Origin of the sequence: Bacteroides sp. 2_2_4, from assembly GCF_000157055.1 — a bacterium.
Taxonomy (GTDB): domain Bacteria; phylum Bacteroidota; class Bacteroidia; order Bacteroidales; family Bacteroidaceae; genus Bacteroides; species Bacteroides ovatus.
In genome coordinates this window covers 163,951-221,621 of record NZ_EQ973363.1, presented here as the reverse complement: position 1 = coordinate 221,621, position 57,671 = coordinate 163,951, and the positions used below count along the sequence as shown (strand labels likewise).

The 57,671-nt window shown below is 39.3% G+C and carries 49 protein-coding genes and 2 pseudogenes (1 of these 51 running past the window's edge); 13 read left to right on the top strand and 38 right to left on the bottom strand.

Features of this window, described 5'->3' with window-relative positions; translation table 11 throughout:
- Both BSCG_RS08625 and BSCG_RS08630 read right to left on the bottom strand, forming a co-directional pair.
- Nucleotides 1–351, bottom strand: partial view of a UpxY family transcription antiterminator gene (locus BSCG_RS08625; protein ID WP_004299971.1) — the 5' portion only. 240 nt of this gene lie to the left of the window's left edge; 351 of the gene's 591 nt are visible here — the first part of the coding sequence; it begins with the start codon at nucleotides 349–351; its stop codon lies beyond the left edge, outside the window.
- 253 nt (nucleotides 352–604) lie between these two features.
- Entirely contained in the window at nucleotides 605–2,113 is a 1,509-nt protein-coding gene (locus tag BSCG_RS08630; RefSeq protein ID WP_032849619.1) for a DUF3078 domain-containing protein, read from the bottom strand.
- A gap of 189 nt (nucleotides 2,114–2,302) precedes the next feature.
- Here BSCG_RS08630 and BSCG_RS08635 point away from each other — a divergent pair, with 189 nt between their 5' ends.
- The 4 genes from BSCG_RS08635 to BSCG_RS08650 all read left to right on the top strand — a co-directional run bounded on the left by BSCG_RS08635 (nucleotide 2,303) and on the right by BSCG_RS08650 (nucleotide 9,409).
- The gene (locus tag BSCG_RS08635; RefSeq protein WP_004299973.1) at nucleotides 2,303–3,928 is read left to right on the top strand and encodes a CTP synthase; all 1,626 of its coding nucleotides are present in this window, start codon (nucleotides 2,303–2,305) and stop codon (nucleotides 3,926–3,928) included.
- Between the two features lie 60 nt (nucleotides 3,929–3,988).
- Nucleotides 3,989–5,842, top strand: coding sequence for a membrane protein insertase YidC (yidC, locus tag BSCG_RS08640; RefSeq protein ID WP_008643796.1), 1,854 nt, complete (start codon nucleotides 3,989–3,991; stop codon nucleotides 5,840–5,842).
- A gap of 84 nt (nucleotides 5,843–5,926) precedes the next feature.
- A complete protein-coding gene (gene bexA, locus BSCG_RS08645; RefSeq protein WP_004309255.1) occupies nucleotides 5,927–7,258 on the top strand; it encodes a multidrug efflux MATE transporter BexA in 1,332 nt (443 codons plus the stop codon).
- A 48-nt stretch (nucleotides 7,259–7,306) separates the two neighbouring features.
- Nucleotides 7,307–9,409 carry an alpha/beta hydrolase family protein gene (locus BSCG_RS08650; RefSeq protein ID WP_008776616.1) on the top strand — a complete coding sequence of 701 codons (2,103 nt, stop codon included), beginning with the start codon at nucleotides 7,307–7,309 and terminating at the stop codon, nucleotides 9,407–9,409.
- Nucleotides 9,410–9,584: 175 nt separating this feature from the next.
- On the opposite strand, the gene BSCG_RS08655 is transcribed toward BSCG_RS08650, so the two are convergent.
- From BSCG_RS08655 to BSCG_RS08670, 4 genes are all read right to left on the bottom strand, one after another.
- Nucleotides 9,585–10,091 carry a flavin reductase family protein gene (locus BSCG_RS08655; protein WP_004312718.1) on the bottom strand — a complete coding sequence of 169 codons (507 nt, stop codon included), beginning with the start codon at nucleotides 10,089–10,091 and terminating at the stop codon, nucleotides 9,585–9,587.
- 18 nt (nucleotides 10,092–10,109) lie between these two features.
- Complete coding sequence (locus BSCG_RS08660; protein WP_008776615.1) at nucleotides 10,110–11,108, bottom strand: MBL fold metallo-hydrolase; 999 nt, start codon at nucleotides 11,106–11,108, stop codon at nucleotides 10,110–10,112.
- A gap of 152 nt (nucleotides 11,109–11,260) precedes the next feature.
- A complete protein-coding gene (locus BSCG_RS08665) occupies nucleotides 11,261–12,358 on the bottom strand; it encodes a PspC domain-containing protein (RefSeq protein WP_008022796.1) in 1,098 nt (365 codons plus the stop codon).
- A gap of 21 nt (nucleotides 12,359–12,379) precedes the next feature.
- On the bottom strand, nucleotides 12,380–12,706 hold the full coding sequence (locus tag BSCG_RS08670) for a PadR family transcriptional regulator (RefSeq protein WP_004312715.1): 327 nt from the start codon (nucleotides 12,704–12,706) through the stop codon (nucleotides 12,380–12,382).
- Between the two features lie 165 nt (nucleotides 12,707–12,871).
- Here BSCG_RS08670 and BSCG_RS08675 point away from each other — a divergent pair, with 165 nt between their 5' ends.
- Nucleotides 12,872–13,369, top strand: coding sequence for a GNAT family N-acetyltransferase (locus tag BSCG_RS08675; RefSeq protein ID WP_008776613.1), 498 nt, complete (start codon nucleotides 12,872–12,874; stop codon nucleotides 13,367–13,369).
- Nucleotides 13,370–13,441: 72 nt separating this feature from the next.
- Here BSCG_RS08675 and BSCG_RS08680 read toward each other — a convergent pair whose 3' ends face one another.
- From BSCG_RS08680 to uvrA, 3 genes are all read right to left on the bottom strand, one after another.
- Nucleotides 13,442–15,001 carry a peptide MFS transporter gene (locus BSCG_RS08680; RefSeq protein WP_008022801.1) on the bottom strand — a complete coding sequence of 520 codons (1,560 nt, stop codon included), beginning with the start codon at nucleotides 14,999–15,001 and terminating at the stop codon, nucleotides 13,442–13,444.
- A gap of 97 nt (nucleotides 15,002–15,098) precedes the next feature.
- Complete coding sequence (gene ybaK, locus BSCG_RS08685; protein ID WP_008776612.1) at nucleotides 15,099–15,578, bottom strand: Cys-tRNA(Pro) deacylase; 480 nt, start codon at nucleotides 15,576–15,578, stop codon at nucleotides 15,099–15,101.
- 104 nt (nucleotides 15,579–15,682) lie between these two features.
- Nucleotides 15,683–18,508 carry an excinuclease ABC subunit UvrA gene (gene uvrA, locus BSCG_RS08690; protein WP_004303626.1) on the bottom strand — a complete coding sequence of 942 codons (2,826 nt, stop codon included), beginning with the start codon at nucleotides 18,506–18,508 and terminating at the stop codon, nucleotides 15,683–15,685.
- A gap of 158 nt (nucleotides 18,509–18,666) precedes the next feature.
- Here uvrA and BSCG_RS08695 point away from each other — a divergent pair, with 158 nt between their 5' ends.
- Together BSCG_RS08695 and BSCG_RS08700 are read left to right on the top strand one after the other, a co-directional pair.
- On the top strand, nucleotides 18,667–20,433 hold the full coding sequence (locus BSCG_RS08695; RefSeq protein ID WP_008776611.1) for a LysM peptidoglycan-binding domain-containing protein: 1,767 nt from the start codon (nucleotides 18,667–18,669) through the stop codon (nucleotides 20,431–20,433).
- 7 nt (nucleotides 20,434–20,440) lie between these two features.
- The gene (locus BSCG_RS08700) at nucleotides 20,441–21,175 is read left to right on the top strand and encodes a porin family protein (RefSeq protein ID WP_004299987.1); all 735 of its coding nucleotides are present in this window, start codon (nucleotides 20,441–20,443) and stop codon (nucleotides 21,173–21,175) included.
- Between the two features lie 132 nt (nucleotides 21,176–21,307).
- On the opposite strand, the gene BSCG_RS08705 is transcribed toward BSCG_RS08700, so the two are convergent.
- The 5 genes from BSCG_RS08705 to BSCG_RS08725 form a co-directional block, all read right to left on the bottom strand.
- Nucleotides 21,308–21,751, bottom strand: a complete 444-nt coding sequence (locus BSCG_RS08705; RefSeq protein WP_004299988.1) for a DUF4293 domain-containing protein — start codon at nucleotides 21,749–21,751, stop codon at nucleotides 21,308–21,310.
- Between the two features lie 108 nt (nucleotides 21,752–21,859).
- Nucleotides 21,860–22,195, bottom strand: a complete 336-nt coding sequence (locus BSCG_RS08710; protein WP_004299989.1) for a DNA-directed RNA polymerase subunit omega — start codon at nucleotides 22,193–22,195, stop codon at nucleotides 21,860–21,862.
- A 14-nt stretch (nucleotides 22,196–22,209) separates the two neighbouring features.
- Entirely contained in the window at nucleotides 22,210–23,013 is an 804-nt protein-coding gene (locus BSCG_RS08715; RefSeq protein ID WP_004299990.1) for an outer membrane protein assembly factor BamD, read from the bottom strand.
- A 329-nt stretch (nucleotides 23,014–23,342) separates the two neighbouring features.
- On the bottom strand, nucleotides 23,343–23,768 hold the full coding sequence (locus BSCG_RS08720) for an amino acid-binding protein (protein WP_004299992.1): 426 nt from the start codon (nucleotides 23,766–23,768) through the stop codon (nucleotides 23,343–23,345).
- 19 nt (nucleotides 23,769–23,787) lie between these two features.
- Entirely contained in the window at nucleotides 23,788–25,086 is a 1,299-nt protein-coding gene (locus tag BSCG_RS08725) for a phenylacetate--CoA ligase family protein (RefSeq protein WP_008776609.1), read from the bottom strand.
- Between the two features lie 135 nt (nucleotides 25,087–25,221).
- Here BSCG_RS08725 and uvrB point away from each other — a divergent pair.
- Nucleotides 25,222–27,253, top strand: a pseudogene (gene uvrB / locus BSCG_RS08730) (excinuclease ABC subunit UvrB).
- Nucleotides 27,254–27,652: 399 nt separating this feature from the next.
- Here uvrB and BSCG_RS08735 read toward each other — a convergent pair.
- On the bottom strand, nucleotides 27,653–28,357 hold the full coding sequence (locus tag BSCG_RS08735; protein WP_004309262.1) for an SGNH/GDSL hydrolase family protein: 705 nt from the start codon (nucleotides 28,355–28,357) through the stop codon (nucleotides 27,653–27,655).
- A 942-nt stretch (nucleotides 28,358–29,299) separates the two neighbouring features.
- Between BSCG_RS08735 and BSCG_RS08745 the strand changes: the two genes are divergently transcribed.
- The 4 genes from BSCG_RS08745 (at nucleotide 29,300) to BSCG_RS08760 (ending at nucleotide 31,799) form a co-directional block, all read left to right on the top strand.
- Nucleotides 29,300–29,944 (top strand): vancomycin high temperature exclusion protein, encoded by a 645-nt coding sequence (locus tag BSCG_RS08745; RefSeq protein ID WP_004309264.1) that lies wholly within the window; start codon nucleotides 29,300–29,302, stop codon nucleotides 29,942–29,944.
- A gap of 42 nt (nucleotides 29,945–29,986) precedes the next feature.
- Nucleotides 29,987–30,619 carry a hypothetical protein gene (locus tag BSCG_RS08750; protein WP_004309265.1) on the top strand — a complete coding sequence of 211 codons (633 nt, stop codon included), beginning with the start codon at nucleotides 29,987–29,989 and terminating at the stop codon, nucleotides 30,617–30,619.
- Between the two features lie 3 nt (nucleotides 30,620–30,622).
- A complete protein-coding gene (locus tag BSCG_RS08755) occupies nucleotides 30,623–31,099 on the top strand; it encodes a hypothetical protein (RefSeq protein ID WP_004303639.1) in 477 nt (158 codons plus the stop codon).
- A gap of 271 nt (nucleotides 31,100–31,370) precedes the next feature.
- Nucleotides 31,371–31,799: an Hsp20/alpha crystallin family protein gene (locus BSCG_RS08760; protein WP_004300008.1), complete on the top strand. Its 429-nt coding sequence runs from the start codon at nucleotides 31,371–31,373 to the stop codon at nucleotides 31,797–31,799.
- A 97-nt stretch (nucleotides 31,800–31,896) separates the two neighbouring features.
- Here the strand turns inward: BSCG_RS08760 and BSCG_RS08765 are convergent, their stop codons facing one another.
- The 5 genes from BSCG_RS08765 to BSCG_RS08785 all read right to left on the bottom strand — a co-directional run bounded on the left by BSCG_RS08765 (nucleotide 31,897) and on the right by BSCG_RS08785 (nucleotide 37,878).
- Nucleotides 31,897–33,012 (bottom strand): ABC transporter permease, encoded by a 1,116-nt coding sequence (locus tag BSCG_RS08765; protein ID WP_008776607.1) that lies wholly within the window; start codon nucleotides 33,010–33,012, stop codon nucleotides 31,897–31,899.
- A 77-nt stretch (nucleotides 33,013–33,089) separates the two neighbouring features.
- A complete protein-coding gene (locus BSCG_RS08770; protein ID WP_004309268.1) occupies nucleotides 33,090–34,193 on the bottom strand; it encodes an ABC transporter permease in 1,104 nt (367 codons plus the stop codon).
- 2 nt (nucleotides 34,194–34,195) lie between these two features.
- Entirely contained in the window at nucleotides 34,196–35,665 is a 1,470-nt protein-coding gene (locus tag BSCG_RS08775) for an ATP-binding cassette domain-containing protein (protein WP_004309269.1), read from the bottom strand.
- Nucleotides 35,666–35,696: 31 nt separating this feature from the next.
- Nucleotides 35,697–36,602, bottom strand: coding sequence for an HlyD family secretion protein (locus BSCG_RS08780; RefSeq protein ID WP_004325720.1), 906 nt, complete (start codon nucleotides 36,600–36,602; stop codon nucleotides 35,697–35,699).
- A gap of 16 nt (nucleotides 36,603–36,618) precedes the next feature.
- Nucleotides 36,619–37,878 carry a TolC family protein gene (locus tag BSCG_RS08785; RefSeq protein ID WP_022199077.1) on the bottom strand — a complete coding sequence of 420 codons (1,260 nt, stop codon included), beginning with the start codon at nucleotides 37,876–37,878 and terminating at the stop codon, nucleotides 36,619–36,621.
- Nucleotides 37,879–38,039: 161 nt separating this feature from the next.
- On the opposite strand from BSCG_RS08785, the gene BSCG_RS08790 reads away from it, so the two are divergent.
- Nucleotides 38,040–38,936, top strand: a complete 897-nt coding sequence (locus BSCG_RS08790; protein WP_004300016.1) for a helix-turn-helix domain-containing protein — start codon at nucleotides 38,040–38,042, stop codon at nucleotides 38,934–38,936.
- A 3-nt stretch (nucleotides 38,937–38,939) separates the two neighbouring features.
- On the opposite strand, the gene BSCG_RS08795 is transcribed toward BSCG_RS08790, so the two are convergent.
- From BSCG_RS08795 to BSCG_RS08880, 18 genes and pseudogenes are all read right to left on the bottom strand, one after another.
- Nucleotides 38,940–39,986, bottom strand: a complete 1,047-nt coding sequence (locus tag BSCG_RS08795) for a mannose-1-phosphate guanylyltransferase (RefSeq protein WP_004325717.1) — start codon at nucleotides 39,984–39,986, stop codon at nucleotides 38,940–38,942.
- A 503-nt stretch (nucleotides 39,987–40,489) separates the two neighbouring features.
- Complete coding sequence (locus tag BSCG_RS08800) at nucleotides 40,490–42,928, bottom strand: GumC family protein (RefSeq protein WP_004309274.1); 2,439 nt, start codon at nucleotides 42,926–42,928, stop codon at nucleotides 40,490–40,492.
- Between the two features lie 9 nt (nucleotides 42,929–42,937).
- Complete coding sequence (locus BSCG_RS08805) at nucleotides 42,938–43,732, bottom strand: polysaccharide biosynthesis/export family protein (protein WP_004309275.1); 795 nt, start codon at nucleotides 43,730–43,732, stop codon at nucleotides 42,938–42,940.
- Between the two features lie 12 nt (nucleotides 43,733–43,744).
- The gene (locus tag BSCG_RS08810) at nucleotides 43,745–44,737 is read right to left on the bottom strand and encodes an NAD-dependent epimerase/dehydratase family protein (RefSeq protein ID WP_004300024.1); all 993 of its coding nucleotides are present in this window, start codon (nucleotides 44,735–44,737) and stop codon (nucleotides 43,745–43,747) included.
- Between the two features lie 31 nt (nucleotides 44,738–44,768).
- A complete protein-coding gene (locus tag BSCG_RS08815) occupies nucleotides 44,769–46,013 on the bottom strand; it encodes a glycosyltransferase family 4 protein (RefSeq protein WP_224262691.1) in 1,245 nt (414 codons plus the stop codon).
- Between the two features lie 7 nt (nucleotides 46,014–46,020).
- Nucleotides 46,021–47,121 (bottom strand): DegT/DnrJ/EryC1/StrS family aminotransferase, encoded by a 1,101-nt coding sequence (locus tag BSCG_RS08820; protein WP_004309278.1) that lies wholly within the window; start codon nucleotides 47,119–47,121, stop codon nucleotides 46,021–46,023.
- Nucleotides 47,122–47,128: 7 nt separating this feature from the next.
- Nucleotides 47,129–47,644 carry an acyltransferase gene (locus tag BSCG_RS08825; RefSeq protein ID WP_004300033.1) on the bottom strand — a complete coding sequence of 172 codons (516 nt, stop codon included), beginning with the start codon at nucleotides 47,642–47,644 and terminating at the stop codon, nucleotides 47,129–47,131.
- Nucleotides 47,645–47,656: 12 nt separating this feature from the next.
- The gene (locus tag BSCG_RS08830; RefSeq protein ID WP_004309280.1) at nucleotides 47,657–48,772 is read right to left on the bottom strand and encodes a glycosyltransferase; all 1,116 of its coding nucleotides are present in this window, start codon (nucleotides 48,770–48,772) and stop codon (nucleotides 47,657–47,659) included.
- Nucleotides 48,769–49,794, bottom strand: coding sequence for a hypothetical protein (locus tag BSCG_RS08835; protein ID WP_234116470.1), 1,026 nt, complete (start codon nucleotides 49,792–49,794; stop codon nucleotides 48,769–48,771). The genes BSCG_RS08830 and BSCG_RS08835 overlap by 4 nt, the downstream gene beginning before the upstream one ends.
- Nucleotides 49,795–49,939: 145 nt before the next feature.
- Nucleotides 49,940–51,232 (bottom strand): glycosyltransferase family 61 protein, encoded by a 1,293-nt coding sequence (locus tag BSCG_RS08840; RefSeq protein WP_004309282.1) that lies wholly within the window; start codon nucleotides 51,230–51,232, stop codon nucleotides 49,940–49,942.
- An 8-nt stretch (nucleotides 51,233–51,240) separates the two neighbouring features.
- On the bottom strand, nucleotides 51,241–52,740 hold the full coding sequence (locus tag BSCG_RS08845) for an O-antigen translocase (RefSeq protein WP_004300040.1): 1,500 nt from the start codon (nucleotides 52,738–52,740) through the stop codon (nucleotides 51,241–51,243).
- 16 nt (nucleotides 52,741–52,756) lie between these two features.
- Nucleotides 52,757–53,416: an acetyltransferase gene (locus BSCG_RS08850; protein WP_004309283.1), complete on the bottom strand. Its 660-nt coding sequence runs from the start codon at nucleotides 53,414–53,416 to the stop codon at nucleotides 52,757–52,759.
- Complete coding sequence (locus tag BSCG_RS08855; protein WP_004300044.1) at nucleotides 53,413–53,835, bottom strand: sugar 3,4-ketoisomerase; 423 nt, start codon at nucleotides 53,833–53,835, stop codon at nucleotides 53,413–53,415. The genes BSCG_RS08850 and BSCG_RS08855 overlap by 4 nt, the downstream gene beginning before the upstream one ends.
- Entirely contained in the window at nucleotides 53,832–54,236 is a 405-nt protein-coding gene (locus BSCG_RS08860) for a sugar 3,4-ketoisomerase (protein WP_004300047.1), read from the bottom strand. The genes BSCG_RS08855 and BSCG_RS08860 overlap by 4 nt, the downstream gene beginning before the upstream one ends.
- A gap of 5 nt (nucleotides 54,237–54,241) precedes the next feature.
- Nucleotides 54,242–55,306, bottom strand: coding sequence for a dTDP-glucose 4,6-dehydratase (gene rfbB, locus BSCG_RS08865; protein WP_004309284.1), 1,065 nt, complete (start codon nucleotides 55,304–55,306; stop codon nucleotides 54,242–54,244).
- A gap of 4 nt (nucleotides 55,307–55,310) precedes the next feature.
- On the bottom strand, nucleotides 55,311–56,198 hold the full coding sequence (rfbA, locus tag BSCG_RS08870; RefSeq protein ID WP_004309285.1) for a glucose-1-phosphate thymidylyltransferase RfbA: 888 nt from the start codon (nucleotides 56,196–56,198) through the stop codon (nucleotides 55,311–55,313).
- A 1-nt stretch (nucleotide 56,199) separates the two neighbouring features.
- Nucleotides 56,200–57,312, bottom strand: a complete 1,113-nt coding sequence (locus BSCG_RS08875) for an MraY family glycosyltransferase (RefSeq protein ID WP_008776601.1) — start codon at nucleotides 57,310–57,312, stop codon at nucleotides 56,200–56,202.
- 66 nt (nucleotides 57,313–57,378) lie between these two features.
- A pseudogene (locus tag BSCG_RS08880) lies at nucleotides 57,379–57,671 on the bottom strand (transcriptional regulator); the annotation flags it as partial.

Below are 57,671 nucleotides of genomic sequence, written 5' to 3'. Positions count from 1 at the left end.
CAACATTTGTTGATCAGGAATAACAGCCGGAGTACTCTCCCCACGTAATACCATGTAACGGCTGATAGAAGATAAAGTCAGGACTTCTTTTTGTTCTTGCAGATCAACGTGAACGAAAATCATCATCGGAAGCAGTACCCGGTCGACAATTTTACGGCGGTCGCTCCATTGATGAACTTCTTGTTGAATTGGAAGGAAATTTTCGATCCCCATTTTCGTAAGCCGCTCACCCGTTTTTTTCTCGTGACAAATACGTACGATTGCCACCAACCAACGTTTTGAGCGCGCTACGCTGCTGCCAATCACATCTGTTGGCAGAAGATTTCGATCGTCATTTTTCTTAATGATCATGTATTTTTACCCCTCATTTTTCCATACCCCTTAGGCAATGGATTGAATTCGGTGACAAAGATAGATAAAATTATAAATAGTAAACAAGAAAAAACGCTTTCTTTTTTTACACACAAATAGAAATATACAGTTAAGACTATCTTGGACGTGAAAAATCCGCTATCACATTGGTTCTATTTTACCACCCATATTTTATACAACATCCCTAAACAAATCAGGCGCAGAATTTCCGCGCCTGATCTCTATTTCTTACTTACCACTTATAATTGATACCGAAGCTAAGCAATTCTTTCAACTGAAAAAAGCTATCTCCTTCAGTCGGTTTCGAGCTATCGTCAAAACGGGTATGTATATAGAGCTTGGTAGAAAGATAACGGTTCAAAACGAAGTTGAATGTATTTTCCCATTCTACACGTGCCCAATGATAGTTGGTCAGATAATTGAGACGAGACTCTAAAGTTACTGCAGAGATGATGGTCCAGCTCAATGTGGATTGCAACTGGGAACCAAAGTCGTTTTTAGAGCATTTTCCTTTGTCTAAGCCAAACTTTGTTTCGTCTACTTCAGAATTACCGATATAACGCAAGTTATAAGTCAACGGCGCCATAAACACAGAAAGATTAAATTTCTTCTTACTCAATTTATAATCCATACCGACACTGACCGCCAAATCTGCCGGAGACATGAAAGATGAAACCAATTCTTCGCTGTTAGCTTTATATCCGTTGAAAAACTGTGTCTTAAACTCGGACGAAATGGTATAATACCAATTCTTGAAAGCTCTCAAACCTAATTTATTATACAAACGAAATTGGTCTGTATTGAACAGATATTTATGGTATTCATCTGACGGAGTGGAAGTCATACCTACTTTAGCTTCCAGCTGGTTCTCAAACAGCACCTTTTCATTGTCATTATAGTTGGCAAAAATCTGAAAAGTGGCTAATCCGGAGAAGTTACTTTCACCTCCCTTATACCAGTTATCCGAAAGGTGGTTCTGACTGATCTGCAACGATCCGTTACCTCCGGTCACCCACCAGTTCGGCCGACTAATCTTCATATTGGCTTTCCCTACATTATCATCCATATTTTCCGGTTGAAACAGATGAATAACGTTTGCTTTGGGAGATATTTTCGGCTTCACATCGTGACGGAATACATCACGACTCATGATGCGGTCTTCTGTAGTGACAACCAAGTTCGGACGTTCCAAATAAAGATCCATCAATGCACTGTTCACTATTTTCTCGGCACGCTGGGTTTTGGTAAATGCCAGGGTATCATAAGGCAGAAGTTCCGCTGTCAGTTGAGGAGTGGTGTCCCATTGCATAGGCTTCCATTCCAATTTCGAATATTGTGCCATCGGAGCATAATAATATGCCAATGGTGTGAACAGACGAAAATAATCGGGATCAGACGGAATATAACGTGGCGGCACAGACAGGTCGTTCAAATAATCTAATTGCGCGACATACTTATTATATAAATAAGAAACGGTATCCAGTTTCGGAGTCGGCCCCGACATATTCAGTTTAAGCATCAAATATTTCTGAAGCTCCGCCGAAAGCGTATCTGCTTTCACAACTCTGGCTTTTGCCACAACTGTTGAAGATTTAACCGTTTTGGCAGGTTTAATCGCTTCAGGAGCAGGCTGCAGAGAGTCAGTCGGAAGTGGAGAGGGATCGACAGATTCCTGTGCAAAAAGCGATAACGATAAGATTGACAGAATAAACGCTGAACATAAAGTAGTAATTCTCATCATATTTGTCTATGGTTTAGAGTGCAAAGCTACATTATTTTGTTCAGAAATCATAGGATTCTTTTAAAATTGCATTTTTTAATAAAATTGTGGAGACGAAAGACTGTAATCTTCCTCTTTTTTTTATAATTTTGCGGTTTTTAAGTTCGTAAGAATACTACTAAGTAAACAATTATTAAAACAGTTATAGCTGTGGGAGAAACAAAGTATATTTTCGTCACCGGTGGTGTTGCCTCTTCTTTAGGAAAAGGGATCATCTCATCATCCATCGGTAAGTTGCTGCAAGCAAGAGGTTATAATGTAACCATCCAGAAGTTTGACCCGTATATCAACATCGACCCGGGAACATTGAACCCTTATGAGCACGGAGAGTGCTATGTAACCGTAGACGGACACGAAGCCGACCTCGACTTGGGACACTATGAGCGATTCCTGGGTATACAAACGACAAAGGCGAACAACATTACTACGGGACGTATCTACAAGAGCGTCATTGACAAGGAACGTCGTGGAGATTATCTGGGTAAAACGATCCAGGTGATTCCTCACATCACAGACGAGATCAAACGGAATGTAAAACTGCTTGGTAATAAATACAAGTTTGATTTTGTGATTACTGAAATCGGTGGTACGGTAGGTGACATCGAATCACTCCCCTACCTCGAAAGTATCCGTCAGTTGAAATGGGAACTCGGTAAGAACGCTCTTTGCGTACACTTGACCTATGTGCCTTATCTTGCTGCTGCCGGAGAATTGAAAACAAAACCGACGCAACATTCTGTAAAGGAACTCCAAAGTGTGGGTATTCAGCCGGATGTACTGGTACTGCGTGCCGAGCATCCGCTAAGTGACGGACTGCGTAAGAAAGTGGCACAATTCTGTAATGTAGACGATAAAGCCGTTGTGCAATCTATTGATGCGGAAACAATTTACGAAGTACCTATCCTGATGCAAGCGCAAGGGCTGGACAGCACTATCCTCGAAAAGATGGGACTGCCGGTAGGAGAAACTCCGGGACTCGGTCCATGGCGTAAATTCCTGGAACGTCGTCACGCTGCAGAGACTAAAGAACCGATCAATATTGCACTGGTTGGAAAATACGATTTGCAGGATGCTTACAAATCTATCCGTGAAGCTTTATCGCAAGCGGGTACTTACAATGACCGCAAAGTGGAAGTTCATTTCGTAAACAGCGAGAAACTGACAGATGAGAATGTAGCTGAAGCTTTGAAAGGTATGGCGGGCGTAATGATTGGTCCGGGATTCGGTCAACGGGGTATCGACGGCAAGTTTGTCGCTATCAAATATACACGTACACATGACATTCCGACTTTCGGTATTTGTCTGGGTATGCAATGTATTGCTATTGAGTTTGCACGCAACGTACTAGGATACGCAGATGCCAACTCACGTGAAATGGATGAAAAGACTCCGCACAACGTGATTGATATCATGGAAGAGCAGAAAGCAATCACCAATATGGGTGGTACGATGCGTCTGGGTGCTTACGAATGTGTATTGCAGAAAGGTTCGAAAGCATATCAGGCTTACGGACAGGAACATATTCAGGAACGTCACCGCCATCGCTATGAGTTCAACAATGATTATAAAGACCGATATGAAGCTGCCGGCATGAAATGTGTAGGTATCAACCCGGAATCGGATCTGGTAGAAATCGTTGAAATCCCGACTTTGAAATGGTTTGTCGGCACACAGTTCCATCCGGAATATGGCAGTACGGTACTGAACCCTCATCCGTTGTTCGTTGCATTTGTGAAAGCTGCCATCGAAAACGAAAAAGCAACGGTGAACGGCTAACGCGATACGTGGTAAACAACCGGTAGTTTGTAATTTATATAATTTGTAATTAAAATAAGAATGGATAAAAACACCATCACAGGTCTCGTTCTGATAGGTATATTATTGGTAGGATTCAGTTTTTTGAGCCGTCCAAGCGAGGAACAGATAGCTGCGCAAAAAAAATACTACGATTCTATTGCCGTGGTACAGCAGCAGGAGGAAGCGTTGAAGGCTAAAACGGAAGCTGCACTGGCTAACAGTCAAAAAGAGGTGGCATCGGCTGCCGATTCTTCTGCTTTGTTTTTCAATGCCTTGCATGGAACCGACTCTAAAATCAGCATCCAGAATAATGTAGCGGAAATCACTTTCACAACCAAAGGCGGACGTGTCTATTCAGCCATGCTGAAAGATTATATGGCACAAGACAAAAAGACGCCGGTCATGTTGTTCGACGGTGACGATGCTTCGATGAACTTCAACTTTTACAACAAGGCAGGAGCCATCCAGACCAAAGATTATTTCTTTGAAGCTGTGAACAAGACGGACAGTAGTGTTACAATGCGTCTGGCTGCGGATAGCGCAAGCTATATCGATTTCATCTATACGCTGAAACCGGATAGCTACCTGATGAACTTTGAAATCAAAGCGACAGGCATGGAAGACAAGTTGGCTAGTACTAAGTATGTGGACATCGACTGGTCACAACGTGCCCGCCAACTGGAAAAAGGATTCACTTATGAGAATCGTCTGTCGGAACTGACTTATAAAGTAACAGGTGACAATGTAGACAACTTGTCTGCTGCCAAAGATGACAGTCAGGATTTGCCGGGACGCATTGATTGGGTAGCTTTCAAGAATCAGTTCTTCTCGTCTGTATTTATCGCTGAACAGGATTTCGACAAGGTTTCCGTTAAGTCAAAAATGGAACAACAGGGAAGCGGATATATCAAAGATTATTCTGCTGAAATGAATACTTTCTTTGATCCGTCAGGCAAAGAACCGACAGAGATGTACTTCTACTTCGGTCCGAACCACTTCAAGACGCTGAAAGCGCTGGATAAAGGACGTGACGAGAAATGGGAGCTTCACCGACTGGTTTACCTGGGTTGGCCGCTGATTCGCTGGATTAACCAGTTTATCACGATCAACGTATTCGACTGGTTGTCCGGCTGGGGATTGAGCATGGGTATCGTTCTGTTGATTCTGACTATTATGGTGAAAGTGCTGGTTTATCCGGCTACCTGGAAAACGTACATGTCTTCTGCCAAGATGCGTGTATTGAAACCGAAAATTGATGAAATCAACAAGAAATATCCCAAGCAGGAAGATGCAATGAAGAAACAGCAGGAGGTGATGAGCCTTTACAGCCAATACGGGGTAAGCCCGATGGGTGGCTGTCTGCCGATGTTATTGCAGTTCCCTATCCTGATGGCTTTGTTTATGTTCGTGCCGAGTGCTATCGAACTGCGTCAACAGAGTTTCTTGTGGGCGGACGACCTTTCTACTTATGACGCTATCATCACATTCCCGTTCCATATCCCGTTCCTTGGCAATCACCTTAGCTTGTTCTGCTTGCTGATGACGTTGACAAACATCTTGAACACAAAGTACACAATGTCTATGCAGGATACCGGAGCGCAGCCACAAATGGCGGCTATGAAATGGATGATGTATCTGATGCCGATTATGTTCTTGTTCGTCTTGAACGATTATCCGTCAGGTTTGAACTATTACTACTTCGTGTCAACGCTGATTAGTGTGGGTACTATGATTCTGCTTCGTAGAACGACTGACGAAACTAAATTGTTGGCTATTCTTGAAGCGAAAAAGAAAGACCCGAAACAAATGAAAAAGACCGGATTTGCTGCTCGCCTGGAGGCGATGCAAAAGCAACAAGAGCAATTGCAGCAGCAAAGACAGAATAAAAAATAAGGAGTAATTCCTGAATCATATTCTAAGAAAGCCGGACATCCTATTTTGGTTGCCCGGCTTTCTTTCTCTAAAAAATAAAATAAGATGAAAACTAAATATTCTTATAAACAAATCTGGACAATCTCCTACCCTATCCTAATCAGTCTGATTATGGAACAGATGATTGGTATGACGGACACTGCTTTTCTGGGACGTGTCGGAGAAATCGAATTAGGTGCTTCCGCCATTGCAGGTGTATATTACCTTGCCATTTTCATGATGGCATTCGGTTTCAGCATCGGTGCCCAGATATTAATTGCGCGTCGCAATGGAGAAGGAAACTACAAGGAAATCGGACCCATTTTTTATCAGGGCATATATTTCCTGCTTGCCATGGCAGTGATTTTATTCACGTTCTCCATCGTATTCTCACCATATATCCTCAAGAATATCATTTCGTCTCCTCATATTTATGATGCAGCCGAAAGTTATATTCATTGGCGTGTGTACGGGTTCTTCTTCTCTTTCATCATGGTGATGTTCCGCGCCTTCTTTGTAGGTACGACACAAACCAAGACGCTGACTTTGAACTCTATTGTGATGGTACTTTCGAATGTGGTATTCAATTATATCCTGATTTTCGGTAAATTCGGTTTCCCGCAATTGGGAATTGCCGGTGCTGCTATCGGCTCTTCGCTGGCTGAAATGGTATCGGTGATTTTCTTTATCATCTATACCTGGAAGCGGATTGACTGCAGGAAGTATGCATTGAATATACTGCCTAAGTTCCAAGGGAAAACACTGAAACGAATACTGAATGTTTCTGTGTGGACAATGATTCAGAACTTTGTTTCTTTGTCTACCTGGTTTATGTTCTTTCTATTTGTGGAACATTTGGGAGAGCGCTCTTTGGCAATCGCGAACATTATCCGAAACGTGTCGGGAATCCCGTTTATGATTGCAATGGCATTTGCATCCACCTGTGGTTCATTGGTCAGCAATCTGATCGGTGCAGGTGAACAGGATTGTGTACGGGGTACTATCAGGCAGCACATTCGCATTGGATATATATTTGTATTGCCAATTCTGATATTCTTCTGTCTATTTCCGGATCTGATCCTACGTATTTATACAGATATGCCGGATTTGAGAGCAGCATCCGTGCCTTCACTATGGGTATTGTGTTCTGCCTATCTGGTGCTGGTGCCTGCCAATGTTTATTTCCAATCGGTATCAGGTACAGGGAATACGCGGACTGCACTGGCTATGGAACTTTGTGTATTGGCTATCTACGTCACATACTCTGCATATTTCATCATGTACCTGCGGATGGACGTCGCATTTGCCTGGACAACGGAATGCGTATATGGTATTTTCACGCTGATGTTCTGCTACTGGTATATGAAGAAAGGAAACTGGCAGAAAAAGAAGATTTAAATCCTTTTTTCACTATCTTCGCAAGAAAATAAACATTTTATAAAATATATGAGACAAGCTAATTTAATTATGATGTCGGCGGCAATGTTGTTAGCTGCCTGCGGAGGAACCAAAGACGCAGGCAAGACAGATCAGGTGCTTATCGAGAAATCGGATATTAAGATCGAAGGGAAGCGCATGACTCCCGAAGCACTTTGGGCTATGGGACGTATCGGCGGATTCGCCGTATCGCCCGACGGAAAGAAAATTGCGTATACGGTAGCGTATTACAGCGTACCGGAAAACAAAAGTAACCGCGAAGTTTTCGTGATGAACGCAGACGGAAGCGAAAACCAACAAATCACTCGTACCCCGTATCAGGAAAATGAGGTGACTTGGATTAAAGGAGGCACCAAACTGGCATTCTTAAGCAATGACAACGGAAGCAGCCAGCTTTATGAAATGAATCCGGATGGTAGCGGGCGCAAGCAGCTGACCAACTACGACGGAGATATTGAAGGATATTCCATCTCACCGGATGGCAAAAAACTGCTGTTTATTTCACAAGTAAAGACGAAAGAAAGCACTGCTGATAAGTATCCGGACCTGCCGAAAGCTACCGGTATCATCGTTACCGACCTGATGTACAAACATTGGGATGAATGGGTGACGACCGCTCCGCATCCTTTTGTTGCCGACTTTGATGGTAACGGCATTTCCAATATCGTGGATATTCTGAACGACGAACCGTATGAAAGTCCGATGAAGCCTTGGGGTGGCATCGAACAACTTGCCTGGAATACAACCTCGGACAAAGTGGCTTATACTTGCCGCAAAAAGACGGGACTGGAATATGCGATTTCTACCAATTCGGATATTTATGTATATGACCTGAACACCAAGAAAACGGAAAATATTACTGAAGAGAACAAAGGATATGATACCAATCCGCAATACTCACCGGACGGCAAGTATATTGCCTGGCAAAGCATGGAACGTGACGGATACGAAGCTGATCTGAACCGTCTGTTCATCATGAACCTGGAAACTGGCGAGAAGCGTTTTGTGAGTAAGGCATTCGAATCGAATGTGGATGCCTTTGTTTGGGGAGCAGATGCAAAAGTGATCTATTTCACAGGTGTGTGGCATGGAGAATCACAAATTTATGCGCTTGACCTGGCAAATGATTCGGTAAAGGCTATTACTTCAGGAATGTATGATTACGAAGGGGTAGCTCTTTTCGGAGATAAGCTGATTGCGAAACGTCATTCAATGAGTATGGGTGATGAGATTTACTCTGTGGCACTGGATGGTTCTACCACTCAACTGACACAGGAGAACAAACAAATCTATGACCAGTTGGAAATGGGTAAAGTGGAAGGTCGCTGGATGAAAACAACAGATGGTAAACAGATGTTGACATGGGTGATTTATCCTCCACAGTTTGATCCGAACAAGAAATATCCGACTTTACTGTTCTGCGAAGGAGGTCCGCAGAGTCCGGTAAGCCAGTTCTGGTCTTATCGCTGGAACTTCCAGATTATGGCAGCTAATGATTATATCATCGTTGCTCCGAACCGTCGCGGTTTGCCGGGATTCGGTGTGGAATGGAACGAACAGATTAGCGGCGATTACGGTGGCCAGTGTATGAAGGATTACTTCACTGCTATCGATGAAATGGCAAAAGAGCCGTATGTGGACAAAGATCGCTTGGGATGTGTAGGTGCCAGCTTCGGAGGATTCTCCGTATACTGGTTGGCAGGACATCATGACAAACGATTCAAAGCATTCATTGCCCACGATGGTATCTTCAATATGGAAATGCAATATCTGGAAACTGAAGAGAAATGGTTTGCCAACTGGGATATGGGAGGCGCATACTGGGAAAAACAAAACCCGGTGGCACAACGTACGTTTGCCAACTCTCCTCACCTATTCGTGGAGAAATGGGATACGCCTATCCTCTGTATTCATGGAGAAAAAGACTACCGTATTCTGGCTAATCAGGCAATGGCTGCTTTCGATGCTGCCGTGATGCGTGGTGTTCCTGCAGAGTTGCTGATTTATCCGGATGAAAACCACTGGGTATTGAAACCGCAGAATGGGGTTCTATGGCAACGCACATTCTTCGAATGGCTGGACAAATGGGTGAAGAAAGCTCCATCTAAGTAAAATTTTAAAGCACGGATTATACGAATCTCACAGTCATTTGATTCACTAAAACTGCATATTTCATATAATCTGTGCTTAACGACTTTCCAATAAAGTAAAATAAAAGAAGGCTCTGTTCTCAATCTACTTGAGTTCAGAGCCTTCTCCATTGCATCCATCATAAATCGGCTAAATCTTACTCCGAATAAATATTTTCAATTTCTACAATATACATCTTGTGGAAACCGCCATGAGCACCACCGTACCACTTTTCCAATGATTCCTTATCCAGAAAACATTCCGGTTTGATACCGTCAGCATAAAGCTTCTTACACTCCAGGCTCAATCGTGCCTGCTCAAACAACACATTGCCATTTTCTGTAAACACTGGTTTCAATCCAGTTTCTTTTACTTTATCTATATTACGTCCCGACTTGGAGCCACAAATAGCGTGAATTTTCTTATTTTCTTCTCCCAAGAAAGAAAGTGTCAGGTAATCGTTCTCCTCTACAAACTCGTATGTATACCGTTCGGGACGGATAAAAACGAAAGCAACCGGTTTATTCCACAGCCAACCGATGCCACCCCAACTTGCTGTCATCGTGTTAAACTTCTCTTTTGTTCCGGCCGTAACCAGCATCCACTCTTTTCCAATCGCTTCGAAAAAGTTTTCTTTCAGGTCTTTTACTTCTAATTTCTTCATCTCTTTATTCGTTTCTAATTATTTCTGTTTTTTCAATTTTACAATCTCTCCCAAATAGGGAATCTCCACTGGAATCTTCCGTTTCTTTGCTTCTGCTGCAAAAACTTTCGGAGGATCGTGCAAAGGCTCGTCAGACAAGTCGAATGTGCCATAATGCATGGGAATGGTAAGACCTGCATTCATTTCTTCGGCAGCAGTCAAGGATTCGTATGGCGATATATGGTTGGGACGCATAAACCAGCGAGGTTTGTATGCACCGATACCTAACAAAGCATAATCCGGTGCTCCGAACAGATCGGGAATCTCACGAAAATGGCTGGAATAACCCGTATCACCACTATAATAAAGAGAAATCCCATTTCCTTGCAGCATAAAAGCTCCCCACAGTCGCTGACCGCCATCGCGTACGGAACGTTTGCTCCAGTGTTGTGCCGGCAGAAACGTGATCTTCAATCCTTCATCTTCCATTTGTTGATACCATCCGGCTTCAATCACTTTCATTTCAGGGAACCATCCCTGAATCAGTTCACCGGTTCCCAAGCCGCAGAAAAGTTTCATTTGCGGGTTGTTCTTCAGTAAGCGGGCTATACTCTGTTTATCCAAATGGTCGAAATGGTCATGACTGACAAGTAGATAATCAATCTCCGTAAATATATCAGGATTAGCAGGAAATTCGCTCTGTCTTTTCACAAAAGGAATACTGCCGAACACCGGATCGAACATGATTCGCTTACCTGCTAATTGAAGAAAGAAAGAATTATGTCCGAGCCATATCAGAGAATCTCCTACCATCGCATCCAATGAGCGAAGATAACAAACTTTCGGGTCCCATTTCACCGTCTTCTTCTCTTTGCGTTGGGGATTGGGCGAAAGACGCCATTTCAACACGCTGCCCATCCCCGGACGGAAGCGATGCTGCCTGTTAAAAAAACGTCCGCGCACCATCGGATTTCCTCTCCAATAAGGATTGACTGTCGCTAAACGTTCGTTTCTCCTAAAACATATATGTTCACCCATTTTATTTCCTGAATACGTATTTACAAACTTACTAAAAAATCTCGATTTACGATGAATAAGGGAAAACAAAAAATGTACCCCGGACACACTATCGGGGTACATTTACTTATAAAAGAATAAATATTATCCTTTTTTAATAGAATGAGGCTTAGTTAACAGCAGTGTAGCCCATACAGAGGCAGTTGCCAGCCAAGAGCAGAAAGATTGATAACCATAATGACCGCACCCAATATCCATAAAATCAGTAACGACCATTTCAAACCTGTTCCCATTGGCGACCAATGGAATAGCTGGCGCAAGATAGTATACAAGAAAGCTCCTAATGGAATACCAATGAGGGCAACTCCGGCAATCGTACCTAATAATGTCATCATAGGAGAGACGGAAGCAACCGGCATCCAGTCGATGGCAGGCAACAATTCATAAAGTAAAGCTCCTCCACTGACTGCCACAGCAATTGCCGCAAATACCAACGCTACCAATACGACAGCCAATACGAACAAGACAGGGCAACAAAGAATGACAAGAGCTACCAGAAATATCTTAAAGAGGACGGCAGCAATGGAAACAAATACATCGCCTATCTTTTGAAGAAAGGTACGAGGTTTACCGGAGTTCACATAATTATTAACCCCATCTGCTACCCGTTCGAAGCCGTCTGTCACTGTTTTGCCAATATTCTCAATGGTTACCGCTTCTCCACGCATACTTAACTTTTCTGCGGCGGTACGGGCTTCCGGAATAACGAGCCATCCGATAACATAAAGGATAATCATCGGACAATAAGGCACAAACACCAGAATAATCATCAGGATACGCACCAATGTGATGTCCCAACCGAAGTAAGCTGCCAGTCCTGCTGCCACACCACCCAACAATTTATTATCCGGATCACGGAACCAGCGACGTTGGGCAGAGGTTTGCGTATTACTTTGATTAGCGGACGATGCTTGCTCCGTTCTTTTCTGTGAATCTGTATCCTCGTCAGCAATACCAAAATCTTCCGGTTTGCCTACGCGGGCGATAATTTCTTCTACATCCGAAACTGTGATGACCTGTTTTCCTTCAGTTACTTTCTCGGCAAACAGTTCGGCAATACGCATCTCAATATCGTCTACAATTTCTTCCGCACCCTCCTGTTTACGAAAATAATGTTTCAAATTAGACAGATAATTGTCTAACAGTCGGTAGGCATCGTCATCTATATGATAAACTATTCCTCCTAAATTTATGGTCAATGTCTTTTTCATTTTTATTTCTTCTTTTTCGAATTATCTATTGGCTATATGATTCACTGTGTCGTTAAGTTCTTTCCAGGAAATTTCCAGTTCTCCCAAAAAGGTTTCTCCTTGTTCAGTGAGTTTATAGTACTTGCGGGGAGGTCCCTGGGTAGATTCCACCCACTCATAACTTAACAGGTCATCATTTTTCAGACGGGTCAGCAACGGATACAAGGTGCCTTCCACTACAATCAGCTGGGCTTCTTTCAATTTCTGAATAATATCAGAAGCATAGGCAGGCTCTTTGTGCAGCAAAAGCATGATGCAATATTCAAGCATGCCTTTCCTCATCTGTGATTTTACATTGTCTACTTTCATTATTCACTTCTTTTAGATGGCACAAATATATGCATTACTTAAGTACCTTGCATTACAAAGTACTATAAATTAATAATAATTAAAACATTAGAGAGTGCTTACCTTATTATAAAAAGAAATAATGGTTATATTTGTGCCCGTTAAACCATAAAATAGAAAGTACGTATGTTTACAATTCGAAAAGCAACGGTAGCCGATTGCGAGCTTATTCATATGATGGCAAAGGAGGTATTCCCCGCCACCTACAAGGATATTTTATCTCCTGAACAACTGGATTATATGATGGACTGGATGTATGCTCCTTCCAATGTGCGCAAGCAAATGGAAGAAGAAGGGCATGTGTATTCCATCGCCTATAAAGAGAATGAGCCATGCGGATACGTCTCTGTGCAGCAACAGGAAAAAGATGTATTCCATCTTCAGAAAATCTATGTTCTCCCCCGCTTTCAGGGTACGCATTGCGGTAGTTTCTTATTTAAGGAAGCAATCAAATGCATCAAGGAGATGCACCCGGAACCTTGTCTGATGGAACTTAACGTGAATCGTAACAATAAAGCCTTGCAGTTTTACGAATACATGGGAATGAGAAAGTTACGGGAAGGTGATTTCCCGATTGGCAACGGGTATTATATGAATGATTATATTATGGGATTGGATATTTAATAAACCAAAATGCCCCGGAACAAGTATCGTGAATGTTCCGGGGCATTTTGTTATTTAGTCAATGACGGGATTCTATTTCGCTACGCGTTCCAACCATTTTACCATTGAAAGCATTACAATCATAGAAGCACCTGTTGCGCCTACAAATACTAACCAGCAAGCCCAGATAGGAACAGTGGTATAAAGAATACCACCGATAAACAGCAGTGAATTACCCACAGCTGTTGCAGCCAACCAGCAACCTTGCATTAATCCCTGCAAATGAGGAGGAGCAACCTTAGATACAAACGATAATCCCAGAGGAGAAATGAACAATTCGGCAACTGTAAGGATGAAATACAGACCGATCATAATCCACGGAGTCACACGAATAGCATTTATTTCAGCAGCACTCATAGTACCCAACACCTCTTTCGAAGGCAATGTAAAGGAGAATACCATCAAGAATACATACGCTAATGCGGCAATACCCATACCGATGGCAATCTTCATCGGGGTAGAAGGTTCTTTACCATTCTTTTTCATTGAGCCGAACATCCACATGATAAATGGAGTCAGGAATACAACGAAGAACGGATTAACGCTCTGGAATATTTCAGCTCCCTTGATCTGCGTAAAACCTAAGTCGATATTAATAACACTCAAATCCACATAGTCACGGGCAAAATAAGTCAAAGAATAACCATTCTGGTGGAAAGATAACCAGAAGAAAATAACAACACCGAATACTGCAAACAAAGCATAGATACGTTGTTTGATTTCAGTAGCGCTCATTTGGATTTCTTCCTTATTCACAGTCGCAGTACCTTTACTGGTTTCCAATTTAGTCGCAGGATCCGGGAAGCGTTTCTTATTTGCCATATAAATAATCAGCGAAACAAGCATAGCACCAATAGCAGCCATAAAAGCATACTGAAAACCACGGTTAAATACATCAAGGTAGTTATTAACAAACATACCCATATCTGTTACAGGAGTCCCGTCAAGAACAACACTCTTAGCCAAAGTTGTCAGATTCTCCATTGCTTGTGGAGCCATATCATTTCCTTTTTCTAAATATTGATGGCACAATTCAGGTAAAGTGGCATCATAATCAAAATTGTTCACCTTCAGCCACCAGTTGCGCACACCAATAGCAATAAACGGTGCAAAAACAGCCCCAATATTGATAAACATATAAAATATCTGGAAACCGGCATCACGTAGGTTTGAATATTTAGGGTCATCGTACATCTGGCCTACCAAAGCCTGCAGATTTCCTTTAAATAAACCATTACCAAAAGCAATCACCAAAAGTCCGAAACAGGTTAATCCCAAGTAAAGAGCCATACTAGGAACAGGGGTCGGAGTAGGAATGGCAATAATCAAATAACCGATAGCCATTAATATCAGCCCTACTAAAATAGTGCCTTTAAAATTTTTCGTCTTATCAGCAATAACACCTCCCGCCAAAGCTAAAATATAAATGGAAGCATAGAACGCGGAATAAATGTATCCGGTAGTTGTCTCGGACAATCCAAATTTCGCTGAAATAAACAATGTCAAAATCGCCATCATAATATAGAAGCCAAAACGCTCTCCCATATTAGCTAAAGCTGCAGCAATCAGACCTTTAGGGTGTTTACTGAACATAGATATAAGTTTTTAGAATTAATAAATGATTGATTTAAATAAATATTTCTTGCAAATATATACTTTTTCTTGAGTTTTTGCACAATGATTTGTTAAACTACTCCTCAAATAAACGACAAATTTCTGCTCTGGATTCACGAATCAAATCTTCCGGAGCTATTTTTATCTGAAGTCCCCGCACACCGGCACTTACATAAATATACGGAAACTCCCGGCTGGTTTCATGGATATAAGTAGGAAAATGTTTCTTCATGCCGATAGGCGAACAACCTCCCCGGATATATCCGGTAAGTGGCAGAAGTTCTTTTACGGGAATCAAATCACACTTCTTATTACCCGATGCTTTAGCTGCCAGTTTCAAGTCAACTTCATGTTCTCCCGGAATGACACAGACAAAATATCCGCTTTTATCGCCGTGCAGAACAAGCGTTTTAAAGACCTGCTCGATGTTCTCTCCTAAACTTGCTGCCACATGAACAGCACTCAAGTCGTTTTCATCTACTTCGTAGGGAATTAATTCATAGGCTATCTTAGCCTTATCTAACAGCCGTGCGGCATTTGTTTTATTGATTTTCATTTTCGTTGTATTTATAAGTTCTGTATCTGATAAATAAAGAATATGATATGATAAGTGCCAACTCATCGAAGATTGTCCGATAAGTTGGCACTCTATGATTTAAATTAGAGACCCAGCTCTTCGCGAAGAAACTTAGGTGTATATCCTTTAGGGCTCTTCGCAACTTCTTCCGGTGTTCCGTAACTAAGGAGTTCTCCCCCGCCCTTACCACCTTCAGGGCCCATATCGATAATATAATCCGCCATTTTAATCACATCCAGATTGTGCTCGATGACGATAACAGTATTACCTTTATCTACCAGCTTATTCAATACTCCCATCAATACACGGATATCTTCAAAATGAAGTCCGGTAGTCGGTTCGTCAAGGATATAAAGAGTTTTGCCCGTATCTCTTTTTGATAGCTCCGTTGCCAGTTTCACACGCTGGCTTTCTCCACCGGAAAGAGTGGTAGAAGATTGTCCCAGTTTTATATACCCAAGTCCGACATCCTGCAAGACTTTAATCTTATTCAAGATTTGCGGCACATTTTCAAAGAATTCCACAGCACGGTTGATCGTCATGTCAAGTACATCGGCAATTGATTTTCCCTTGAAACGCACTTCCAGTGTTTCCCGGTTATAACGTTTACCGTGACAAACCTCACAAGGCACATATACGTCAGGAAGGAAATTCATTTCAATCGTCTTATAACCATTTCCCGTACATGCTTCACAACGCCCACCTGCAACATTAAAGGAGAAACGTCCCGGTTTATAACCACGAATCTTAGCTTCCGGCAGACCCACAAACAGGTTACGGATATCAGAAAACACACCGGTATAAGTCGCAGGATTGGAGCGTGGCGTACGTCCCAAAGGTGATTGATCCACATCTACTACCTTATCTATATTTTCCAACCCTTCAATCGAATCGTATTCCAAAGGATCTTGTAAAGAACGATAGAATTTCTGTGAAAGAATCGGCTGCAAAGTTTCATTAATCAAGGTGGATTTTCCACTTCCTGATACACCAGTTACGCAAATCAGTTTACCCAACGGAAATTCAACATCTACATTCTTCAGGTTATTCCCCTTCGCTCCTTTCAGCCAGATAGATTTCCCATTTCCTTTTCTACGCTTGGCAGGGATTTCTATCTTCATCTTGCCATTCAGATATTGCGAAGTCATTGTATCTGTATTCAGCATCTCCTGCGGGGTTCCGGCGAAAACGACTTCGCCTCCGAGACGTCCGGCTTTCGGACCCATATCGATGACATAGTCGGCAGCTAACATCATATCCTTATCATGTTCCACTACAATCACGGAGTTCCCCATGTCGCGGAGTTCTTTCAACGAGTTGATAAGACGCAGATTATCACGCTGATGCAGACCGATACTCGGCTCGTCGAGAATATAAAGTACATTCACTAATTGCGAACCAATCTGTGTAGCCAAGCGGATACGCTGACTCTCACCACCAGAAAGACTAACAGAGCTACGATTCAATGCCAGATAATCCAGACCCACGTCCAGCAAGAACTTCAAACGTGTGCGAATCTCTTTCAGAATCTCCACCGATATTTTCTTCTGCTTATCGGACAGGAACTCATCCACCTTCATCAACCAGTCGTATAACTCGTTGATATCCATATTCGCCAACTCATTGATATTCTTATCATGGATACGAAAATGCAAAGCTTCTTTATTCAAACGAGCCCCTTTACATTCGGGACAAACCGTTGTTTTGGCAAATTGTTCCGCCCATTTCTGTGCTGTTGCAGAAGCATCCTTTTCCTGCAACATCTGAATATACTTCACCACTCCTTCGTAAGTAACAAAGTAATCGGAGGAAGTACCGATCAGCGAACTCTTGATTTTAATCCGTTCGTCAGAACCGTACAAGACTTCATCAATCGCATCGTCCGGCAACTCCTTTATCGGAGTTTTCAGTGTTGCGTCGTACTTCTCGAGCAAAGCACCGATTTGCCAGAAAATCATCGCATTCTTATATTTTCCCAAAGGTGCTATCGCTCCTTCATAAATGGAAAGTTCACGATCGGGAATCACTTTGTCCACATCAATCTGATTGACTACTCCCAATCCCTTACACTTCGGACATGCCCCTTGCGGTGAATTGAATGAGAAGTTATGCGGAGCCGGTTCACGATAAGACAATCCGGTGACAGGACACATGAGCCGCTTACTATAATGACGGATGCTTTCAGACTGGGCATCCAGAATCATCATCAACCCATCTCCCTGGCGCATAGCGGTTGCCACACTCTGTTTCAAGCGCCGGTCATCTTTCTCCGCTACCACTAATTTATCAATAACCACTTCTACATCGTGATTTTTATAGCGGTCGAGTTTCATGCCATGCGTTATTTCACGCACTTCACCGTCCACCCGTACATACAGGTATCCTTTTTTACGTATTTGTTCGAAAAGTTCCCTGTAATGTCCCTTACGTGAACGAACTAGCGGAGCCAGCAGATATATTTTCTTTCCTTTATAATCTTTCAGAATCAAGTCCAGAATCTGCTCTTCGGTATATTTCACCATCTCCTCACCCGACAGATACGAATAAGCCACTCCAGCACGGGCATACAGCAAACGGAGATAATCATATATCTCCGTAGTCGTTCCTACGGTAGAACGGGGATTTTTATTCGTTGTTTTCTGTTCTATGGAGATAACCGGACTCAAACCAGTTATCTTATCGACATCCGGACGTTCCAGATTGCCCAAGAAGTTACGGGCATACGCTGAAAAAGTTTCGATATAACGACGCTGTCCTTCGGCAAAAATCGTATCGAAGGCTAAAGAAGATTTTCCACTACCGCTCAATCCCGTGATAACAGTCAAACTGTTACGGGGAATTTCGGCATCAATATCCTTTAAATTGTGCACGCGCGCACCGTACACATTAATATATTCTGTTTCCTGCATATTCATATCCTTCCATAAATGTTGCAAAATTAATGTTTCCGCCCGAAATATGCTCCTAAAAAAGCACAATATTATTTTCTTAACTCAAATCTTATGAAGATATAGGGCATTATTTGTACCTTTGTTCCTTGATTTCAAGAACCAATAGTTATAATTTGATGAAACCGATAAACCGTATATTCTTATTTCTGCTTTTTATAAGCGTTTCATATGCTATCAGTTATGCACAGGAAAACCAATCATATTTCTTGCATACCATCGAAAAAGGACAAAGTTTATACTCCATCTCCAAGATGTATAATGTCACTACATCAGACATCATACGTCTGAATCCGGGCTGTGACGAAAAGATCTATGCCGGACAGACAATCAAAATTCCTACGGGAAAAGAGAGTCAGAAGGGAGAAACATTCCATACAATTCAAGCCGGAGAAACACTATACAAACTGACAACCATGTATAATGTATCCGCCAAAGATATTTGTGAAGCAAACCCCGGTTTGAGTGCCGAAAATTTCCGTATCGGACAGGTTATCCTGATTCCACAGAAAAAAGAAGAGCAAACTGCTACTGCAACTCAAACGCCTACCGAACAGACCACCATTCAAGGTCCTGTTGTTCCGAAATGCAAGGATATGCATAAGGTAAAACGCAAAGAGACTATTTTTAGCGTGAGCCGTGAATATGGAATCAGCGAGCAGGAGTTAATTGCAGCTAACCCGGAACTGAAAAAAGGCATGAAAAAGGGACAATTCCTTTGCATCCCTTACCCGGTAGCAACGACCGTGCAACCTACACAGAAGGAAGATCCTTACGCTATTCCTCCCAGCAATAGCGAGCTTTTCCGCAAAAGTAAAGAGACTCCCCAAAAGCTGTCTACCATTAAAGCAGCCTTATTGTTGCCTTTCCAGGAAGACAAACGCATGGTGGAATACTACGAAGGTTTCCTGATGGCAGTAGACAGTCTGAAACGTACAGGTATTTCTCTTGATCTATATGTATATGATTGTGGAAAAGATGTTTCTACATTAAATACAATTCTTGCCAAGAACGAGATGAAAAGTATGAATATCATCTTCGGTCCGATGCATCAGAATCAAATAAAGCCATTGTCCGACTTCGCAGAGAAGAACGACATACGCCTGGTGATTCCTTTCTCTCAAAAAGGAGAAGAGGTATTCAACAACCCGGCTGTTTATCAGATCAATACGCCTCAATCTTACTTATATTCAGAAGTTTACGAGCACTTCACCCGTCAATTTCCCAATGCAAACGTTATCTTCATAGAACCGGCGAGCGTTGATAAGGAGAAAGCGGAATTTATCAGCGGCTTGAAACAAGAGTTGAAAAGTAAAGGAATTCCAATGAGAACCGTCAGTGAAAGCGCAACGAAAGAAACGTTGAAAGCAGCGCTCCGCAGTGATAAAGAAAACATCTTTATTCCGACATCAGGCAACAACGTCTTACTAATTAAGATACTTCCTCAACTGACGCTGTTAGTCAGAGAGAATCCTGCAGAGAATATTCATCTGTTCGGCTATCCGGAATGGCAGACCTATACCAGAGATCATCTGGAAAACTTCTTTGAATTGGATGTATATTTCTATTCTTCATTCTATACGAATACGTTGTTCCCGGCAGCTGTGCAGTTTACCAATGCTTACCATAAATGGTATAGCAAAGATTTGGCAAGCAAATACCCTAATTACGCAATGCTGGGTTTTGACACCGGCTTCTTCTTCCTGAAAGGATTATCGCTTTATGGCTCGGAACTGGAAAACAATCTGCCTAAAATGAACCTGACTCCCATCCAGACCGGATTCAAATTCGAGCGTGTAAACAACTGGGGAGGATTTATTAATAAAAAGGTGTTCTTCATACGTTTCACTAAGAATTTTGAATTAGTAAAACTTGACTTCGAATAATACGAAAATGATAAAGATAAAACCATTTTTGATCGCAACACTCCTACTTACAGGATTTGCCCTTCCTGCTGTCGCTCAAATCGGAGAAGCACGAAACAATTTATCGGTAGGTATCAATGGAGGTGTCAATTTAAACAGTGCTTCTTTTACTCCCACCATCAAGCAAAATAGCCTGATGGGAATTACCGGAGGTTTGACAGCACGTTATATATCCGAGAAGTATTTTGCCATGATTTGTGGCGCACAGGTCGAGTTGAATGTCTCGCAACGAGGCTGGGACCAATTATTTGAAACAATATCACTGGACGCCAACGGATATGAAGTCACTTCGAAGGACCCTACTAAAACTTACACTCGCAAAATGACTTATATAGATATTCCTTTCCTCGCTCACCTTGCTTTCGGACGAGACAGAGGATTGCAATTCTTTGTCCATGCAGGTCCTCAAATCAGCTTTCTAATCAGTGAATCGGAAACAATAAAAGGTATTGATATGAATAGCTTATCTGATACACAGAAAGCCCTGTACGGAGTTAAGATTCAAAATAAGTTTGACTATGGTATTGCTGGTGGCGGTGGTGTAGAACTTAGAACAAAGAAAGCTGGTAGCTTCATCGTTGAAGGCCGTTATTACTTTGCCCTGTCTGATTTCTACAGCACTACTAAGAAAGATTATTTCGCCCGTGCAGCGCATGGAACCATTACCATAAAGCTCACATATTTATTTGATTTGAAGAAATAACCCCTCTTTCAAGGAGGAAGAGATTAAAACCTCTTATTTATAAACAAAATCCCATTCATAACGAACTAAAAAATCCCCACTAACTCTAAACGAATTAGCGGGGATTTCTATTTCTGGGGACTTTAGTCCTTTTTATCGCAATCTATCCGCAGCTTTTACCATCACCTCATCCCGTCCGATAGCACGGATAGCCAGTATATTCAGGATGATGGAAACAAGCGGCAAACACAATGCCCAGCCTATACGGAACATATTTTCATCATTCTTCAATGCAAAATAAAAAGCAAGGGCAGCAATGTAATAACCTACTAATAATAAGCTATTGAAAATTGTCATGCGAATCTGCAACATACGGTTCTTATACAAAAAGATAGTAGCCACAGCCACGATAGTGCTAACCATCAGAATTCCGAATAAGCCCCATGTAGACTGAATAGCACCGTTTACTTCCAATCCTAATGCCTTAAAAGGATGTTCTCCCATCGCATCAATGAAGTAGCCCATCGGCAAACACATGGCTGTAATCAGCAATCCTACAACAATCAATAAATAAACAGTTTGAATTCGTTGAATCATAAGTATTCTAAATAGTAGTTGAGTTAAACAATAATAGCCAAGCAATAAGGAGCAGGGATCATCATCCCACTTACTACTTGACTATCAAATTCTTCGTCAGAAAATAAATTACTGAAGTTTTTCTTTCTCCTTAGCCGGATTTCTATAATATATTTTCCCTTCGATGTATTCTTGCGTAGCAATCAAGTCCGGTTTCGGCAATTTCTCATAATAACGAGAAATTTCGATTTGCTCTCTATTTTCAAACACTTCTTCCAAATTGTCATTGTAAGAAGCAAACTCTGCCAGTTTCTTAGAAAGATCGTTTTTGATTTCTACACTGATCTGATTAGCACGCTTACCAATAATGGCAACTGTTTCATAAACATTACCTGTATCAGCACAGAGTTCCATCATATCACGGGTTACTGTTGTAGCAGGAGCATTCGTTTTTTTGTAGTCCATAAATCTATTTAAATTTAGTCTTTAATTACTTTCTGTGATTCATTGAATATCTTCTCGGCTTCTTTCAAATATTTACTTTCAGGAAATTCATTCTTAAAAGCGTAATATTCATCAATCGTTTCGCGGTAACGATCCATCTTCTTGTCTTCAACGCTATAGATAGCCATTTCGTGTCTTGCACGCAGAACCAAAATGGAAAGTTCTTCACGATAATCAGTATAAGGATAATCCTTCAATGCATTTTGAGCTGTGATTACACAAGACTCATAGTTATTGCCCAAATAATTACCCAGATTATAATATAACCTTGCTGAATAAAGCTCTTTCAATACCAGTTTATCCTGTAAAGCAAAAATCATATCCTGTGCTTCCTGCTTCTTTGTGCTGTTCGGGAAATACTCCATGAACATCTGCAATTGCTGGATAGCCTGATAAGTGCTTGACTGATCCAAACGTGGTTCCGGAGTATCCAGGAATAAAGCCTTACCTGCATGGAAACGTGCCAGTTCAGTAAAAGTACCACGAGGATATGTATTGAAATAGGTGATAAATGTCTGGGCAGCTGTCTGATAATCTTTCTGATTATAGTAGCTCATTCCCAACATATACAAAGATTCTTCCGCTTTATCGGTTCCTTTCAGAATGGTTATCAACTCATTCAGCAACGTAGCTGAACGATTATACTGTCCCTTCGCAAAATAGTTTTTGGCGGCTTCGTACTTGTATTCGTAATCGGTGCTTTTCAGCAATTTATTGTACTCTCCACATGATGTAAGAGTAGCCGCCGCAAGCAAAGTTATAATGATATTTTTCTTCATCCTATTTAAAAATAATGCGCAAAGTTACTTATTCGCTGGGAATTTAGCAATTAATCTGTGTTTTTTAATACATAAAAGGCGTTAAACATCGACAAAAGGAGAGAAAATGACGTCGAAATACAAATGACAAACTATAAACTGCAGATTATAAACGAATCACAATAGTGACGGTATGTGTTCAGGATAGTGACGGTATCGTTGGCATATACCGTCACTATCTTCACCGGATAGCGTCACTATATTTATAGTAAAAACGGTAAGCAATTGCGCTGTCCTTGAATTGGATAACACAACTGTTTACCGTTCATTATTTATTGCTCACTGTATATTTACAGCTTATACAAGTCACTTGCAGCCAGTAGATCGACTTTCTTTTCTTTCAACACCTCGATACACTTATCCAGGTTGCTGGGGCGGATCACTACATTTGCAATATGGTTATTGGCAAACGAATACATATATTCAATAAATACGCCCTCTTCTGATAAATATCCCAGCACTTTTGCCAAAGCACCTGGTATATTGGGACAGCTTATACCTACCACATCAGTCACATTCACTGCAAAATGATTATCTTTTAAAGCTTTGTATGCTCTATCCGGATCGGATACAATTCCACGCAAAATACCAAAATCAGCATTTTCGGCAATGCACAAGGCAGAAAGATTGATATTTTCTTTCGCCAGCACTTCAGTCACTTCCGTCAAACGGCCTGACTTATTTTCCAAAAAAATAGAAAGTTGTTTTGCTACCATTATCGTAAAGTTTTAAGTATTAAATCTTTCTGTTATCAATCACACGTTTTGCTTTACCTACGCTGCGTTCAATGCTGCGAGGCTCTACCAGTTTCACGTTGACTCCCAGTCCGAGTACGCTTTGCAAACGTCCTCCCAGTTTCTTCTTCAAAGCCAGCATTTTGTTGATCTCATCCGAATAGAATTCCGGACGTACTTCAACCTGGAGTTCCATTGTATCGGTATTGTTTTCACGACCTACTATCAACAAATAATGCGGTTCAAACTCTTCCATTTCAAGAATGACTGATTCAATCTGCGTCGGGAATACATTCACACCGCGGATAATCAACATATCATCACTACGTCCCAAAATACGATCCATACGTACCAATGTACGGCCACAGGAACATTTATCATGATGCAAGGCCGTCAAATCACGCGTACGGTAACGAAGTAACGGCATACCCTCTTTGGTTAAATGAGTAAATACCAGTTCTCCCGTTTGACCGGATTCCACCGGTTGCAATGTATTCGGGTCGATGATTTCCGGGAAGTAATGGTCTTCATTCAAGTGAGTCCCGTGCTGACATTCGCACTCGTACCCGACACCCGGTCCGGCAATCTCACTCAAGCCATAAATATCGTATGCTTTGATTCCCAACTTTTCTTCTATCTCATGACGCATATTTTCCGTCCAGGGTTCTGCACCGAAAGCACCGACTTTCAGTCGGAATTCTTCACGCGGTAAACCGGAATCTTTGATTGCATCTGCCAGATAAAGCGCATAGGAAGGAGTACAACACAGCACGGTCGATCCGAAATCGTGCATCAAGGTTATCTGTTTTTCCGTGTTACCACTGGACATCGGAATAACAGAAGCACCGATATTTTCGGCTCCTGCATGTGCTCCCAATCCGCCCGTGAACAGTCCGTATCCATAAGATACCTGAAAAATATCAGAACGCCCCGCTCCATAAGCGGTAAAAGCACGTGATATACATTCCGCCCATGTAGACAAGTCCCTACGGGTATATCCGACAACCGTCGGTTTTCCGGTTGTTCCGGAAGAAGCATGAATACGTACAATTTGGCTCATCGGCACGGCACAAAGTCCGAACGGATAATTATCTCTTAAATCATGTTTCGTGGTAAACGGCAGTTTTACAATATCATCAATACTATTGATGTCATCGGGAGTAATCCCCATTTCCTGCATCTTCTTTCGATAGAAAGGCGTGTTGTGATAAACGTAATCTACAATTTTCTTGAGTCGTATGCTTTGAATCTTGCGAAGACTTTCGCGGTCCATACACTCAATGCTCTCATTCCAAATCATGTGTTTCTGGTATTACTAGTTGTATGAATCTGTTTTTTGATATTAATATGTTGCAAAGTAAAGGATTTATTTGGAAAAATGATTTGTTATCTCGATTATTTTACCGAATATTGCTCCACTTTTTAGGATTTAACTATGAATTATGAACTAACATCAGCTTATAAACCTACCGGAGATCAGCCGGAAGCTATAGCACAACTTACTGAAGGGGTCCTTCAGGGAGTTCCCGCACAGACTTTATTGGGAGTGACCGGGTCGGGAAAAACATTTACCATTGCCAATGTGATCGCCAATATCAATAAACCTACGTTGATTTTGAGCCATAACAAAACACTGGCTGCCCAGCTCTACAGTGAGTTTAAAGGTTTTTTTCCCAAACAATGCGGTAGAATATTACGTTTCTTACTATGATTATTACCAGCCGGAAGCTTATCTGCCGAACAGTGATACATATATAGAGAAAGATCTCGCCATCAATGACGAAATCGACAAGCTCCGGCTCTCTGCCACTTCCGCCCTACTCTCCGGGCGAAAAGACGTGGTAGTGGTTTCTTCCGTATCTTGTATCTACGGTATGGGAAATCCTTCGGACTTCTACAAAAATGTCATCGAAATAGAACGGGGACGGATGATGGACCGCAATGTGTTTCTACGTCGTTTGGTAGACAGTTTGTATGTTCGCAATGATATCGACTTGAACCGTGGCAATTTCCGGGTCAAGGGCGACACGGTGGATATTTATCTGGCTTATACCGACAACCTGCTCCGCGTCACCTTCTGGGGGGATGAAATTGACGGCATCGAAGAGGTAGACCCTATCACAGGAGTCACTATCGCACCATTTGACGCCTATAAGATTTATCCGGCCAACCTGTTCATGACTACCAAAGAGGCTACTCTCCGTGCTATTCATGAAATAGAGGATGATTTGACCAAGCAAGTAGCTTTCTTCGAATCTATCGGCAGGGAATACGAGGCCAAACGATTGTATGAGCGAGTAACTTACGATATGGAAATGATTCGGGAATTGGGACATTGTTCCGGAATTGAGAATTATTCCCGTTATTTCGACGGCCGTGCTGCCGGTACCCGCCCCTATTGTTTGCTCGATTTCTTTCCGGATGATTTCCTGATCGTTATCGACGAAAGCCACGTAAGTGTACCCCAAATCCGTGCAATGTACGGAGGAGACCGTGCGCGAAAAATCAATCTTGTGGAATATGGTTTCCGATTGCCTGCCGCTATGGACAATCGCCCGTTGAAATTTGAAGAGTTTCAGGAGATGGCAAAACAAGTAATCTACGTCAGTGCTACACCGGCGGATTATGAATTGATTCAGTCGGAAGGAATCGTCGTGGAACAGGTGATTCGTCCTACCGGTCTGCTTGATCCTATCATCGAAGTACGTCCGAGTCTCAATCAGATTGACGATTTAATGGAAGAAATCCAGCTCCGTATTGAAAAGGAAGAACGCGTACTCGTCACTACACTAACCAAACGAATGGCAGAAGAACTGGCAGAATATCTTCTTAATAATAATGTGAGATGTACCTATATCCATAGTGATGTCGACACACTGGAACGTGTGAAGATTATGGATGATCTCCGGCAAGGAGTTTATGACGTACTTATCGGGGTCAACCTGCTTCGTGAGGGTCTCGACCTTCCGGAAGTGTCTCTCGTCGCTATTCTCGATGCAGACAAAGAAGGATTCCTCCGCTCCCACCGTTCGTTGACACAAACTGCGGGACGTGCCGCGCGTAATGTGAACGGTAAGGTAATCATGTATGCTGATAAGATGACGGATAGTATGAAACTGACGATTGATGAAACGAACCGTCGCCGCGAAAAGCAGTTGGCATACAATGAGGCAAACGGAATTACCCCGCAACAGATTAAAAAGGCCAGAAACTTGTCTGTATTCGGTAATGCAAAAGAGGCAGATGAGCTGTTGAAAGAAAGACATGCTTATGTAGAACCTTCTACTCCGAATATCGCAGCAGATCCGATAGTGCAGTATATGAGTAAAGCGCAGATGGAAAAGAGTATCGAGCGTACCCGCAAACTGATGCAGGAAGCAGCCAAGAAACTTGAATTTATCGAAGCCGCACAATATCGTGACGAATTATTGAAACTGGAGGACTTGATGAAAGAGAAATGGGGATAAAATTTCCCCTTTGTTCACTTATTATAGCCTGATTGCTAAGGGCTGAAACTCTTAACAAACCTGTAACTTCGCATTTAGTCTATTAATTAGTGTTATAAAAACACCAATTAAGGGCTGATAATTTGCAAAGTTACCGGAATCCCGTATCTTTGCACTGTGTTTTTCATAGTATTAGATTTAAGGTTAACAAAGGTTGGAGCAAGGCGTTGCTCCTTTTTTTATGTCTATACGTCACCTTCAATGAAAAATATAAAATTGAAAAGACATAATGTACCACTCTCTAAAGCATAAATTAAGGAGGATTGCAGATATAGACTGATCGTTCATTACGACTGAATCTATTCATGCAATCCTCCCATTTCTTATAGTTGGATTATTCCTACTTCAAGCGATGATAAATCAAAGAGCCTTCTCTATGGCATTTTTAATCAACGGCTCCATAATATCATATCCCTCGCTCGTTGGATGAACTCCATCTTTAGTATATTGAGGATTCAAGGCCTGATTTTCGTCAACCACCATTGCCTTGTAATAATTAACAAACGGAATTTTATTTGCTTTTGCATAAGCCTCTATCCGGTCATTTAAAGATTTAATTTTCTGCGGAACATCTTTTATTTCCATTCTCCACTTAAATGCAGCAGCAGGCAATACGGAAGTCAAAATTACTTTTATTTTATTTGCTTTTGCCAGTTCCGCCATAGAAACGATGTTTCCGAATGTATAATCTTCATTATACGCTTGTGTATTTTCAGCGACATCATTTGTTCCGGCATTAATCACCACTAAAGCAGGAGAAAGATTAATCACATCTTCCCGGAACCGTAACAAGAATTGATAGGAAGTCTGCCCACTGATTCCACGGCCAATGTAACCATTTGATTTGAAAAAATCCGGATGAGTCCTTACCCATCCTTCCGTAATGGAATTTCCCATAAAAATAACCCGTTTGTCTTTCTTTGTCGCTTGTGGAAGTGCAGCATTTTCTTTTGAATAACGACGTAGATTAGCAAAATCATTTTTCTGCGCATAGCTTTCTCCTATCGAGAAACTCAAGCAAACAACAGCCAATAATATCCATTGGCCCCATCTTCTTTTATCCATGTTTATATTAAGTATTAGTAATATTATATTTCATGCAAAGATAAAAAGAAAAGCGATGCACCATACTTTGTACGGCTATTTTTTGTGCATTTCCATGCCATAATGTGCTGATAAATGTCAGACGCGAGAGATTTTTTCTGCATATTTGTTATTGTTTTCAGGTTTCCAGCAAAAATACGCCATACGCTGGGAGCTTCTAAATTCATCGGTTCTTTTCAATTGGTTTCGGTTCTAAATAGTCATATACGTTCGCATATTAATAACCTTTCTTTGGGGAAGCAAAAGTTAGAGGCTTCATTTGCCTGAAACGAAGCCTCTGAATGTATCAAACAGAGGCTCTGCCGCATGGGTTTAGAGCCTCCATTTAGGGAATAAAAAGCGCCTTTTTGCCGAACGCATAGTGGAACACTCTCCAAAGGCAGATAACTCACTATATGACAACTGGTTACGCCTTCCTAAAAAGCCCCCTTGAACACTTACCGGTATTATTATAAATATATAAATAATAAACTATATATATTAAAATGTATAGTTCGATTTTTCTATTTTTGAATCTTTATAACGCAAATCGCATGTGCTAAAATTTATTTGTAGCTTTGCTTTTTTCGAATAAATTCAGCTGTTAAATCAGTTCATAGTAATTATTAAAAAAGTTGATGAAGAAAGAAAAATGGAAGCATACGCATTTATCTGTCGTCCAAAATATCGAATAACCGTTAAGGCGAAGGTACTTTTTCTTAATCTATGTTATATAACATGCGTTTTTTCTTGGATTATTTGCTAATTTCACAACAGTCCGTATCTTTGCATTGTGTTTTTCATAGTATTAGATTTAAGGTTAACAAAGGTTGGAGCAAGGCGTTGCTCCTTTTTTTATGTCTATATGCTTGATTTCCTAAAAAAGAATGGTATTTTTGTAAAGTCACAATTATTATCCGAAACATGAAACGCAAACTACTTTATACCACTCTAATAATAGCTATTCTGTGTGTAATCAGCATACTTGTATGTAACAGGACGATCAAGAAACACACAGTCTCCAAACTATATACGGAAGTAAATACTATCCCCTCCAACAATGTAGGATTACTTCTCGGAACTTCTCCCAAGTTGAAAAATGGAAATAACAATTTATATTTCGATTATCGAATTCTTGCAACAGTAGAGTTATATAAAGCCGGGAAAATTAAATATATCCTCATCAGCGGCGATAACCGTAAAGAGGATTACAATGAACCGGAAGAAATGAAGAAAGCACTCATACAAAAAGGTATTCCTGAAAAATTCATTTATTTAGATTATGCCGGATTCCGGACTCTCGACTCTGTTGTACGTGCCAAAGAAGTGTTTGGACAGAATCGTCTGACCATCATCTCACAACGTTTCCATAATGAACGAGCGATCTATCTTGCAGAGAAAAATGGAATAGACGCCATCGGGTACAACGCACAAAATGTAAATGCTTATGCCGGACTGAAAACTAACATCCGGGAATTACTCGCAAGAGTCAAAATGTTTATAGATTTAGGTATGGATAAACAACCTCATTTCTTGGGGGAGAAAATCATTATTGGAAACAATAAATGACTAAATACAAAATGCCATGAATAAACACAAAAGATAAAACCTATGAGACATCAACAAAATAAGAAAAAAACAGCCTGGAAGAAAAGTCGCACCTTTGGTGACATTAAAGGAGGAAGAATGCGAATCAAATTAAAGGATAATATAGTGAAAAGAGAACACTCTTTATTAAAACCAACTGAATTTGATAAATGCCCCATTTATATAATGGAAAATCCGTCCAGGGATTTCTATTTTCCAATAACAATAGACCATATTGAAAGTGTATTGAATCAATTACCCGAAAAAGATGTATCATGTATAACACACATATGGCTACGCAAGCCTAATTCTAAAGTAAATTGCCAAAGTTATTTTACTACGGGTAGTGGAGTATATGCCATCATACTGTATCCATTTCCCAAAAACAACAAAATATCCATAGGAAAGAGCAAACCCAGTCACAAACTACTAACATGGTATAAAGGCTATGCATCTGAACCTGTAAAAGAACGAGATAACTGGTATATTGAATTCACAGAAGAAAATGCAAGAAGATATTATCTTGAACGTTTATTAATGCATGAAATCGGACATTGTGTCAATGTATGGTTAGTTTATAATAAAGCAGCAAACTACAAATCAGAAAATAGTGCAGATAATTATGCTTTGAATAATAAACTTGAAATAACTTATTAAATTATGGAACAACAAATTCAACTCAACGATCACAATAAGCAGGAATACCCTCCTATGCATACAGCAGAGCATTTACTCAATGCAACCATGGTGAAAACCTTTGGCTGCCCACGTTCTCGCAATGCCCACATCGAAAGAAAAAAAAGCAAATGTGACTATATACTTTCGTCATGTCCGACAGCGGAACAAATCCAGTCTATTGAAGATAGAGTGAACGAGGTAATCAGTCAGAACCTACCTGTGACTGTTGAGTTTATGACTCATGAACAGGCCAAAGATATTGTAGATTTAAGTAAGCTACCTGCCGATGCAAGCGAAACTCTTCGCATTGTCCGCATTGGAGATTATGATGCCTGCGCCTGCATCGGATTGCATGTATCCCATACTTCTGAAGTGGGTACCTTCAAAATCATTAGTTATGATTATGACGAAGAAAGGCAAACACTAAGAATAAGGTTCAAACTGATCGAGAAGAAGTAAACAGGTTATCAAATTAATATCTATCTTATATAAAATAAATAAAAACAGGATACATTTTGTCATTTATATTGCAAAAATGACATTATAAAAATGACAAATAGACAATTTTAGTCTCTAAAATCTCTTGGCATAAGGTTTGCATTTATAGAAACGAACAACGGTTCGAGAGCGGACGATGGAAGGCGGGATAACCGATACCATCGGAAGTGAAAATGCCGAAGTTCTAAATTTATTAATTGAATGTTTAACTTAAAGATAGGAGACTAAAATTATGATGCCTGTTAGAAGAACTCAAAGTTGGTTACCAAGTATCTTTAATGATTTCTTTGATAACGATTGGATGGTAAAAGCAAATGCTACTGCACCTGCAATTAATGTTTTGGAAACAGAAAAAGAGTACAAAGTGGAATTGGCTGCTCCTGGTATGACGAAGGATGATTTCAATGTTCGCATTGATGAAGACAACAACCTCGTTATCAGCATGGAGAAGAAGACTGAAAACAAGGAGGAAAAGAAAGACGGTCGCTATCTGCGTCGCGAATTCTCATACTCTAAGTTCCAGCAAACAATGATTCTACCGGACAATGTGGACAAAGAAAAAATTGCTGCATCCGTAGAACATGGTGTTTTAAACATCGAACTTCCGAAACTCTCTGAAGAAGAAGTGAAGAAGCCCAATCGGCAAATCGAAATAAAGTAATACGGTAACCACTTGCTGTTCACCGGAAACGGTGATAAGAAGTAATAAAACAGCTCTTTCCCTGAAAAGGAAACGAGCTGTTTTTATATTATTATCCTTAGTTATTCTTCCGATAACTAATCACTGCCCAACTATTAAACACTACTGCAAAAAACAACAATACTCCAAACTGTGGCAGTAAATCAAAGAAACCACTCCCCTTTAAATACACCATTCGCATCACTTCCATAAAATACCTCAAAGGATTGAGCCTGGTTATTATTTGAGCCCATTCCGGCATACTGCTAATGGGAGTAAACAAACCACTCATCAAAATTACAACCAACAAACAGAACCACATAACAAACATAGACTGTTGCATCGTTGCCGAGTAGTTGGAAATAACAAGTCCGAAACCGGACATTACCAGAACGAAAAGAACTGCGAAAAAGTAAATCAATAGAAAATGACCGACCGGCACTATGCCATAAATTAACCAAGCTAATATGAAACATACAGTCAGCACCACAAAACCAATCAACCAGTAAGGCAGGAGCTTTGCCAAAATAAAGATAAACTTCGGAACCGGCGTCACATTGATTTGCTCAATCGTTCCTACTTCCTTCTCGCTAACTATATTCAATGCAGGCAAGAAACCACAAATCAAAGTTAATAACATGACCATCAATGCCGGAATCATATAGAGTTTATAGTTCAGATTCGGATTAAACAACCCCTGTGTATCAATGCCTATCGAAGGGAAAGCACCGGAGACTGTAGCAGTTGCAGGATATTCCGAACGCAGCTCGGCTGCATAATCATTAATAATAGAAGATAGATAAGAACTCCCCAGCCCTCCTTTTGTCCCATTCACAGCATTGGCTGCTATCAGTATGTGGGTATCTTCTCCATTCATCCAATCCCGTTCCAGATGCCGCGGAATTTCCATCACAATATCCGCCGTTCCAATTTCAATATTCCGTAGGCCTTCTTCATACGAAACCGGCACTTCCACCAGACGGAAATAGGTAGAGGCGGCAATCTTATTGACTAAACGTTGTGAAATAGCCGAATGGTCATTATCCACAATATTCAGCTGTATATTCTTGATTTCCAGATTTACCGCCCAAGGCATCAACAGCATAATCATGCATGGAAATACAAGAATCAATTTCGGAAGAAACGAATTGCGAAGCAATTGTTTAAACTCTTTTTCTATCAGGAACTTTATCATAAATAATTCTTCCATTTATCAATCTGCCCATTAGCACACTGTATAGTATTCATACAACCAATTGGCATATCGACATATTATTCCAATCTATACTTAAATTTCTTGATACTGATCGTAATAAGTACCGTCGCCATCAATAACAAGATACCAATCTCTTTATACACCAATGCAACTGGTACTCCTTCAATCATCAGTTTACGCACAGCCTGTATATACCAACGTGCCGGAAGTATATCCGAGATCCATTGAAGTATCACCGGCATACTCTCTATAGGGAAAATCATGCCCGATAAAAGCATTGTGGGCATCATCAGCATCAATCCGGAAACCAGCATGGCCGCAACCTGTGTACGTGTGACTGATGAAATCAATAAGCCCAATGCCAAGGATACGAAGATAAACAGCAAAGATACGGTGATTAACCAGAACAAACTTCCTACCACCGGAACATCCAACACAAAGACCGAAAGCAAAAGGATCGTTATCAGATTGACAAACGACAGCACAAAATAAGGTACAGCCTTTGCCAAAATAATAAATAGCGGCTTCACAGGTGAAACCAATAATACTTCCATCGTGCCTGTTTCTTTCTCACGAACAATGGAAATCGAGGTCATCATGGCGCAAATCAGCATCAGGATCAAGCCCATCACTCCCGGAACAAAGTTATAAGCACTCTTCATCTGCGGGTTGTAGAGCAATTTGATATCAGGAGTCAGGCGGGCAGCCGACATATTCGGGGGAATCATCTCCTGGCCTACCATAGAAACGATTCCTGTCGCATAATTAACTTGCGAAGTCGACATATTGGGATCTGTTGCATCTACTATCAGCTGTACACGAGCATCACCCGTATAGAGATCATCCGCAAACCGTTCGCTAAAGACAATCGCCATATCAACTTCATTCTTTAGGAAAGCAGCTTCCATTTCCTGGGGCGAATGAAAACGTGCAGTAACGGTGAAATACTCACTGGCATCCAAACAATCAATTATTTTTCGCGTTACCACATCATTAGAAGGATCGAGCACCGCCAACCGAACATTCTTCACTTCCGTGCTGATAGCAAAACCGAATAGAATAATTTGCACGACAGGCATCCCCAACAAAATCAGCATGGTTCGCCGGTCACGGAAAATATGATAAAACTCTTTCTTTATAAAAGCTATAAACTGTCTCATAATCAATCTGCTTTGCGCACCGCACCGCGGGCTAATTTCTGAAAAACGTCATCCATCGTTTCCGCACCGAATTGTTGTTTCAGACGGGCAGGTGTATCAAGTGCTTTAATCTGACCGTCCACCATGATAGATATCCGGTTGCAATATTCCGCTTCATCCATATAATGGGTAGTGACAAACACGGTAATACCCTGATCAGCTGCCTGATAGATCAATTCCCAGAACTGTCTTCTCGTAGCAGGATCTACTCCACCGGTCGGCTCATCCAGAAAAACGATTCTCGGTTCATGGAATATTGATACTGAAAAAGCCAATTTCTGTTTCCATCCCACCGGAAGGCTCTTCACCAGAGTATCCCGTTCGGCAGTAAGCTCCAAACGATCCAACAATTCTTCTGTCTTCCGTTCTATCTCTTGTTCCTTCATGCCATAAATTCCGGCAAACAGACGGATATTCTCCCACACTTTCAGGTCTTCATATAGCGAAAACTTTTGGCTCATATATCCGATATGTTTCTTAACTTGTTCGGCCTCCCGGTAAATATCATATCCTGCCACCTTTCCGATGCCTGATGTCGGTTTACTTAATCCGCAAAGCATACGCATAGCTGTCGTCTTTCCTGCTCCATTAGCACCCAGAAAGCCAAATATCTCGCCTCGATTCACCTGAAAGGAGATATGATCTACTGCAGTAAAATCTCCAAAACATTTTGTCAACTGTTCCACTTCAATGACCGGAGCTACTTCATGCTTCACTTCCTCCCGCTCCAAAGAAGGAGGGCAAAGGATAGACGCAAATTGATGAAGAATACGTTCCGGGGTATCAATGCCATGAATCTGTCCATGATTGATGAAAGCAATCCGGTCACATTGCCGGGCCTCATCCATGATAGGAGTAGAAACGACAATGGTAATACCCTGTTCCCGTAAGTTTCGGAGCATTTGCCAGAATTCCTTACGCGACACGGGATCTACTCCGGTAGTAGGTTCATCCAGGAATAAAATATCCGGTTTATGAATCAAAGCACAGCTCAATGCCAGTTTCTGCTTCATACCACCTGACAAAGCCCCTGCCCTTCTTTTCCTGAACGGTTCTATCTGTTGATAGATATCTTTAATTAAATCATAATTCTCCTGAACTGTCGTATGGAACACGGTAGCAAAAAACTCCAGATTCTCTTCTACCGAAAGATCCTGGTAAAGTGAAAAACGACCGGGCATATATCCCACCTTCGTACGAATCTGTTTATAATCCGTTACCACATCCAGCCCGGCAACTATGGCCGTTCCTTTATCCGCCAGCAACAAAGTAGTCAGAATACGGAATAAGGAACTCTTACCGGCACCATCAGGCCCTATCAGCCCAAAGATTTCTCCCCGTTCCACAACGAAAGAAACGTCTTTCAGCGCCTCCACTGTTCCATAGTTCTTGCCGACTTCTTTCACAACCACTATGGGTTCTTCCTTTGCCATTCCCTTGCGTTTAATTTTTAATCTTCAATTTTTAATTTTTCAATGTCACTCCTCCGTACATGCCAATCTTCAATGCTCCGTCATTCTTCACGGCAATTTTCACTGCATATACCAGATTAGCACGTTCGTTTTTCGTCAAAATCGTTTTGGGAGTGAACTCCGAACGGTCGGAAATCCAGGTCACTACCCCCGGATAAGCTTTCTGCTCCGAGTTTCCATAATCAGCATACACAGTTACCTCATCTCCCAGTTTCACTTGCGACAACTGTTCGGAGGTGATGTAAGCCCTCAAATACATGCGATCCACTTCAGCCACTTTAAACAGCGGTTTACCTATTGCCGCCAATTCACCGGCTTCTGCATATTTTGCCAATACGGTACCTTCAATAGGCGACTGGACATGACATTTAGCTAATTGATCCTCCATCTGTGCAACTTGTATGGCAACCGAATTTCCTTGTTCTATCAGGCTGTTCGTACTATTCTGCAATGACGATTCCTGTGCGACAAGCTGCCTTTCAAGCAATTTGACTTGTGCGTCCCAGTCGTCCAACTGTTTCTGATTCGCCGCTCCAGCGGCAAGCAGGTTTTCCACGCGTTTCTTTTCACGTTCTGCTGTTGCTATTTGCTGTTTGGTAGCAGCTATCTGTTTAGCAAGATCCGGACGTTGGCTTTCCACTGATTTCATACTGGCCTCCAGTTGTAATTTCTTCAAATACAATTGCACCGTATCCACCAGCCCAATCTCCTCACCTGCTTTCAGTCTTGTTCCCTCTTCTACCTCCAGTCGCAACAGCTTTCCGGCAGCTTCGGCAGAGACTATCACTTCCGTGGCTTCAAACGTGCCGGTTGCATCATAGCCGGGTATTCCCTTACCACAAGCAGCCAACATAATCAATGCCACTCCATACATTCCTATCTTTGTCATTCGTTCCATATCTAAAGAAGTTATATTAATCATTCGTAGTATATTTCAATTGATAAATTCCCATTAACCGTTGAATTTCATGCAACGCTTTCGACTGACGTGCCAAACTCTCATTGGTCAATTCCCGAAGCATCTCGGTCACCGTCAATGTTCCATTCGCCACTTTGGCCTCTGCCGATTTGCGAATATTGGTACGCAAACGGATAATCTCATCATCATCCTGCATTTGCTTTTCCAATGATTGGATGGCCTGATCTTGTTGTGTCATCTCCAATCTTGTATTAAACAGAAACACATCCCGGTTATTATCCAATTGCCGGCGTTTATTTTCAATTACCTTCCGGTCATTCTTCAAGGTATACAAACTACCAAAATTCCATGAAAGGCGAACACCCGCAATATAGTAGGGAGAAAATTCATTTTTCAGCATATTCAATCCGGGGTTTCCATAAGCTCCCTGCACGAATAATCCGAACTGTGGAAGATGACGCACATTCAAAGCTTTCTCCTGTACTTGCAATCCTACTCCTTGCGCATTGAACAAAGATAATTCCGGACGACGAATCTCACCGACAGCCGAAATGTCATCTTGAGGAACAGGTTTCTCCAAAACCGTTTCCTGCGACAATTTCTCTCCTACCAAAAGTGAAAGCATCTTCAAATACGCCATACGCGATGAAGCCAGTTCAACTCTTTTCTGCTTTGTGTTCAACTGCTCCACTTTCACAGCATCCAAATCGGCCTGATTGGCAATGCCATTTTCTACGTAAGCAGTAATCTGGCGATAATTTCTCTCCAGTTCATCTTGCAACAATGCATTCTGTTTCAGTTGCTCGTCCAACAAAAGAATCCCAAAATAAAGGTCATTTACACGACTATTTAGCGCATACATATCCACATTCAGTTTTTCTTTCTCTATCTCCGCTTCCGCAGTCGTTTGTTTCTTCTGCATCCGGATTCCTCCACCATCCCAGATTTTCTGTTGTAACTCCAACATCACCTGATACTGATCTTTCGGCACTCCTTTCAAATCCACTCCGGGAAGCTTCACCGGAATTTCCGTTACCTCACTCTGATAAGAAGCTTTAGCCGAAAGGGCAAACTGTGGCAAATATCCTTTTGCCGCATTCTCAAGATTATATTCCTTTGTTTTCTCCACCAAGCCATACTGATGTACCAACGGATAATTTTCTTGCGTCTTCCGTTGACATTCTTCCAACGTTATCTGCGCATTTATTCCCGATACAAACAATAAAAAGGAGAAACTGAAAACCATTCTTTTCATACACATCATTTCTTTAATTTCTTCAAAAGACAAAGATAGAGGTTTCAAAGATACGTTCACATTCCGATAGTTAGTAAAAATGTTCCAATAGTTCGATAAAGAGAAAGAATAAAAGGCTATTTGCTGATTTTTATTATCTTTGGCGGAAAAAACAGATAAAGATGGAAAAGAAAATACCATTAAATATAGGTCTCGAAATCTTAGAAAATCCGGATATCGTCCGATTTAACGAATTTCGTTTCATATCTCCGCATTTCGGATTCGTAAACAGCTTCGCCAAAATAGAATCCAATCTTATCACAATAGATCAACCTTATCGTATCAAAGAGGGACGTATCGCAGTTATCAAACAGGGATATGCACGCGTATTAATCAACCTGATAGAAGAAACTTTTCAGCCGGACAAGCTACTATTAATTGTTCCGAATTCCATTCTTCAGATTATAGAAGTCTCTCCGGATTTTGATATGCAGATGGTAGCCATGGACGCGGAATTTCTTTCTATAGCCGGAAAAGACAATTTCTTCACTCATCTCTCACAGTTACAGAAAAACCTCATATTATCTCTGACCTCACATGAATACGACTTGTTTAAGAGTTATTTTGCTTTAATATGGAATATATTACAAGAACCGACGTTCCGACGGGAAGCTATTCAATATCTACTAATCAGTCTTTTGTGCAATATAGAATATCTTGTCAAAAACAACAATCAAAAAGAACAGAGCTGTCAGACACATCAGGAAGAGATTTTCCAGCGTTTCATTTCTTTAGTCAATGCTTATAGCAAGAAAGAACGTAATGTTAGTTTTTATGCGGATAAGCTATGTCTCACTCCTCGTTATCTTAATACGATCATCCGCCAAACCAGTCAACAAACAGTAATGGACTGGATAAACCAGTCCATTATATTAGAAGCTAAAGTATTGCTAAAACATAGCAATCTGCTTGTTTATCAAATTTCTGATGAATTGAACTTCCCTAATCCTTCTTTTTTCTCGAAGTTCTTTAAGCGAATGACAGGAATGACACCACATGAGTATCAATTCTCGAAATAAATTTTATTTCGAGAATTCCTTAATTCTTTGCTCTTCTTCCAGCTTGCAGATCAATAATGTGTTATCTTTCTCTGCAATGATATATCCATCCAAGCCTTGAATGACTACTCGTTTTTCTTCGCTGGCATGCACAATACAATTTTTACTTTCGTACAAACGGATATCGGTTCCTACGGTTGCATTTCCAGACTTATCCTGTGGAAGCAAACCGCGAAGTGCTCCCCATGTACCCAGATCTGACCAACCAAAAGAAGCGGGAAGTACATAAATCTCCTGTGCTTTCTCCATCACTGCATAGTCGATAGAAATGCTTTCGCAAGTAGGGAATAACTTCTTGATTGTTTCATTCTCTTTCTCTGTATAGAAATCGGGGAAAATGCGATCGAAAATTTGTGCGATGCCCGGAGCATATACACGCATCACGGAAGTAATAGTACGCACATTCCATACAAAGATTCCCGCATTCCAGAAGAAATTGCCTTCTGCCAGATACTTTTCGGCAGTCTCTTTATCCGGTTTTTCCTTAAATGCATCTACTGTATAAATCTCTTTATCTGTCTGGAGCTGATCGGCAGCAGCAATATATCCGTATCCGGTTTCCGGACGAGTTGGCCGGATACCTATCGTTACAATAGCGCTGCCATCATCTGTGAAACGAAGGGCTTTCTCCATCACTCTACGGAATTCTCCCGTATCAATGACTAATGCATCCGAAGGAGTTACTACAATGTTAGCATTCGGATGTTTTTTCTTGATCTTCCAGCAAGCAAAAGCAATGCAGGGCGCAGTATTGCGCGCACAAGGCTCCGCCAAAATATTACTTTCCGGAATTTCCGGCAACTGCTCCCGAACAATATCAATGTATTTTTCAGAAGTTACGACCCACATATTTTCCCTAGGGCAAACACCGTCGAAACGGTCTGCCGTCAACTGAATCAGCGACCGGCCACATCCCATTACATCAATAAATTGTTTAGGACATTCCGGAGTGCTCATCGGCCAAAAGCGGCTCCCTATGCCACCAGCCATTATTACAACATGATTATCCATACCTGTTATTCTCCTGTTAAAAAAATATTCTTTAAAATAGGTGTGCAAGGTACTTCAAAATGTCCAAAACAGCAAATAAAAATAAGAGTATTTGTAAGCTCCCGATAAAGTACCAATATTTATAATGAAGAAGTATTCAATATAAAAACGGAAGACAACAAAAGTGCTGTCTCCCGTTTTGAGTTGTATATTATCTAGTGATAATATCATTTCAAATATCAACGATCTTCACAGACAGTTGATATAATAGAAATCACATCGGATTTACACCGACATGAGGGCATTGATCAGGAATACACCGCCGTACATTTCCTGACCACAAAATGTAGGGTGCTTCATATGTGTAGCATGAAGTTAGGGACCTACATGTTCCATCTCACTTTTGTGTAAAGTATTAAAAGTACTCTATGACATTATTAACTTAAAAAAATCTCGATCACCAATAAAATATATATTGGCGAATTCTATGTCAAAGTTTATTAACCGCTATATTTTGGTTGAATTTATGACTCCTTGTCATGAAAATGTTCTCCATATCCATAACCGTAACCATAGCGCTTACCATAACCATAGAACTTGCCATATTTACCATAACCGTAATAATAACCGTATTTTCTTCTTTTCAGATCCAAACCATTGATTACAGTACACAGGCTAGGCAATTTATCTTTTTTAGCAAGTTCGTTGATCAAAGTATACTCGTTTTTATGAGTATAGTCTGCACGGCAGACATAAACAGACAGGTCAGCCACACGTCCTATCAACAAGGTATCAGTTACCATACCAACAGGAGCTGTATCCAGAATCACATAATCAAAATTCTTCTTAAGAGTTTCAATCGCTTTATCCAGTCCATCACGAGCCAATAATTCGGTAGGATTAGGAGGAACTGTTCCACCGGGAAGAATATAAAGATTCTTACTTACATCAGAAAGCTGTACTAAATCCATCAAGTTCTTTTCCGGATTAGCCAAATATTGAGTTATACCAACTTCTTTTCTCGGAATATTAAATACTTTATTCAAGCCCGGTTTACGAATATCAAGACCAACGATTACTACTTTCTTCCCTAATAAAGAAAGACTAATAGCAAGATTAGCAGAAATGAAAGATTTACCCTCACCACTAACCGTAGAAGTAACCAGAATCACCTTCTTGTCATTTTCAAGCATAAACTGAAGATTCGTTCGGATATTGCGGAAAGTTTCACTCATCAAGTTATTGTGATTCTCAAATACAGCAATAGTACCCTGCTTTTCATCAGTCAATGGAATATCACCAACAATAGGCACACAAGTAAGCTTTTCTACATCAGAACGACCTTCAATCTTGAATTTGGTTAATTCGAGCAGGTAAATAATCCCCACCGGAATTCCGATTCCTAACACTAAAGCAACCAGATAAATTATCTTGCCTCTAGGAGATACAGGAGTATCATCCGCTATAGCGTCATCTATAATCTTCGCATTATTGGCTGTAGCAGCCAGAGTTATCGCATTCTCTTCACGCTTCTGAAGAAGCATCAAATAAAGTCCGGCCTTTATCTCCTGTTGGCGAGCAATACTCACAAACTCACGCTCCTGACCAGGTGCCTCACTAATACGACGGGAATAACGATTCGCTTCACGATCCAAATCTGCCTTTGTAATCAACAATCCACGCAAAACCCTGTCTAAAGATACTTGTACATTCTCTTTCATGGCATGAATACTTGTATCCAAGTTTATAATGGTAGGATTATTCTCCGTTGATGTACGCAGCAAACGTTTTCTCTCAACAAGCACATCATTATAACGGTTGATGGCAGCCGCAAGATTCACATCCTGCAATCCGATATTACTAGGTAAAACCTCATAACCTTCATTTTGCATATATTTTTGCAAATCCTGCAGCAAATTAATCTGGGTTTGATTCTCCACACGCTTCTTTTCATATTCAGCACTACCCGTCAAAGCTATTTGTGCATCACTGGTCAAATCCGTAATACCCGCCCCACGTTTGAAACTTTCCAGATCCTTTTCCGTACTACCCAGTTCTTTAGAAATAATACTAATACGTTCATTGATAAATTCTGCTGTTTTCTGTGCCACTTCATTCTTATCATTATTCGTATTGATATTATACATCTCCAATAACTTATTGATAAAATCCTTGCCGCGTTGTACATTTGAGTTTTTCAATGATATGACAGCCACAGAAGTGGTCTTGGAAGTAGGCTCAATAGTCATATTTTTGCAATACCCTTTCGCTACAGCCAAAGGCTTATTAATTGTTGCTGTAATATTACGTGTAGTCTTTTCTGAATCTGTATTTTTTTCCAATATTTTTTTAGATAATACAGAATCCGGTGTCAGGAAAAAAGCCAATGTTCCTTTATCGGTAGGAAAAACAGCCGGTAACTTTTCGAAATGTTTCTGATATTCATCATCGCCAAGCTTCACATTCACATCCAGACTTCCTTGTGGTTGCAATATCATCTCCACAATTATCGGTTTCTCCAATAAATCGGCCTCCTGCGGAGTCATGCTCACTTGTACAGGTGAAGTTTTATACATATTCCTGGAAAGAAATTCATCCTCATCCGTATAAGAAATATAGAGGCCCAAATCTTCAACCACTTCTTTGACGATAGTCTTGGAACGGAGCACTTCAATCTCGTTATCAATATTCTGTGAAGAAGACATCAAACCATCCAATCCCAAACTCTCTAGCCCAGAAAGCATTCCGGCACTACCTCCCTTTTTATCGTCCTTTATTAAAACCGTAGCAGATATGTTATACACAGGAGTAGCTATATACAAATAGACCCATGCTGTAATCAAACATACCACAACCGCCCCCACAAACCAAGGCCAATGGAGCAAATACTTAAACAGCAGTTCCTTGACATCTATACTTTCTTCCTTAGGCTCTTGTGTTCCGTTGAATTCTGTTTCTTTCATTGCAAATCGTTATTTTAAGATGTTTACTAATAGGCTGACAACGGATACCAAGATAGAGGTAGCGGAGAACCAGAGGCTGGTACTATTGCCCACATCAGAATTTCGAGCCTTTGCTTTATTGGGAGTTATATAAACAATATCATTCTGTTGTAACCAATAGTAAGGTGAAAGAATCGTTTCGGCATTATTTAAATCCAAAGTGACAATTTGCTGTTTGCCATTTGCGTCCTCACGAATCAGCTTCACATTATCACGAAGACCGTATACCGTCATATCACCAGCCATGGCCAATGCCTCCAATAGATTCACCTTCTCATTAGAAATAGTAAATGTACCCGGTCGAGCAACCTCTCCAATGACTGATATCTTATAATTTACCATACGTACTGTAACAATAGGATTTTCTTTCATATAAGGCTTCAATTTATCAACGATTAACTGCTCTGCCTGTTTCTTTGTAAGCCCTCCAACTGTCAGTGCTCCTAATACTGGAAAAGATATTTTCCCTTCATTGTCAACCAAATATTGTTGTAACACAGGCTGAGTAGTAGTGTACTGTATTGATAAATTAGACGGGCTGGCAATTGTCAAGTTAAAGGGTGCAGCTAGTTCCGGACTGGTACACGAAACCACAATTGTCAATAAATCTTTCGGCATGATCTTTGCATCATAAAGAGTTTCCTGCTGAGTAGCTTGATTGACTGCTTCCACGTCTTGCAAATAAGGTACCTTTTTATAAGATTGACATGCTGCTAATAAAAAAGACAACAATATCACACATATTAGTTTATTTACTTTTTCCATATTCTTATCATCTTATTCACTTTTAAAAGTAATATCATCTGTAGGGGGGTATATAAATTCAAACTCTAAAGTTCTTGCCAGCCCCTCTCCTAAAGAATAAGGAGCTTTAAAAACAGAAGAATGTATTTTAGCAGCATCAAATTCAGTTGTTGCACAAAACTTCTTCACACGCACAGAACTTACTGCCAATTTCTTACGAGTAATGCAAGCAAATATATCAAAACAATATCCTCCTATCATGCCCAACCAATAAGGGAAATGAGTAGCCGGAATATGTTTATTCATAACTTTGCTCACATGAGCCACTAGTTCATTCATTGTAAAATCCGGCTTGTCAACATAATTAAACACATTATAACCTGTCCGAACCTCATCAATCATGTATTTTACAAAAGCAACAACATTACCGACATAAGCCATTGACTTTTTATTGTTTCCAGAACCAATCATTAGAAACTTTCCACTCGCAATTTGCTTTAATAAATTGTACACATTGCCTCTGTTACGTTCTCCAAAAATGACTGTTGGACGAATAATATCAATATTCCAATCCGGATGTAACTTATACCATTCATGCAAAATTTGCTCTGCCTGCCATTTACTTTTCCCATAGTGATTAAACGGATCTGCCGGATATTCTTCATTTGGATTCTTTTTATTTAGACCATATACTGCAACAGATGAAAAAAAAATGATTCGTTTTATATTATTTTTCTCCATTGCTTTTAATGTCTTTTCTATACCACCTACATTTGTATCATAATAAAGAGATACCGGAACAACATCATCCCGATGCTGTGCTGCTAATAAAACAACACATTCAGCCCCTTCCAATTTCTTATCTAAATAATCCTGATCACGTACATCACCAATTGCTGTAACTTCTGGAAAGAAACGACTTTGTTGCAAATCAATATTCAACATCTCATATCTTTGTGCTTTTTTCAAAAGTGTAATCAAACGAGTCCCGACAAAACCTGACGCACCAATTAAAGTTATTTTCATGTTTTTTACTAATTATCTTTTTACTAACAATTTACAAATTACAGACATCTTTAAATTTCACGCATAGTTTCGCATAATCATATTTTTCGGCTGCTTTTTTCGCTTTATTACATATTGTCTGATACTCATCAGAAGGCAAGTTTTTAAGCGAAAGTATAGCAGCGGCATAATCCTGCGGATCAGTTAACTTACAGTCTATGCCGACACCCTCCTCTAATATGATACTGTATGGCATTCCCACATTACAACATAATGGTTTACCACTTGCCAGTCCCAAAAACATCTTATTCATACTGCCACCATACTTCCCGAAATTAGTAGAATAATTCAGAGCATTCACATCTGCTTTTGAAAGTATATATGGCACATACTCAGGTGATGTCCATTTTGCTTTAAATTTTACGTTTGTAATCTGTTGTTCTTCACAATAATGCTCTAAAAAAGCCCTATCCTCACCATCACCATAAATCAAGACCTGCACACTATTATTCTGCAATATTTTAGCTGAATCTATAAGCAGTTTAAGATTATTTGCCAATCGAATGCTTCCCAAATAAATAATATTGAAAGTTTTATCGTTTGCCAAATCAAAATCTTCTATTTTGTATCTTTGCATGTTAACATTAAACTCAGACAAATCAATACCATTATTTATATAATGCAATTTATTTAAATCAATTGTCCCCCCCTGATCACTATCCCATCCGTTTTCTCTCACATAATTAACTGCACCAGGCATAGAAAAAACAACGTTGTCTGCTTTACTATAAATATATCGTTCTAAACAATAAGCAATTTTCACGCATGGATTATTTTTTCCCAATAAGCCTAAGCTTACGAATGAATCAGGCCATAAATCTGTAACATCCACAATATATTTTGCTTTTACCTTTTTAGCAAGTTGATAAATTGGAATATCAAAAGGAATACGAGATGTATGAATTATCACATCCGGTTTCTCAAATTGTTTTCTATGGATGAATAATTTAACCGCAAACCTAAAATATGATATAATCCTTCTTATCCCATTAGTAGATCCACAACCTGCATTTACTAAAACAAAAGGGATATTATCATAAGTTTTCTCTTCAAATGTCTTATTAGAGTCAGACAAACATAAGTTTCTATTGTGAACATAACTAGAACAAAACAATTTCACATTATAGCCTTCTGATTGAAAATATTGTGCCAACTTTATTGTTCTCAAATGAGTGCCATAAAATTCAATAGGTGCTGCATCTTTATTTATGAACCAAATAGTCTTTTTCTTCATCATAAGATTATTACTTCCAAGCATTCAACACTTTTACAACCCTTTCAACCTCTTCCATAGATATAACAGGACTCATTGGAATACTCAATTCTTCAGCATGAATCAATTCTGTAATTGGAAAGCTAAGATCATTCCATTCTTTATAGCATTCTTGTTTATGAGGAGGAATAGGATAATGGATATTAGTTTGAATATCATTCTCTGCTAAATATTGTTGCAAGCCATCACGATCTGCACAACGAATTGTAAAAAGATGAAATACATGTGCATTCCAATCTTTCACAATTGGCAAAATAATCGCTGGATTCTCAATGTTTTCTATATAATATTTTGCAACTTCTTTTCTTAATTGTATATCATTATCAAGATAACGGAGTTTAACATCAAGAATAGCTGCCTGAATTTCGTCAAGACGACTATTACGCCCTACATATTGGAAAACATATTTCTTTGCAGATCCGTAATTAGCAACCGACCTTACTATATGTGCCAACTCATCATCATTCGTTGTCACAGCTCCTGCATCCCCTAATGCACCTAAGTTTTTACCCGGATAAAAGCTATGCCCTGCAGCATCGCCTATCGAGCCTGTCATTCTCCCATTAAATTTGCAGCCATGTGCCTGCGCATTATCTTCTACAAGCTTAAGATTATATTTTTCACATAATTCTCCTATTTTCTCAGTATACGCACACTGACCATAGAGATGTACTATAAGTATAGCTCTTGTACGAGAAGTTATAGCTTTTTCAATCTTAGAATCATCAATTTGATATGTTTCCAGATTGGGTTCAACCAACACAGGAATGAGTCCGTTCTCAGTAATGGCTAAAATAGAAGCAATATAGGTATTTGCAGGAACGATAACTTCATCTCCAGGTTTCATTATCCCCATTTCAATATAAGCACGGAAAATCCAAATCAATGCATCAAGGCCGTTAGCACATCCTATAGTATATTTAGTACCAATATATGAAGAATAATGTGTTTCAAACATTGCATTTTCTTTGCCTTGTAAATACCACCCTGAATCAACGACTCTCAATACTGCTTCATGAATCTCTTCTGCATATTTTGCAGTAACTTTCTGTAAATCTAAAAATTTAATCATATCCGTTTTATATTTTATGTTTAACTCCATTTTTATCACACATATTTAAGTCCAGAGCAATACCATCTTTAGTGATATACCCTTTTTTACATGCAGGATTACCAAACCAAATCTCATGTGCCGGAACATTTTTTGTAACAACACTTCCTGCCCCGACAAGAGCGTACTCACCAATAATCAATCCTCCCATTATTGTAGAATTGGCTCCGATCGAACAATGTTCCTCAAGTGTCGTCATTAAAAATTCACTTGGATAGACTTTTGAACGAGGAATCAAATCATTAATAAAAGAGACATTTGCTCCGATAAAAACATTATCTTTTACTCTTAGACCATCCCACAATTGTACTCCTGATTTTACAGTAACATTGTTACCTATAATAACATCATTCTCTACAAAAACATGGGCACATAAATTGCAGTTACTTCCAATAACAGCACCATTTAAGATGACACAAAATTGCCATATAGTAGTCCCGTCACCAATTAATTTACTTTGACAGTCAGCCAGTGGGTGTATCATATATTCCTCGCTTTATATATTTGTTAATACTTCAATGTATAGTTTAGCCTGACTTTCCCAGTTATACTCTTCTAAAACTGCTCGCCGACCATTTTGCCCCATCTGATAAGCCATTTCCTTATTTTCAACTAAATATTGAATAGCCTCCTTTATTTGCTGCGAATTATGTGGATCAACACAAATTCCACAATTATATTTTTCTACAATTTCACGATAGCATTTCACATCCGAAAGCAACACCGGTAACCCCGCCTCCATACTTTCAAATATTTTCAACACACCAAAAGATCCATTCGGACTGCCTGTCCGACTAAAATCCCGAAGAGTATTACTAATAGTCATTTTTGAAAAAACTGTTGATATCTCTTCTTTCTTAAACGGCCCTGCAAAATCCACATTCTTCCAGTTTGGAAAAGTTTCAAGAACATCAACATATCCTTCTTCAATCACACCTGCAACATAATATTTGATATCCGGCAATTCCGCTAAAGCTTTTAATACTTCTTTTTGACAACTAATCCAATAGACTGTTCCAATATATCCAAGAACATTTTTACGGGATAAATATTCCTCCTTGGATAAAGTAAACCTGGAAGATACAACAGGGAAATTTTTAATAACATAATGATTCTTTATTCCCCACTTTTCAAGGCGATTGTCAGTATCATCAGTTACAGTAAATACAGCATTATATTTCTTTAGAGATGACTTCAGATATTTCTCCATCAGCACTGCAATTACATTACGAGCCATTTTAGGCAAATATGCTTTATCATGAATGATGCCAGGATAAAACTCACGAAGATTAAATACAACTTTATATCCCTTATGTTTCAATTTAACCCCAAGAGATAATAGCTCCGGATCAGAAATTTGGTATACATCTGCATTTATCATCAGTGCTTTCCTATAAAGAAATTTCTTGGTATTCAGCATCCTCTCTATACGCGAGCATGGCTTATAGTTACACGAAATAAACTCAATACCATCAATTGTTTCATTCGGTTCTAAGTCACAAACAACAATAGTAACTTTATAGCCAGCCATTGCCAATGCCTTCCCCTGACGGTCAAAGATCAATGGGTCTTTTCGAGAATAAAGCCCTGTGAGATAACAAATATGCATCATGGATTTAATTTTATATTTTCACGTTTGTCGTGCATTACTATATACATAGAAAATAGAAAGATATAATTAACAGAAAATAACCCAGGACGCTGATATAATGTAGCAAGTAGCAAGGTTATAAATATAAGAATATACCATATGGACTTTATACGATTTAAGGCATAAAGAACAAAGAAAAGCAGGTACATAATACAGACAACAGCTCCATTGGACAGAATTGCATTTCGATAACCAGCACTATCCGAGAAGTTTGCCAACTGTCTCTTATTATCTACCCCCCACCAATATTGACTTGTACCCTGAATAGAATTAAAATAACTTTTTAAACTACTATCAGCCCTATTATCCCCACTGATCATCCCTTGTGTTTTATCATATTCCAATCTATCCCAAATCAACAACCTAGTCATTGTATTTTGCATAGAAAAAACAATTAACAATGCCATTAAAGAAGAGATGAAGAATTTATATACGACCTTGACATTTCTAGAAAATAAAAAACACACTAAAAAAATGGCAGAAAGGACATAGAAAAATAGAGACAATGAAAGAAGTCCAGAAATTAAAATAAATATATTCCTTTTATCCTTCAGATTAAAATTATCTATATACAGCATAAGTCCGGCGATAGTACCAACAACACCCGGCTCATCAAAAGGGCCACAAAATCTTAATGATTGAAAATAAACATCAAGACCTGCCCCTAAATAGTTGGGAATAACTAAAAATGGATATGCAATATAATTATATGTTTTTACAGCATTCAAAGGAGCTATTATTTTTCCAGGGACAGGAATACCAAAGAAAAGTAACAGCCATACCAAAATGGATATTCCAATTATTATAGAATATAACGTTTTGTACCTATCAAACACGTTAACCATAAATCTTTTCGATCCAAAAGGTACTGCTGCCAAAATAATCATAAAAAAGAATCCTATCAGATTACGATTTTGAGAAATAGAAGCTAACAAAAGGGTAAAAACAAAGAAAAACAGATACAGCACATTCAATCTATTCATTCTATAATTCCGCCAGAATAGAATCGCCAATGGGAAAAGAAATACAATTTGCGCATAAGACCCACTTAGACTCCAAGTAAAAAATGGCCTTAGAGTTAACAAAAGTAATATACCTCCTATAAAATAAGTTATGTCATTACTATTTTTAATCCTCATTATAATCAATCATTTTTTTCAGTTTATCAGTGCTGACAATGTAATCAGCATGTAAATCTACTGTACTATCAGAAATACCAGCTAAATACCGCATTTTAACATCGACAATATTAGCAATAGTCGAAAATATTGGAGAATAGTTTCTTATGGATCTAAAACAAATAACCTTACAACCGCTATGACAAAACAATAAATTTGTAAATGCAGCTCCAGAACCACCCACAATATAGTCAGCATTATTAAACAAGGCCATTTGCTCACAAAAAGTGTATGTTTCGGGAGCAACAACTTCAAACCCATATTCTTTAAGTACTCCCCAAACTTCAGATTCATTATAATGCCTCTTTTTTGTACTCTTCCGTGTCAGAAAAATGCGTTTCGGAGTTGCTAAATTAGACTTAAACAAGAGCAATTTATCACGCATTTGCAATGTTAAATGACAATCAAAAACAAACCCAAATAAATGATCAGGATCAGTAATATCTCTATAATGAGGTGCAATAGAATTCACAGCAGAAAGAGAATATAAAGTACCAAATTCTACTATTTCTTTTTCTCCTATAGTAATTATGTCACGTTGGGTTTCATTAAGAATCTCAAAAATCTTTTTAAAAGAATCTATTTTCATTACGATTTCATCGATTATCAACGGAGCATCTTTTGATATGTTTATTCTGTTGAAGACAAGCAGTTTAATGAGAATTTCATACAATTCATGATAGTAATTACATGAAAATTTCCCTGAAAGCATAATTCCAGACTTCAAATAACGACATTTCCCAATACCGCCATCGTTACGTAAAACAGCAACATTATTCTTTAACCGCAATAAAAGCCCATCAAACATCACATAGCGATCGTTCATATTATAACAGAAGTCGTTAATTACACACTTTTCTTTCACATTTAAGATAAAATCGGAATTTCCTTGTATTCTAACACCTTCATGTTTATAAATAAAAATATCTTGCATCGGAACTGATATCAGTTCTTTCTTCAAAGGCTCCAACTCATAGGTTAACTTACTTGTATACCCTACTCTATTAGTAATAAGTGGTATTATAGATGAAGTCAAATGCGATTTCGCATAGACATGATGACTAACAACTTCAAACGGTACAAACGAAACACAACGTAAAACCATATTATTCATCGCATATAAACAATGCCCCCAACTGTTCTTTTTTGAATGATAATAGAGTCTACATGATATACTTTCTATAGCATTTCCGATTCTTTTATTTATTGAATGTTTTATTTCGAGCAATATTTTCTTCATCATCCATCATATTAGTTTTTACGATGTAATTTGTTTATTATAACCTGCCTAATCCCTATCCTACGATCTAGTCCCGTATATGAATAATATGTCGTTAAAACTAAAAACACTGTCACCACTGCGTATCCACTCCAGCCAAACATTAATATTTTGCAGGTAAGGACTATGGCAGTGATACAAGAAAATAGTATAAATAATTTCATTATTGATCTGGTAAATTTGAGATTACATTTTATTCGACAAATGATCCATAGCTGCAAAAAATAGAATCCATATTTAATGAATGATGATATGCCAAGTCCTATTAATCCCCAATAGTAATACCCTATCATATTAAAAATTAATCCATAACAAACTGTAATAAATTCATTCCAAAAGTATACTTTGGAATCACCTTTCGCTAATAAACCATAAGACATACTCCACGCCATGGCTTTAAAAAACATGGCTGCCATTGCCCAATACATCATACCTTCAGTAGGTATAAACTTTGTAGAATAAAGTACTACTACAGCTACCCGTATATAAGCGATAAAAGCAATAATTATTGGAGCAAGCAACAGTAACGAAATCTCAGCCTGCTGATTAATCGCCCTAACAAATGAGTCATTATCCGAAGCTATCGCTGACAATCGGGGATAATAATCTGTTGCCATAGCCGTAAATACCAATCCAACATATGTGTTGACTATTGTAAACCCCGCATTGAACAACCCGACATCATCAATAGAACCCATACGACTTATGAAAATACGAATGAAATAGGAAGCTAATATTGCCAACATACCCTGAAGACTGATCAACACTCCCATCTTCAACATATCTCGCCCTTCAACTTTTATATCCGTAATGGTTATTTCTTCCTTCTCAATCTTTATTTTGCGGGCATATATATAAGACAGGATAAAAATCAAAGCATTCGAAAACAATAAAACAGGGACAATAGCATCTATCTTCCAAAAATAATATAACGGTATGATAAATATTAAACCGACTGCATTGCCAACTACATTGGCCTTCGCCAAATAACGATACTTCCGCATCCCCTGCATTAAAGCATTTTGCCCGGAAGTTAATTGCATCAATAAAACCGAGAATGAAAGTATTATAAAAGCAAAAGTAAAATCTGTATTTCCAAATGTCACTTGACTTAACAATGAAGCTGAAACCAAACAAATCAATGCACCTGTCAATCCGGTAATCCAAACCAATCTCCTAAATACAGAAATAATTAAAGCTATACGTTTAGTATCATTGGCTCCGTTAGCTTCTGCAATATTACGTACGGCACTGGTCCCTAAACCACAATTTGTAAAGGATGAAATCATTGTAATGGTAGAATTAAGCAATCCCATAACCCCCATCCCTTCAGGGCCTAATAATACTGCAGCAAATTTAGACCTGATGATTTGTATAAGTATATTAAAGATTTGAACCCCTCCAAACAATGATGTAGCTTTTAGGCTTTGTTTATACGAGTTTCTGTTTTCAGTGTCCATTGCTTCTGACATTCCTAGTATTATTGAATTAATCTTCCATAATTCTTCTCAAGAATTTTGCAGGTAACCCTACATGTATTTCAGAGTCTGGTATATCATGAGTAACCAAACTTCTTGCTCCTGCCATAGCAAAATTGCCAATCTTTCTCTTTTCTAAAACTGTAGCACCTATAGAAACATCAGCACACTTACCTATAACCACCAATGAACCGGTTATCGAACCCATTGCAAAATGACATAATGGTCCACATTTAACATCGTGTCCGATACAAGTATTGGATTTTACCATTGTCCCTATGCCCAGTTCTGTTCGAGGAGCAATATATGCATGACACATGACCACTACCCCTGGATGAAGAACCACGTTCTCTCCAATAAATGCTGTATAATGTATTATTGTTACTAATCTATCCAATGGAACATTTAGTCTCTTAAACAGTTCTTCTGTCAAGACATTTCGTCCTATCATATGTATTCCCCATATAAAATAATACCCTTCATCGACAAAATGCTGAATTCTATCAGTACCTCCCAAAACAGCATACTCATCTACATTATCTACAAAATCGTTCACAAAACCACAGATTTCAATATCTTCATCGTATCCGTTTTTCTGATTATCTTTTATACAAGCTGCAATAACAGAACCATGTCCATTACCACCAATTATCAATACCCGCTTTTTCATTTTGTATTCTTATACTCCAAGAAATCCTTATATATTCGTATATAATCAGCTTCATCATAAGGCATTGAAGCAAGTACCAGGCACACTGCTCCAGATGAAAAGTTATCCAGTTCTCTCCACATTCCCGGAACAATATATAGACCTTGATAAGGACGATTTAATGAAAAGGTACGTTTCACACTGCCATCATCAACTGTTACATTAAAACTACCGCTAGCAGCTATCACCAGCTGAAACAATTCTTTATGAGCGTGTCCACCACGCGCCTCGCCACCTGGTATATCGTATAGATAATAGGTACGTTTTACTTCAAATGGAACAGTTTTAACATTTTCAACCACAGTGATATTACCTTCATCTCTGTGATGCTTATCAAGCTCTATAATTGTGCAGTCATAGACTGTACTATTTTTACTCATAATGCAGTATTTTTGAAAGTTTCGTAATCACGTATATAATCATTTTCTCCATATGGAGTTGAAGATAATATTAAAGCTAACGAATTAGTAGAAAAATTATCCATCTGTCTCCATATCTGCTTTGGTACGTACAATCCATAGTATGAACGATTCAAATGGATTTTTCTCCTCTCTTTACCATCATCCAAGAGCACATCAAAACTACCGGAAAGTGCAATAATAAATTCCTGATTTTCTTTATATGCATGCCCTCCACGTTTCTCTCCACCAGGGACATCGTATATCCAATATGTCCGTTCTATTTTAAATGGAATATGCTTAAATTCCTCGGCAAAAGAGAGATTACCTCTTTTATCCAAAAATTTTGGAAGATCAATCAACCTACAATCTGATACATTCATAACTTTTATATTTTGTACATACTTTCATAATACTTATTATACTCTCCACTCGCTATATTTTCCATCCATTCGTTATTTTCCAAATACCAGCGAACAGTTTTTTCAATACCTTCCTCAAATTGCAAAGACGGTTCCCATCCTAATTCTTTTTTCAACTTATTAGAATCAATAGCATAGCGTAAATCATGTCCTTTTCTGTCAGCTACATATGTAATCAACTTTTCGGAAGTACCGTCCGGATTACCCAATAACCGATCCACAGTTTTAATGATAACCTTAATTAAATCAATATTTGTCCATTCATTGAAACCACCAATATTATAAGTCTCAGCTATTTTTCCTTTATGAAAAATGATATCAATAGCACGTGCATGATCTACTACATACAACCAATCACGTACATTCTCACCCTTACCATAAACCGGTAAGGCTTTACCATGACGGATATTATTAATAAAAAGAGGTATAAGCTTTTCGGGAAATTGATAAGGCCCGTAATTGTTACTGCAATTGGTAACAATAACAGGCATTCCATATGTATCATGAAAAGCACGTACGAAATGATCACTACCAGCCTTGCTAGCAGAATAAGGACTATGTGGCTGATATTTTGTTTGTTCAGTGAAGAATGTTCCGTCAAAATCTAATGCACCATATACTTCATCTGTTGAAATATGATAAAAAAGTTTATGATCATATCCCGTTTCTGAAGTTTCCCAAGCCAACTTAGCTGCCTGTAATAATGAAAGGGTACCCATCACATTCGTTTGTGCAAAAATAAATGGATCTTTAATACTACGATCAACATGGCTTTCTGCTGCCAAATGTATCACACTATCAATATTATACTGTTTAAAAAGCTGTATTATTCTCTCAAAGTCACAAATATCAGCTTTTACAAAAGTATAATTCGGCTGACCTTCAATATCTTTCAAATTAGCTAAATTTCCAGCATAAGTCAACTTATCTAAATTTATAATATGATACTCAGGATATTTATTCACAAATAAGCGAACAACATGGCTTCCAATAAATCCTGCACCACCAGTAATCAATATATTCCGCTTCATCTTTCTATTTCTCTTTTAATTCATCTATTACATTCATCAAGTATTTCCCGTATTGATTCTTTAACATCGGCTGTGCCAATGCCATCATTTTTTCAGGAGTAATCCAGCCTTTCCGAAAAGCAATTCCTTCTAAACAAGCTATTTTTAACCCCTGACGTTTTTCTATCACTTCAATAAAATTACTAGCCTCTGATAAAGAATCGTGCGTACCAGTATCAAGCCATGCAAAACCACGTCCTAAAAGTTGGACTTTTAATTCTTTAGTATCCAAGAAACATTGGTTTACTGTAGTTATTTCCAATTCTCCACGTGCAGATGGCTTGCTATTCTTTGCTATTTTAACCACTTTATTGGGATAGAAATAAAGGCCCACTACAGCATAGTTTGATTTTGGGTGAACAGGCTTTTCTTCCAATCCTAATACATTACCGTTTTTATCAAATTCCGCAACTCCATAACGTTCGGGATCTGATACCCAATAGCCAAATACAGTAGCTTTGTTTTCTTCTTCAGCCATGCGTACAGCTTCTTTTAGCATATAAGTCAGCCCCTGACCATGAAAAATATTATCTCCTAGTACCAAGCAAACCGAATCATCACCAATAAATTCCTCTCCAATAATGAATGCTTGCGCAAGACCATCAGGCGAAGGTTGTTCTGCATATTCAAAACGGACACCGAAATCAGAACCATCACCTAATAATCGTTGAAAACCAGGAAGGTCATACGGAGTAGAAATTATTAAAATCTCACGAATACCTGCAAGCATCAAAACCGAAATGGGATAATAAATCATCGGTTTATCAAATATGGGAAGAAGCTGCTTACTAACTCCCTTGGTAATAGGGTACAAACGAGTACCAGATCCACCGGCTAAAACAATACCTTTCATTTTAATATAATCTGTTTAAATGTGTGCGCTTATCTCTCACTTTATCCCACCAAAGATTTAAAGCAATCCAGGCTACAATATCTCCTATCAATATCACAGTATTATTCACCCATGGTATCAATAAAATATTTACAACACTAAATGCACAGGATATTAATATTATAATAATCATAGCTTTACGGGGTGTAAATCCCATTGCCAAAAATTTATGATGAATATGATTCTTATCTGGTTCAAAAGGGCTCTTTCCATTACGCAAACGTACCATTACCACACGAATCACATCAAAAGCTGGAATTATTAATGTACTAAAGGCTATAAGAAAAGTACCTTTGGTATTAGAAATTACCTCAGGATTGTTCTGACTATATTTGATAGCAAGAAAACTTAGTATATACCCCAAAGTTAAGCTGCCGGTATCTCCCATAAATATTTTCCGTGCCCGTTCTGCATTACCGAAAACATTATAATAAAAGAAAGGAACTAATACACCTAAGGTACTAAACGCAAGCATACTATACATCCACAGCCCTTTCTCTATAAACAAAAGGCCAAAGACCAAAAGCGCAACACTACTCAATCCTGATGCTAATCCATCAATTCCATCTATTAAATTAATAGCATTAGTAATGAAAACAATGGTCAATATAGTAAAAGGAATACCAATCCAATTTGGAATTGCATATATTCCCAATAACCCATATAAGTCATTTATCCAAAGCTCTGCGATAGAAAAAAAACAAGCACAGAGAATTTGTATCACAAACTTTTGGCGATAACGCACTCCAATAAGGTCATCTGTAATTCCTGTCAAATATAAAAGAGTCAACCCACAGACTAAAAACAAACATTCCAATAAAAAACAAGTTGCATGTAAATCTGAAATATAATATCCTGTTATAGTACGGAATGCCAATACCAAACAACAAGAAAATAATATCGTTGGAAAAAAAGAAACTCCCCCCAAACGTGGAATGGCACATGTATGGATTTTACGTTTATCTGGTATATCAAATAATCTCTTACGAAGAGAAATTAGTAATATGCGAGGTATGACAAATAACGCTATACAGACAGAAATAACAAAAGCTAAGATTATAAATATATAATTCATTCGAATAATTATTTCATGAATAAAGTTTAATATTAAGCCCCATTTAGTTGATGCAATAATTCATTTTTATACAGCAACTTGATTTTCAATCTTTTCCACATACCCAACCGGCATATCCGCACAAGCGCACCCCAGCATATTCAACCGGACAGCAATCTTACTTCTGCCATCCACCGTGACAAGCTCTCCTACAAGACCAGTCAAAGGACCTTTGACAACACGTACTTTTTCACCACGTGCCAAAGGAGCGCTATTCATACAGATTGCCTCTTCGGAATAGTCGAGCATAAAACGGAAACGGGCCATTTGTTCATCAGGAATGATAGTCGGACTACTCTCACCGCGCATTACCATATAAC

What these genes read in the sequence shown, in the direction of transcription:
- BSCG_RS08630 (WP_032849619.1), bottom strand. Translation starts at nt 2,113, where the DNA reads ATGATGAGAATTACTACTTTATGTTCAGCGTTTATTCTGTCAATCTTA.
- yidC (WP_008643796.1), top strand. Translation starts at nt 3,989, where the DNA reads ATGGATAAAAACACCATCACAGGTCTCGTTCTGATAGGTATATTATTG.
- bexA (WP_004309255.1), top strand. Translation starts at nt 5,927, where the DNA reads ATGAAAACTAAATATTCTTATAAACAAATCTGGACAATCTCCTACCCT.
- BSCG_RS08650 (WP_008776616.1), top strand. Translation starts at nt 7,307, where the DNA reads ATGAGACAAGCTAATTTAATTATGATGTCGGCGGCAATGTTGTTAGCT.
- BSCG_RS08655 (WP_004312718.1), bottom strand. Translation starts at nt 10,091, where the DNA reads ATGAAGAAATTAGAAGTAAAAGACCTGAAAGAAAACTTTTTCGAAGCG.
- BSCG_RS08660 (WP_008776615.1), bottom strand. Translation starts at nt 11,108, where the DNA reads ATGGGTGAACATATATGTTTTAGGAGAAACGAACGTTTAGCGACAGTC.
- BSCG_RS08665 (WP_008022796.1), bottom strand. Translation starts at nt 12,358, where the DNA reads ATGAAAAAGACATTGACCATAAATTTAGGAGGAATAGTTTATCATATA.
- BSCG_RS08670 (WP_004312715.1), bottom strand. Translation starts at nt 12,706, where the DNA reads ATGAAAGTAGACAATGTAAAATCACAGATGAGGAAAGGCATGCTTGAA.
- BSCG_RS08675 (WP_008776613.1), top strand. Translation starts at nt 12,872, where the DNA reads ATGTTTACAATTCGAAAAGCAACGGTAGCCGATTGCGAGCTTATTCAT.
- BSCG_RS08680 (WP_008022801.1), bottom strand. Translation starts at nt 15,001, where the DNA reads ATGTTCAGTAAACACCCTAAAGGTCTGATTGCTGCAGCTTTAGCTAAT.
- ybaK (WP_008776612.1), bottom strand. Translation starts at nt 15,578, where the DNA reads ATGAAAATCAATAAAACAAATGCCGCACGGCTGTTAGATAAGGCTAAG.
- uvrA (WP_004303626.1), bottom strand. Translation starts at nt 18,508, where the DNA reads ATGCAGGAAACAGAATATATTAATGTGTACGGTGCGCGCGTGCACAAT.
- BSCG_RS08695 (WP_008776611.1), top strand. Translation starts at nt 18,667, where the DNA reads ATGAAACCGATAAACCGTATATTCTTATTTCTGCTTTTTATAAGCGTT.
- BSCG_RS08700 (WP_004299987.1), top strand. Translation starts at nt 20,441, where the DNA reads ATGATAAAGATAAAACCATTTTTGATCGCAACACTCCTACTTACAGGA.
- BSCG_RS08705 (WP_004299988.1), bottom strand. Translation starts at nt 21,751, where the DNA reads ATGATTCAACGAATTCAAACTGTTTATTTATTGATTGTTGTAGGATTG.
- BSCG_RS08710 (WP_004299989.1), bottom strand. Translation starts at nt 22,195, where the DNA reads ATGGACTACAAAAAAACGAATGCTCCTGCTACAACAGTAACCCGTGAT.
- BSCG_RS08715 (WP_004299990.1), bottom strand. Translation starts at nt 23,013, where the DNA reads ATGAAGAAAAATATCATTATAACTTTGCTTGCGGCGGCTACTCTTACA.
- BSCG_RS08720 (WP_004299992.1), bottom strand. Translation starts at nt 23,768, where the DNA reads ATGGTAGCAAAACAACTTTCTATTTTTTTGGAAAATAAGTCAGGCCGT.
- BSCG_RS08725 (WP_008776609.1), bottom strand. Translation starts at nt 25,086, where the DNA reads ATGATTTGGAATGAGAGCATTGAGTGTATGGACCGCGAAAGTCTTCGC.
- BSCG_RS08735 (WP_004309262.1), bottom strand. Translation starts at nt 28,357, where the DNA reads ATGGATAAAAGAAGATGGGGCCAATGGATATTATTGGCTGTTGTTTGC.
- BSCG_RS08745 (WP_004309264.1), top strand. Translation starts at nt 29,300, where the DNA reads ATGAAACGCAAACTACTTTATACCACTCTAATAATAGCTATTCTGTGT.
- BSCG_RS08750 (WP_004309265.1), top strand. Translation starts at nt 29,987, where the DNA reads ATGAGACATCAACAAAATAAGAAAAAAACAGCCTGGAAGAAAAGTCGC.
- BSCG_RS08755 (WP_004303639.1), top strand. Translation starts at nt 30,623, where the DNA reads ATGGAACAACAAATTCAACTCAACGATCACAATAAGCAGGAATACCCT.
- BSCG_RS08760 (WP_004300008.1), top strand. Translation starts at nt 31,371, where the DNA reads ATGATGCCTGTTAGAAGAACTCAAAGTTGGTTACCAAGTATCTTTAAT.
- BSCG_RS08765 (WP_008776607.1), bottom strand. Translation starts at nt 33,012, where the DNA reads ATGATAAAGTTCCTGATAGAAAAAGAGTTTAAACAATTGCTTCGCAAT.
- BSCG_RS08770 (WP_004309268.1), bottom strand. Translation starts at nt 34,193, where the DNA reads ATGAGACAGTTTATAGCTTTTATAAAGAAAGAGTTTTATCATATTTTC.
- BSCG_RS08775 (WP_004309269.1), bottom strand. Translation starts at nt 35,665, where the DNA reads ATGGCAAAGGAAGAACCCATAGTGGTTGTGAAAGAAGTCGGCAAGAAC.
- BSCG_RS08780 (WP_004325720.1), bottom strand. Translation starts at nt 36,602, where the DNA reads ATGGAACGAATGACAAAGATAGGAATGTATGGAGTGGCATTGATTATG.
- BSCG_RS08785 (WP_022199077.1), bottom strand. Translation starts at nt 37,878, where the DNA reads ATGAAAAGAATGGTTTTCAGTTTCTCCTTTTTATTGTTTGTATCGGGA.
- BSCG_RS08790 (WP_004300016.1), top strand. Translation starts at nt 38,040, where the DNA reads ATGGAAAAGAAAATACCATTAAATATAGGTCTCGAAATCTTAGAAAAT.
- BSCG_RS08795 (WP_004325717.1), bottom strand. Translation starts at nt 39,986, where the DNA reads ATGGATAATCATGTTGTAATAATGGCTGGTGGCATAGGGAGCCGCTTT.
- BSCG_RS08800 (WP_004309274.1), bottom strand. Translation starts at nt 42,928, where the DNA reads ATGAAAGAAACAGAATTCAACGGAACACAAGAGCCTAAGGAAGAAAGT.
- BSCG_RS08805 (WP_004309275.1), bottom strand. Translation starts at nt 43,732, where the DNA reads ATGGAAAAAGTAAATAAACTAATATGTGTGATATTGTTGTCTTTTTTA.
- BSCG_RS08810 (WP_004300024.1), bottom strand. Translation starts at nt 44,737, where the DNA reads ATGAAAATAACTTTAATTGGTGCGTCAGGTTTTGTCGGGACTCGTTTG.
- BSCG_RS08815 (WP_224262691.1), bottom strand. Translation starts at nt 46,013, where the DNA reads ATGATGAAGAAAAAGACTATTTGGTTCATAAATAAAGATGCAGCACCT.
- BSCG_RS08820 (WP_004309278.1), bottom strand. Translation starts at nt 47,121, where the DNA reads ATGATTAAATTTTTAGATTTACAGAAAGTTACTGCAAAATATGCAGAA.
- BSCG_RS08825 (WP_004300033.1), bottom strand. Translation starts at nt 47,644, where the DNA reads ATGATACACCCACTGGCTGACTGTCAAAGTAAATTAATTGGTGACGGG.
- BSCG_RS08830 (WP_004309280.1), bottom strand. Translation starts at nt 48,772, where the DNA reads ATGATGCATATTTGTTATCTCACAGGGCTTTATTCTCGAAAAGACCCA.
- BSCG_RS08835 (WP_234116470.1), bottom strand. Translation starts at nt 49,794, where the DNA reads ATGAATAGATTGAATGTGCTGTATCTGTTTTTCTTTGTTTTTACCCTT.
- BSCG_RS08840 (WP_004309282.1), bottom strand. Translation starts at nt 51,232, where the DNA reads ATGATGAAGAAAATATTGCTCGAAATAAAACATTCAATAAATAAAAGA.
- BSCG_RS08845 (WP_004300040.1), bottom strand. Translation starts at nt 52,740, where the DNA reads ATGTCAGAAGCAATGGACACTGAAAACAGAAACTCGTATAAACAAAGC.
- BSCG_RS08850 (WP_004309283.1), bottom strand. Translation starts at nt 53,416, where the DNA reads ATGAAAAAGCGGGTATTGATAATTGGTGGTAATGGACATGGTTCTGTT.
- BSCG_RS08855 (WP_004300044.1), bottom strand. Translation starts at nt 53,835, where the DNA reads ATGAGTAAAAATAGTACAGTCTATGACTGCACAATTATAGAGCTTGAT.
- BSCG_RS08860 (WP_004300047.1), bottom strand. Translation starts at nt 54,236, where the DNA reads ATGAATGTATCAGATTGTAGGTTGATTGATCTTCCAAAATTTTTGGAT.
- rfbB (WP_004309284.1), bottom strand. Translation starts at nt 55,306, where the DNA reads ATGAAGCGGAATATATTGATTACTGGTGGTGCAGGATTTATTGGAAGC.
- rfbA (WP_004309285.1), bottom strand. Translation starts at nt 56,198, where the DNA reads ATGAAAGGTATTGTTTTAGCCGGTGGATCTGGTACTCGTTTGTACCCT.
- BSCG_RS08875 (WP_008776601.1), bottom strand. Translation starts at nt 57,312, where the DNA reads ATGAATTATATATTTATAATCTTAGCTTTTGTTATTTCTGTCTGTATA.